The organism is Pseudomonas sp. PGPPP4 (genome assembly GCF_002256045.1).
Taxonomy (GTDB): domain Bacteria; phylum Pseudomonadota; class Gammaproteobacteria; order Pseudomonadales; family Pseudomonadaceae; genus Chryseomonas; species Chryseomonas oryzihabitans.
Genome location: NZ_NKID01000001.1, coordinates 454,625 through 510,451, shown reverse-complemented (window position 1 = coordinate 510,451; position 55,827 = coordinate 454,625). Strand labels below are relative to the sequence as shown.

General features: G+C 68.3%; 52 protein-coding genes, 1 other RNA gene and 1 riboswitch (2 of these 54 only partly in view). Of the genes, 25 read left to right on the top strand and 28 right to left on the bottom strand.

Annotated elements, in window-relative coordinates:
• From pqqF to CFE50_RS02315, 8 genes are all read left to right on the top strand, one after another.
• Positions 1-564, top strand: the 3' portion of a protein-coding gene (pqqF, locus tag CFE50_RS02350; protein ID WP_286730677.1) for a pyrroloquinoline quinone biosynthesis protein PqqF. The gene continues 1,827 nt to the left of window position 1, outside the view; 564 of the gene's 2,391 nt are visible here — the last part of the coding sequence; the start codon falls outside the window, past its left edge; it ends in the stop codon at positions 562-564.
• 184 nt (positions 565-748) lie between these two features.
• Positions 749-820 carry a pyrroloquinoline quinone precursor peptide PqqA gene (gene pqqA / locus CFE50_RS02345; protein WP_003243383.1) on the top strand — a complete coding sequence of 24 codons (72 nt, stop codon included), beginning with the start codon at positions 749-751 and terminating at the stop codon, positions 818-820.
• Between the two features lie 55 nt (positions 821-875).
• Complete coding sequence (pqqB, locus tag CFE50_RS02340) at positions 876-1,787, top strand: pyrroloquinoline quinone biosynthesis protein PqqB (protein ID WP_286730676.1); 912 nt, start codon at positions 876-878, stop codon at positions 1,785-1,787.
• A gap of 5 nt (positions 1,788-1,792) precedes the next feature.
• Complete coding sequence (gene pqqC / locus CFE50_RS02335; RefSeq protein ID WP_286730674.1) at positions 1,793-2,542, top strand: pyrroloquinoline-quinone synthase PqqC; 750 nt, start codon at positions 1,793-1,795, stop codon at positions 2,540-2,542.
• Positions 2,539-2,814 (top strand): pyrroloquinoline quinone biosynthesis peptide chaperone PqqD, encoded by a 276-nt coding sequence (pqqD, locus tag CFE50_RS02330; protein ID WP_007161090.1) that lies wholly within the window; start codon positions 2,539-2,541, stop codon positions 2,812-2,814. Before pqqC ends, pqqD begins: the two co-directional genes overlap by 4 nt.
• A 22-nt stretch (positions 2,815-2,836) precedes the next feature.
• Positions 2,837-3,988 carry a pyrroloquinoline quinone biosynthesis protein PqqE gene (pqqE, locus tag CFE50_RS02325; protein WP_286730671.1) on the top strand — a complete coding sequence of 384 codons (1,152 nt, stop codon included), beginning with the start codon at positions 2,837-2,839 and terminating at the stop codon, positions 3,986-3,988.
• Between the two features lie 351 nt (positions 3,989-4,339).
• Positions 4,340-4,864, top strand: coding sequence for a GNAT family N-acetyltransferase (locus tag CFE50_RS02320; RefSeq protein ID WP_286730670.1), 525 nt, complete (start codon positions 4,340-4,342; stop codon positions 4,862-4,864).
• Between the two features lie 119 nt (positions 4,865-4,983).
• Positions 4,984-6,390 (top strand): YncE family protein, encoded by a 1,407-nt coding sequence (locus CFE50_RS02315; RefSeq protein WP_286730668.1) that lies wholly within the window; start codon positions 4,984-4,986, stop codon positions 6,388-6,390.
• A 1,102-nt stretch (positions 6,391-7,492) separates the two neighbouring features.
• Here CFE50_RS02315 and pcaC read toward each other — a convergent pair.
• The 7 genes from pcaC to CFE50_RS02280 form a co-directional block, all read right to left on the bottom strand.
• Positions 7,493-7,888, bottom strand: a complete 396-nt coding sequence (gene pcaC, locus CFE50_RS02310) for a 4-carboxymuconolactone decarboxylase (RefSeq protein ID WP_286730666.1) — start codon at positions 7,886-7,888, stop codon at positions 7,493-7,495.
• Positions 7,889-7,899: 11 nt separating this feature from the next.
• Positions 7,900-8,688: a 3-oxoadipate enol-lactonase gene (gene pcaD / locus CFE50_RS02305; RefSeq protein WP_286730664.1), complete on the bottom strand. Its 789-nt coding sequence runs from the start codon at positions 8,686-8,688 to the stop codon at positions 7,900-7,902.
• A 16-nt stretch (positions 8,689-8,704) separates the two neighbouring features.
• Positions 8,705-10,063 carry a 3-carboxy-cis,cis-muconate cycloisomerase gene (locus CFE50_RS02300; RefSeq protein ID WP_241809883.1) on the bottom strand — a complete coding sequence of 453 codons (1,359 nt, stop codon included), beginning with the start codon at positions 10,061-10,063 and terminating at the stop codon, positions 8,705-8,707.
• A 15-nt stretch (positions 10,064-10,078) separates the two neighbouring features.
• Positions 10,079-11,371, bottom strand: a complete 1,293-nt coding sequence (locus CFE50_RS02295; RefSeq protein WP_241809882.1) for an MFS family transporter — start codon at positions 11,369-11,371, stop codon at positions 10,079-10,081.
• A 242-nt stretch (positions 11,372-11,613) separates the two neighbouring features.
• Positions 11,614-12,828 carry a 3-oxoadipyl-CoA thiolase gene (gene pcaF / locus CFE50_RS02290; protein WP_241809881.1) on the bottom strand — a complete coding sequence of 405 codons (1,215 nt, stop codon included), beginning with the start codon at positions 12,826-12,828 and terminating at the stop codon, positions 11,614-11,616.
• A complete protein-coding gene (locus tag CFE50_RS02285) occupies positions 12,825-13,610 on the bottom strand; it encodes a CoA-transferase subunit beta (RefSeq protein ID WP_241809880.1) in 786 nt (261 codons plus the stop codon). Before CFE50_RS02285 ends, pcaF begins: the two co-directional genes overlap by 4 nt.
• Before the next feature lie 3 nt (positions 13,611-13,613).
• A complete protein-coding gene (locus CFE50_RS02280; RefSeq protein WP_017642962.1) occupies positions 13,614-14,462 on the bottom strand; it encodes a CoA transferase subunit A in 849 nt (282 codons plus the stop codon).
• 206 nt (positions 14,463-14,668) lie between these two features.
• Between CFE50_RS02280 and CFE50_RS02275 the strand changes: the two genes are divergently transcribed.
• The 3 genes from CFE50_RS02275 to acmB all read left to right on the top strand — a co-directional run bounded on the left by CFE50_RS02275 (position 14,669) and on the right by acmB (position 17,335).
• Positions 14,669-14,890 (top strand): VF530 family protein, encoded by a 222-nt coding sequence (locus tag CFE50_RS02275; protein ID WP_286730659.1) that lies wholly within the window; start codon positions 14,669-14,671, stop codon positions 14,888-14,890.
• Between the two features lie 105 nt (positions 14,891-14,995).
• Complete coding sequence (locus CFE50_RS02270) at positions 14,996-16,006, top strand: AraC family transcriptional regulator (protein ID WP_286730657.1); 1,011 nt, start codon at positions 14,996-14,998, stop codon at positions 16,004-16,006.
• A gap of 132 nt (positions 16,007-16,138) precedes the next feature.
• A complete protein-coding gene (acmB, locus tag CFE50_RS02265; RefSeq protein WP_286730656.1) occupies positions 16,139-17,335 on the top strand; it encodes a methyl acetate hydrolase AcmB in 1,197 nt (398 codons plus the stop codon).
• A 51-nt stretch (positions 17,336-17,386) separates the two neighbouring features.
• Here the strand turns inward: acmB and CFE50_RS02260 are convergent, their stop codons facing one another.
• A complete protein-coding gene (locus tag CFE50_RS02260; RefSeq protein WP_286730655.1) occupies positions 17,387-18,325 on the bottom strand; it encodes a class I SAM-dependent methyltransferase in 939 nt (312 codons plus the stop codon).
• 230 nt (positions 18,326-18,555) lie between these two features.
• Here CFE50_RS02260 and CFE50_RS02255 point away from each other — a divergent pair, with 230 nt between their 5' ends.
• Positions 18,556-20,709, top strand: a complete 2,154-nt coding sequence (locus CFE50_RS02255; RefSeq protein WP_286730654.1) for a TonB-dependent siderophore receptor — start codon at positions 18,556-18,558, stop codon at positions 20,707-20,709.
• A 61-nt stretch (positions 20,710-20,770) separates the two neighbouring features.
• Positions 20,771-20,846, top strand: a non-coding RNA gene (locus CFE50_RS02250) — sX9 sRNA.
• A gap of 19 nt (positions 20,847-20,865) precedes the next feature.
• On the opposite strand, the gene CFE50_RS02245 is transcribed toward CFE50_RS02250, so the two are convergent.
• From CFE50_RS02245 to CFE50_RS02225, 5 genes are all read right to left on the bottom strand, one after another.
• Complete coding sequence (locus CFE50_RS02245; protein ID WP_027598796.1) at positions 20,866-21,663, bottom strand: ABC transporter ATP-binding protein; 798 nt, start codon at positions 21,661-21,663, stop codon at positions 20,866-20,868.
• On the bottom strand, positions 21,660-22,718 hold the full coding sequence (locus tag CFE50_RS02240) for a FecCD family ABC transporter permease (protein ID WP_027598797.1): 1,059 nt from the start codon (positions 22,716-22,718) through the stop codon (positions 21,660-21,662). The genes CFE50_RS02245 and CFE50_RS02240 overlap by 4 nt, the downstream gene beginning before the upstream one ends.
• A complete protein-coding gene (locus CFE50_RS02235; RefSeq protein ID WP_286730651.1) occupies positions 22,715-23,737 on the bottom strand; it encodes an ABC transporter substrate-binding protein in 1,023 nt (340 codons plus the stop codon). Before CFE50_RS02235 ends, CFE50_RS02240 begins: the two co-directional genes overlap by 4 nt.
• A gap of 358 nt (positions 23,738-24,095) precedes the next feature.
• A complete protein-coding gene (gene pcaK / locus CFE50_RS02230) occupies positions 24,096-25,472 on the bottom strand; it encodes a 4-hydroxybenzoate transporter PcaK (protein ID WP_286730649.1) in 1,377 nt (458 codons plus the stop codon).
• A gap of 118 nt (positions 25,473-25,590) precedes the next feature.
• On the bottom strand, positions 25,591-26,445 hold the full coding sequence (locus CFE50_RS02225) for an IclR family transcriptional regulator domain-containing protein (RefSeq protein ID WP_068383265.1): 855 nt from the start codon (positions 26,443-26,445) through the stop codon (positions 25,591-25,593).
• A 143-nt stretch (positions 26,446-26,588) separates the two neighbouring features.
• Here CFE50_RS02225 and CFE50_RS02220 point away from each other — a divergent pair, with 143 nt between their 5' ends.
• On the top strand, positions 26,589-27,107 hold the full coding sequence (locus CFE50_RS02220; RefSeq protein WP_197851196.1) for an Mpo1 family 2-hydroxy fatty acid dioxygenase: 519 nt from the start codon (positions 26,589-26,591) through the stop codon (positions 27,105-27,107).
• Here the strand turns inward: CFE50_RS02220 and CFE50_RS02215 are convergent.
• The 7 genes from CFE50_RS02215 to cobG all read right to left on the bottom strand — a co-directional run bounded on the left by CFE50_RS02215 (position 27,092) and on the right by cobG (position 34,389).
• The gene (locus CFE50_RS02215; RefSeq protein ID WP_241809741.1) at positions 27,092-27,856 is read right to left on the bottom strand and encodes an ABC transporter ATP-binding protein; all 765 of its coding nucleotides are present in this window, start codon (positions 27,854-27,856) and stop codon (positions 27,092-27,094) included. The two genes, CFE50_RS02220 and CFE50_RS02215, sit on opposite strands and share 16 nt — an antisense overlap.
• Positions 27,853-28,887 carry a FecCD family ABC transporter permease gene (locus CFE50_RS02210; RefSeq protein WP_017642949.1) on the bottom strand — a complete coding sequence of 345 codons (1,035 nt, stop codon included), beginning with the start codon at positions 28,885-28,887 and terminating at the stop codon, positions 27,853-27,855. The genes CFE50_RS02215 and CFE50_RS02210 overlap by 4 nt, the downstream gene beginning before the upstream one ends.
• Entirely contained in the window at positions 28,884-29,900 is a 1,017-nt protein-coding gene (locus CFE50_RS02205; RefSeq protein ID WP_286730645.1) for an ABC transporter substrate-binding protein, read from the bottom strand. Before CFE50_RS02205 ends, CFE50_RS02210 begins: the two co-directional genes overlap by 4 nt.
• A gap of 31 nt (positions 29,901-29,931) precedes the next feature.
• Positions 29,932-30,069: riboswitch (cobalamin riboswitch) on the bottom strand.
• A gap of 16 nt (positions 30,070-30,085) precedes the next feature.
• Entirely contained in the window at positions 30,086-31,756 is a 1,671-nt protein-coding gene (cobJ, locus tag CFE50_RS02200; protein WP_286730643.1) for a precorrin-3B C(17)-methyltransferase, read from the bottom strand.
• The gene (locus CFE50_RS02195; protein ID WP_286730641.1) at positions 31,744-32,484 is read right to left on the bottom strand and encodes a precorrin-2 C(20)-methyltransferase; all 741 of its coding nucleotides are present in this window, start codon (positions 32,482-32,484) and stop codon (positions 31,744-31,746) included. Before CFE50_RS02195 ends, cobJ begins: the two co-directional genes overlap by 13 nt.
• Positions 32,484-33,110 (bottom strand): precorrin-8X methylmutase, encoded by a 627-nt coding sequence (locus CFE50_RS02190; protein WP_017642945.1) that lies wholly within the window; start codon positions 33,108-33,110, stop codon positions 32,484-32,486. Before CFE50_RS02190 ends, CFE50_RS02195 begins: the two co-directional genes overlap by 1 nt.
• Entirely contained in the window at positions 33,103-34,389 is a 1,287-nt protein-coding gene (gene cobG / locus CFE50_RS02185; protein WP_286730637.1) for a precorrin-3B synthase, read from the bottom strand. The genes CFE50_RS02190 and cobG overlap by 8 nt, the downstream gene beginning before the upstream one ends.
• 98 nt (positions 34,390-34,487) lie before the next feature.
• Here cobG and cbiE point away from each other — a divergent pair, with 98 nt between their 5' ends.
• The 3 genes from cbiE to cobM all read left to right on the top strand — a co-directional run bounded on the left by cbiE (position 34,488) and on the right by cobM (position 37,674).
• On the top strand, positions 34,488-35,690 hold the full coding sequence (gene cbiE / locus CFE50_RS02180) for a precorrin-6y C5,15-methyltransferase (decarboxylating) subunit CbiE (RefSeq protein ID WP_286730636.1): 1,203 nt from the start codon (positions 34,488-34,490) through the stop codon (positions 35,688-35,690).
• A gap of 533 nt (positions 35,691-36,223) precedes the next feature.
• On the top strand, positions 36,224-36,946 hold the full coding sequence (locus CFE50_RS02175; RefSeq protein ID WP_286730634.1) for a cobalt-precorrin-6A reductase: 723 nt from the start codon (positions 36,224-36,226) through the stop codon (positions 36,944-36,946).
• Positions 36,943-37,674 (top strand): precorrin-4 C(11)-methyltransferase, encoded by a 732-nt coding sequence (gene cobM, locus CFE50_RS02170; protein WP_286730632.1) that lies wholly within the window; start codon positions 36,943-36,945, stop codon positions 37,672-37,674. The genes CFE50_RS02175 and cobM overlap by 4 nt, the downstream gene beginning before the upstream one ends.
• A gap of 100 nt (positions 37,675-37,774) precedes the next feature.
• On the opposite strand, the gene deoC is transcribed toward cobM, so the two are convergent.
• Positions 37,775-38,452 (bottom strand): deoxyribose-phosphate aldolase, encoded by a 678-nt coding sequence (gene deoC / locus CFE50_RS02165; RefSeq protein WP_286730630.1) that lies wholly within the window; start codon positions 38,450-38,452, stop codon positions 37,775-37,777.
• A gap of 94 nt (positions 38,453-38,546) precedes the next feature.
• On the opposite strand from deoC, the gene deoR reads away from it, so the two are divergent.
• On the top strand, positions 38,547-39,311 hold the full coding sequence (deoR, locus tag CFE50_RS02160; RefSeq protein WP_169854458.1) for a DNA-binding transcriptional repressor DeoR: 765 nt from the start codon (positions 38,547-38,549) through the stop codon (positions 39,309-39,311).
• Here the strand turns inward: deoR and CFE50_RS02155 are convergent.
• From CFE50_RS02155 to CFE50_RS02140, 4 genes are all read right to left on the bottom strand, one after another.
• Positions 39,304-40,389: an aldose 1-epimerase family protein gene (locus CFE50_RS02155; RefSeq protein ID WP_286730627.1), complete on the bottom strand. Its 1,086-nt coding sequence runs from the start codon at positions 40,387-40,389 to the stop codon at positions 39,304-39,306. The two genes, deoR and CFE50_RS02155, sit on opposite strands and share 8 nt — an antisense overlap.
• Positions 40,390-40,402: 13 nt before the next feature.
• Complete coding sequence (fucP, locus tag CFE50_RS02150; protein WP_027598812.1) at positions 40,403-41,734, bottom strand: L-fucose:H+ symporter permease; 1,332 nt, start codon at positions 41,732-41,734, stop codon at positions 40,403-40,405.
• Between the two features lie 47 nt (positions 41,735-41,781).
• Positions 41,782-42,708 (bottom strand): ribokinase, encoded by a 927-nt coding sequence (rbsK, locus tag CFE50_RS02145; RefSeq protein WP_241809733.1) that lies wholly within the window; start codon positions 42,706-42,708, stop codon positions 41,782-41,784.
• Between the two features lie 240 nt (positions 42,709-42,948).
• On the bottom strand, positions 42,949-44,274 hold the full coding sequence (locus CFE50_RS02140; RefSeq protein ID WP_286730625.1) for a DUF3100 domain-containing protein: 1,326 nt from the start codon (positions 44,272-44,274) through the stop codon (positions 42,949-42,951).
• Between the two features lie 491 nt (positions 44,275-44,765).
• Here CFE50_RS02140 and CFE50_RS02135 point away from each other — a divergent pair, with 491 nt between their 5' ends.
• On the top strand, positions 44,766-45,668 hold the full coding sequence (locus CFE50_RS02135) for a LysR family transcriptional regulator (protein WP_183633907.1): 903 nt from the start codon (positions 44,766-44,768) through the stop codon (positions 45,666-45,668).
• A gap of 27 nt (positions 45,669-45,695) precedes the next feature.
• Here CFE50_RS02135 and CFE50_RS02130 read toward each other — a convergent pair whose 3' ends face one another.
• From CFE50_RS02130 to CFE50_RS02120, 3 genes are read right to left on the bottom strand one after another with little or no spacing between them, the layout of a single operon-like run.
• Positions 45,696-46,850, bottom strand: coding sequence for a M20 aminoacylase family protein (locus CFE50_RS02130; protein WP_286730623.1), 1,155 nt, complete (start codon positions 46,848-46,850; stop codon positions 45,696-45,698).
• 3 nt (positions 46,851-46,853) lie between these two features.
• Positions 46,854-48,371 (bottom strand): aldehyde dehydrogenase family protein, encoded by a 1,518-nt coding sequence (locus tag CFE50_RS02125; RefSeq protein ID WP_286730621.1) that lies wholly within the window; start codon positions 48,369-48,371, stop codon positions 46,854-46,856.
• A gap of 2 nt (positions 48,372-48,373) precedes the next feature.
• Positions 48,374-49,264 (bottom strand): NAD(P)-dependent oxidoreductase, encoded by an 891-nt coding sequence (locus CFE50_RS02120; RefSeq protein ID WP_286730619.1) that lies wholly within the window; start codon positions 49,262-49,264, stop codon positions 48,374-48,376.
• Positions 49,265-49,606: 342 nt separating this feature from the next.
• On the opposite strand from CFE50_RS02120, the gene urtA reads away from it, so the two are divergent.
• From urtA to aroQ, 6 genes are all read left to right on the top strand, one after another.
• Entirely contained in the window at positions 49,607-50,881 is a 1,275-nt protein-coding gene (gene urtA, locus CFE50_RS02115) for an urea ABC transporter substrate-binding protein (protein WP_241809729.1), read from the top strand.
• Between the two features lie 283 nt (positions 50,882-51,164).
• Positions 51,165-52,733 carry an urea ABC transporter permease subunit UrtB gene (urtB, locus tag CFE50_RS02110; protein ID WP_286730617.1) on the top strand — a complete coding sequence of 523 codons (1,569 nt, stop codon included), beginning with the start codon at positions 51,165-51,167 and terminating at the stop codon, positions 52,731-52,733.
• Complete coding sequence (gene urtC, locus CFE50_RS02105; RefSeq protein ID WP_286730615.1) at positions 52,730-53,809, top strand: urea ABC transporter permease subunit UrtC; 1,080 nt, start codon at positions 52,730-52,732, stop codon at positions 53,807-53,809. The genes urtB and urtC overlap by 4 nt, the downstream gene beginning before the upstream one ends.
• On the top strand, positions 53,806-54,651 hold the full coding sequence (gene urtD / locus CFE50_RS02100; RefSeq protein WP_286730613.1) for an urea ABC transporter ATP-binding protein UrtD: 846 nt from the start codon (positions 53,806-53,808) through the stop codon (positions 54,649-54,651). Before urtC ends, urtD begins: the two co-directional genes overlap by 4 nt.
• A gap of 161 nt (positions 54,652-54,812) precedes the next feature.
• Positions 54,813-55,511: an urea ABC transporter ATP-binding subunit UrtE gene (gene urtE, locus CFE50_RS02095; protein WP_027598823.1), complete on the top strand. Its 699-nt coding sequence runs from the start codon at positions 54,813-54,815 to the stop codon at positions 55,509-55,511.
• Positions 55,512-55,657: 146 nt separating this feature from the next.
• Positions 55,658-55,827: the 5' portion of a type II 3-dehydroquinate dehydratase gene (gene aroQ, locus CFE50_RS02090; protein WP_042137376.1), read on the top strand. Its footprint extends 274 nt past the window's final position; 170 of the gene's 444 nt are visible here — the first part of the coding sequence; it begins with the start codon at positions 55,658-55,660; its stop codon lies beyond the right edge, outside the window.

Here is a 55,827-nt window from a genome sequence, read left to right as displayed (position 1 = left end):
GGTCGCCGCTGGCACCACGAACCCAGCGCCGACGCCCAGCAGGCGCTGCTGCTGTTCTGTCCGCAACCCGATGCGCGACCCACTACCGAAGCCGCCTGGCGGCTGCTGGCGGCGCGCCTGCAAGGACCGCTGTTCCAGCGCCTGCGCAGCGAGCGACAACTGGGCTATGCGGTGTTTTCCGCCTATCGCCTGCTGGGCGATCACGGCGGCCTGCTGATCGGCGTGCAGTCGCCCCAGGCCCGGGCAGCGGAGATCCTCGCGGAAATCGAGGGCTGCCTGGCCGCCAGCCTCAAGGCGGTGCAGGCCGAGGCTGCGACGCTGGCAGAAGACAGCCGTCAGCTGGTACGCGACTTCAGCCCCGCCACCCCTCAGCGCGCCGCCCTGGCCGAGCGGCTCTGGTGGGGCTTCCAGCGTAGCGGGGCGCTGGACCTCGGGCCCCTGCAGCAGGCCCTGGCCGCCCTGGACGCCGAGGCCCTGCAGCAGGCCTGGCGGCAACTCACCGCCGCCGACGCGCCGCGCTTCGCCCTGGCCAATGCCCACGCGCCATCCGGCTGGATGTCATAGCTTTCAACACTTTCCCGGGAGCGTCGGCCGGCCTTGGCGGTCAATCTGTTGCAGGATCGGTAAGACAGTTATGTCCGCCGGACCGCCAGCGATTCGTCGCGGCAAAAACCCTTAGCTAGGTAACATTTGTTAGACTTAACGACCGGATCCTTCCGGCTTTCGCAGTCAAAAGAGGAGACCTCCCATGTGGACCAAGCCTGCTTACACTGACCTGCGCATCGGCTTCGAAGTCACCATGTACTTCGCCAACCGTTGATGCGCCCCACGCCCCGGTTCGCCGGGGCGTACTTTTTCCAGGTTCGATCTTTCCCATGCATATCCAGATTCTCGGCTCCGCCGCCGGCGGTGGCTTTCCCCAGTGGAACTGCAATTGCGTCAATTGCGACGGCTTCCGCAAGGGCACCCTCAGGGCTCAGGCCCGTACCCAGTCTTCCATCGCTCTGTCCGACGACGGGGTGAACTGGATCCTGTGCAATGCCTCGCCCGACATCCGCGCCCAGCTGGCCGGCTTCGCCCCGCTGCAGCCGGCGCGCGCCCTGCGTGACACCGGCATCCGCGCCATCGTGCTGCTGGACAGCCAGATCGACCACACCACCGGCCTGCTCAGCCTGCGCGAAGGCTGCCCCCACGAGGTCTGGTGCACCGAGATGGTCCACCAGGACCTCACCACCGGCTTTCCGCTGTTCAACATGCTCGAACACTGGAACGGCGGGCTCAGCTGGCAGCCCATCGCCCTGAGCGGCAGCTTCACCATCCCGGCCTGCCCGAATCTGGAATTCACGCCCTTCCCGCTGCGCAGCGCCGCGCCGCCCTATTCGCCCCATCGCCACGATCCGCACCCGGGCGACAACCTGGGCCTGCTGGTCCACGACAGACGCACCGGCGGCAAGCTGTTCTATGCCCCGGGCCTGGGCCAGCCGGACGCCGCTCTGCTGGAGCTGATGGGCCAGGCCGACTGCCTGCTGGTGGACGGCACCCTCTGGACCGACGACGAGATGCAGCGCCGCGGCGTGGGCACCCGCACCGGTACCGAGATGGGCCACCTGCCGCAAAGCGGTCCCGGCGGCATGCTGGAGGTGCTGGCCGGCTTCGAGCGCCAGCGCAAGGTGCTGATCCACATCAACAACACCAATCCGATCCTGGACGAAGACTCCCCCGAACGCGCCCTCGTCGCGCGCCAGGGCGTGGAAGTCGCCTGGGACGGCATGTCCATCGAGTTGTGAACGCCATGCCCAACGCCCTCACGCCCGCCGAATTCGAAGCCGCCCTGCGCGCCAAGGGCGACTTCTACCACATCCACCACCCCTATCACGTGGCCATGTACCAGGGTCGCGCCAGTCGCGAGCAGATCCAGGGCTGGGTGGCCAACCGCTTCTACTACCAAGTCAACATCCCGCTCAAGGACGCCGCCATCCTGGCCAACTGCCCGGATCGCGAGATCCGTCGCGAATGGGTGCAGCGCATCCTCGACCACGACGGCGAGCCCGGCAGCGAAGGCGGCATCGAGGCCTGGCTGCGCCTGGCCGAGGCCACCGGCCTGGACCGCGAGCAGGTGCTCTCCCAAGAGCTGGTACTGCCCGGGGTACGCTTCGCGGTGGACGCCTACGTCAACTTCGCCCGTCGCGCCTCCTGGCAGGAAGCCGCCAGCAGCTCCCTGACCGAACTGTTCGCGCCGCAGATCCACCAGTCGCGCCTGGACGCCTGGCCGACCCACTATCCCTGGATCGATCCGGCCGGCTACGAGTACTTCCGCACCCGCCTGGGCCAGGCCCGGCGCGACGTCGAGCACGGCCTGCAGATCACCCTGCAGCACTACACCACCTGGGAATCCCAGCAGCGCATGCTGGAGATCCTGCAGTTCAAGCTGGACATCCTCTGGACCATGCTCGACGCCATGAGCATGGCCTACGAACTGCACCGCCCGCCCTATCACAGCGTCACCGCCGAGCGTCGCTGGCACCGAGGAATCGACCTATGAGCTTCGACCGCACCCAGGTGCCACGCTGGCGCCCCGGCTATCGCTTCCAGTTCGAGCCGGCGCAGGACGCTCATGTGCTGCTCTATCCCGAAGGCATGATCAAGCTCAACGACAGCGCCGCCGCCATCGGCGGGCTGATCGACGGCCAGCGTGACGTGGCCGCCATCATCGCCGTCCTCGACGAACGCTTTCCCGGCGTGCCCGAGCTGGGCGCCGACGTCGAACAATTCATGGAGGTCGCTCGTGCAGAGCACTGGCTCCTGCTCGGCTGATACCTCGCTGCCTGGAGTGCCCATGCAGTTGCCGCAGCCGCCGGCGGTAGGCAAGCACAATGTCGGCCTGCCGCTGTGGCTATTGGCCGAGGTCACCTATCGCTGCCCGTTGCAGTGCCCCTATTGCTCCAATCCCCTGGACTTCGCCGCCCAGGGTCGCGAGCTGACCACCGAACAGTGGTTCAAGGTGATGGCCGAGGCACGGGAGCTGGGCGCGGCCCAGATCGGCTTTTCCGGGGGCGAGCCCCTGGTGCGCCAGGACCTCGCCGAGCTGATCCGCGAGGCGCGCCGGCTGGGCTACTACACCAACCTCATCACCTCCGGCATCGGCCTCACCGAGGCGCGCATCGCCGAATTCAAGGAAGCCGGCCTGGACCATATCCAGATCAGCTTCCAGGCCAGCGACGAACAGGTGAACAACCTGCTGGCCGGGTCGAAGAAGGCCTTCGCCCAGAAGCTGGCCATGGCCAAGGCAGTCAAGGCTCATGGCTATCCCATGGTGCTCAACTTCGTCACCCACAGGCACAACATCGATCGCATCGACCAGATCATCGATCTCTGCCTGGCCCTGGAAGCCGACTTCGTCGAACTCGCCACCTGCCAGTTCTATGGCTGGGCCGAGCGCAATCGCGCCGGTCTGTTGCCGACCAAGGCCCAGCTGGAGCGCGCCGAAGGCATCACCAATGACTACCGCGCGCGTCTCAAGGCCGAGAACCATCCCTGCAAGCTGATCTTCGTCACCCCGGACTACTACGAAGAGCGCCCCAAGGCCTGCATGGACGGCTGGGGCAAGCTGTTCCTCACCATCACCCCGGACGGCACCGCCCTGCCCTGCCACGGCGCCCGGCAGATGCCCATCGCCTTCCCCAACGTGAAGGAGCAGGACCTCAGGCACATCTGGTACGACTCCTTCGGCTTCAACGTCTACCGCGGCTACGACTGGATGCCCGAGCCCTGCCGCTCCTGCGACGAAAAGGAAAAGGACTACGGCGGCTGCCGCTGCCAGGCCTTCATGCTCACCGGCGATGCGCGCAACGCCGATCCGGTCTGCGCCAAGTCCCCGCACCACGACCTCATCCTCGCCGCCCGCCAGGAAGCCGAGACCGCGACCCAGCGGATCGAGGACCTGCACTTCAGGAACGAGCGGAATTCGCGGCTGATCGCCAAGGCCTAAGAGCCTGCTCAAAATCTGCTGCGCGTCGGCCAAACGGCGTTGAAAATGGCCTGGAAGGCCAGCCCCGTCGGAATGCTCATTTATCACTCGTAAACCCGAGCGCGGGTCCGATCCGCTTCCTCAGCCATTTTCGTGGGGCCGCCTAGGCCTTGTTTGGCTCTAGCTCGCGAGATTCTGAACAGGCTCTAGGGCCGGCGGCGGCGCCAGGCACGCCAAGGTCGCCGCTGGAATCCAGGCCCCCGCGCCAAGGCGCAGGCTAGCGACGGGACTCACCACCCACGGCTCCGAGGCGTTTGCCTCCCGGCCGGGCAGTGACCATACTGTCCGGCCGGACCTTTTCCCCGCCTCGTCATGCCTTCGATACGCCCGCTGCGCCCCGCCGATATCCCGGCCGTCCTCGCCATCCAGGCGGCCAACTACCCCGCCGACCTGCTCGAAGACCACGCCTTCTACGCCAATCGCCTGGAGCTCGCCCCGGAACACTGCTGGGCGGCGACCGATGTCGAGGATCGCCTGCGCGGCTATCTGATCGCCTATCCCTGGGACGACGGCCTGCCGCCGGTACTGGGTGCCCCTCTCAAGCAATTGCCAGGCGCGGCCTCGACCTGGTTCCTGCACGACTGCGCCGTGCATCCCGCCGCCCAGGGACAGGGTGTGGCCGGACGGCTCTATCGCCACGCCAAGGGCCAGGCCCGGCGCGCCCGCCTGCGCCAGGGTCGGCTGGTGTCGCTGTCCAACGCCATCGGCTACTGGCAGCGCCACCACTATCATCCCGTCCCGGCCGACGCCGCGCTCGAGGCCAAGCTGGCCGGCTATGGCGCCGGCGCCTGCCTGATGCAGCGCACCCTCGATACCCCGGACAGCGACCACGTGTAAAACTTGCAAATCTAAATGCAAGTATTTCGCTTTCGCCTTAACATGGCCTAGCCCAGGAGGGCCTCCGCTGCCCGGCGCTCTGGCGCGGGTATCTTGATCGCCGCTACAAGGAATCCCTGATGAACATCGCTCCAGTGTCTTCGGCCAAGGGCCGGCGCGTCTTTTCCGTCACCCTGCTGGCCGCCTTGCTGGCGCTGGGCGGGCAGGCCGCCCAGGCGCGCTCCAGCTTCGAAGCCCCCGATCCGGACTACCACGGCGAGATCAAGGCCAGCCCCGTCAGCGGCACCGCCATCCTGGCCGGCAGCGAGGTCGCCCTGGACGGCCGCGGCTTCACCCCCGGTCAGCAGATCACCCTGTCGCGCGGTGGCGTGGCGCTCAACCCCGACGCCGCCTACGTGGCCGACGCCCAGGGTAATTTCAAGGCGACCATCCGCATCCCCGAAGACGCCGCGCCCGGCCAGCACCCCATCGTCATCAGCACCGCACAGCCCTCGGGCGCCGCGGTCTTCCCGCTCAAGGTCTCGCCGGTGGTGCCGTTGTCCGGCGCCGAGGCCTATAGCCTCACCGCGGTCAAACTGGTCCCCGGCCTCTACCAGGTGGACAGCAGCGCCAAGACCGGCGCCCTCTTCGTCACCTCGGCCGTGGGCCGCCCGCCGGTCAAGGTCTCGCAGCTGCTCAAGCTCGATCCCAAGGACCTGTCCATCCAGCGCCAGATCACCCCGGCCGCCGCCCCGGGCCAGGACGCCGGTGTCTACGCCGTCTACGGCGTGGGCGTGGACGATCGCAACGGCACCGTCTGGACCACCAATACCCGGCAAAACACCGTGGCGGTCTATCGCCAGAGCGACCTGGGCCTGGTCAAGCAATTCGAACCCGGCCTCGTGCCCCATGCCCACACCGTGGTGGTCGACGAGAAACTCGACCGCGCCTTCGCCTCGGCGGCCATGACCCCGGACATCGTCAGCTTCGACGCCAAGACCCCGGCCGTGCGCAAGCACATCGCCATCGAGTCGGGCGTGCGCGGCGAGCAGTTCGCCGTGGTCGGCATGCACCTGGACCCGGCGGTGCACAAGCTCTACGCCGTCAGCCTCAAGACCAACGAAGCCGCGGTGATCGACGCCAAGACCGAGACCGTCGAGAAGGTCTTCCCGATCCAGGGCGCCAAGACCCCCATGGGCGTGGCCCACGATCCCCAGACCGATCGCCTGTTCATCACCGCCCAGGGCAGCGACAACCTGCTGATCGTCGACGCCAAGACCGGCAAGACCCTGCACAACGTCACCACCGGCGCCGGAGCGCTGAACGTGGCCTTCGACCCGGTCAAGCGCCTGGCCTACGTGACCAACCGCGGCGCCGGCACCCTGACCGTGGTCGATCCGGACGGCACCATCAAGGCCAACCTGGAACTGGGCACCTACCCCAACCACGCGGTGGTGGATGGCAAGGGTGTGGTCTACGCGGTCAATAAGGCCAAGGGCCAGGATGATGCCGAGGGGGATCGGATTACGCGGGTAGTGGCCAAGTAAGGCCTGAAGCCCTCGGGCTGGGCAGGGCTACCTTCGTACAGGGCGACTGCCCTATCGCGGTCATGGACCGCTCCTACAGTTTCGAACTCCTGCTGTAGGAGCGGTCCATGACCGCGATAAGGGCATGATTTCAGCCTTGAACTGCGCGCCGCGCAGATGCCCTGGCTGTTTGTTGATTTCTGCTGATGCCCCTGGTTTCGCCTTGCCGGCGACTCACTTTTCTTTGCTTGTGCAAAGAAAAGTAAGCAAAAGAAAGCACACCCCAACAGTTCGGCCCTACGCTTCGCTCCGGGTCCCCGCGCTCCGGCGCCGCTCCTGGGGCGCGGCACGAAGGGGCCTCCTGCCCCTCGCGCCTTGCTCGGCGTCCTGCCTCGCATCCCCCTCCGCGACACCTGCACTCGGCCTCACTGACGGGGCCGGGGCGCCAGCCTGGGAGTTCGTGTTCTCAGGGAGAACCCATAGCGATTCGTAGCGTGGAAAACCGCGCAGCGTTTTCCACTGGAAGCCTAAACTCCCGAAGCGTAGCGCCCACAGCTGTCGTTATCGCGGCCATGGGCCGCTCCTACAGGTGTTCACCGATCCGTAGGAGCGGTCGCTACGGCGCACCGGCATAGCCGCGATTCCAAAGGCGTGAGGTTGTAGTGGCGTTTTCTACAGCTTGATCGGGCACAGTGGACAAGGCTTCGCCGTTGTCCACGCTACGGGCTACGGGTTATTCAACCAACACTTTCAGGCTGGCGAATCGCCCCGTTCAGCAGGGCGAACGCCAGGGTCGTGGAGTGGGTCGAGCCGCAGGGATGCGGTGAGAGGTCCAGTGGGCCATGGACGGCCCATCTGGACCGACCCCGGAACGGCGCTGGCGTGAGCGGACCCGGAGCGCAGCGTAGGGCCGGATGGTCGGGGCAAGCGTTTTTGCTTACTTTTTTGGCGACTGCAAAAAGTGAGTCGCCCGGGTGGGCGAAACAAAAACCTTCAAAGCACTCGATAACCAGCCCTGGCACCCAATAGCACAGGCGTTGGGCTTCGCTAACGCTCAACCCAACCTACGGCCACCAATCCAACCCGGCGGGCATCATCCAAACAGGGGTCAAAAGGGGGAAACTCACCCCTCCAGCGACTCCACCCCCAACTCATCCCACACCGCCTCCGCCAGGTGGAAGGTGGCATTGGCCGCCGGGATGCCGCAGTAGATGGCGCTCTGCATGATCAGCTCCTTGAGCTCTTCCCGCGTCACCCCGTTGCTGCGCGCGGCGCGCAGGTGCAGGCGCAGTTCGCCTTCGCGATTCATGCCGATCAGCATGGCGATGGTGATCAGGCTGCGGGTGTGCCGCGGCAGACCCGGGCGGGTCCAGATGTCGCCCCAGGCGTGGCGGGTGATCATCTCCTGGAATTCTTCGTTGAAGGGGGTCAGCTTTTCCAGGCTGCGATCGACGTGGGCGTCGCCCAGCACCGCGCGGCGGACCTGCATGCCGGCTGCGTAACGTTCTCTTTCGTCCAAGATCGACTCCTTCAGGCGCTGAGAAAGGCCAGCACGCGCTGGGTAAAGGCAGCGCCCATCTGCACGTTGGACAGGTGGGCGGCGGGAAACTCGACGTACTCGGCGCCGGGGATGCGCTCCTGCAGGAAGCGCCCGTCGGCCGGGGTGGTCACGGCGTCGTGGCTGCCGGCGACGATCAGCGTCGGCGCCTGGATGGCGTCCAGCACCTCGCGGAAGTCGGCGTCGCGTACCGCCGCGCAGTTGGCGGCATAGCCCTGGGGCGAGGTGCCGGCGAGCATGGCGACGATGCGGTCGACCTTGGCCGGTTCGGCGCTGGCGAAGTCGGGGGTGAACCAGCGGCCGATGGAGGCGTCGCGCAGGTCGCGCATGGCCTGCTCGCCGCCGGTTTCGACGGTCTGGATGCGGGTATTCCACACCTCGGGGGTGCCGATCTTGGCGCCGGTGTTGCACAGCACCAGGCGGGTGACCCGCTCGGGGGCGTTGATGCCCAGCCACTGGCCGATGGAGCCGCCCATGGACAGGCCGCAGAAGGCGAAGCGGTCGATACCCAGGGCATCGGCCAGGGCCAGGACGTCACGACCGTTCTGATCCATGCGATAGGGGCCGGGCGTCACCAGGGAGGCGCCGTGACCACGGGTGTCGTAGCGCAGCAGGCGAAAGCGCTCGCTGAAGGCGGCGGCCTGGTCGTCCCACATGGCCAGGTGGGTGCCCAGGGAGTTGGACAGGATCAGCACGGGGGCGCCCGCGGGGCCCTCCAGCCGGTAGTTCAGGTCGCCATCGGCGAGACGTACGCTGGGCATCAGGCAGTCCTCTGATTCAGAAATGGGTAGGCAGGGTGCGGTGTTCGGCCAGGGCGCGGGCCACCCAGGCCCGGGCCTGGCCCTGGTAATGGGCGGGGTCCAGCAGGCGATCCAGCTCGGCGCTGGAGAGTTCGGCGGTGACCTCGGGGGTATCGCCGAGCACCAGACGCAGGTGGCGACCCTCCTGGACGGCGCGCTTGCAGCTCCGCTCCACCAGGTGGTGGGCGGCCTCGCGCCCCAGCCGTCCGGCCAGGGCGATGCTGACCGCCTCGGCCAGCACCAGGCCGTGGGTCAGCTCCAGGTTGGCCTGCATGCGCACGGCATCGACTTCCAGCCCGGCGACGATGGCCTGGGCCTGCTGCAGGGCGCCGGAGACCAGGCAGAACAGCTCCGGCAGGGTTTCCCACTCGGCGTGCCAGAGGCCCAGGCTGCGCTCGTGCTCCTGGGGCATGGCGGAAAACAGGGTGCTGACCAGACCCGGCGCGCGGGTGGCGGCAGCGATCAGCACCGCCGCGCCGACCGGATTGCGTTTGTGCGGCATGGTGGACGATCCCCCCTTGCCCGGCGCCGAAGGTTCGAAGACCTCGGCGGCTTCGGTCTGCATCAGCAGCGAGAGATCCCGCCCCAGCTTGCCCAGGCTGCCGGCCACCAGGCCCAGCCAGGCACCGACCTCGACCAGGCGATCGCGCTGGGTATGCCAGGGTTGCTCCGGCAGGCTCAGCCCCAGCTCCCGGGCCAGGGCCTCGGCCACCGGCAGGGCGTCAGCGCCCAGGGCGGCCAGGCTGCCCGAGGCGCCGCCGAATTGCAGCACCAGCACCCGCGGTCGCAACTCGGCCAGGCGCTGGCGGTGCCGGGTGATGGCGCCCAGCACCCCGGCCAGTTTCATGCCCAGGGTCACGGGCGTTGCGTGTTGCAGCCAGGTCCGGCCGGCCAGCACGGTACCGGCATGGCGCTCGGCCTGGATGGCCAGGGCCTCGGCCAGCCCTGCCAGGTCGGCGTCCAAGAGGTCCAGCGCCTGGCGGATCTGCAGCACCAGGCCGCTGTCCATGGCGTCCTGGCTGGTGGCGCCGCGGTGCACATGGCGCTCGGCCTCCGGGTCCTGGGCGGCGATCTGCCGGCCCAGGGCCTTGACCAGGGGAATGGCCGAGTTGCCGGCACTGACCACGGCGCGAGCCAGCTCGGCCGCGTCATACAGCTCCGCCCGGCAGGCGGCGGCGATGGGCGCCACCGCCGCCTGCGGGATCACCCCCACCGCGGCCTCGGCACGGGCCAGGGCCGCCTCGAAGTCCAGCATGCCCTGCAGTCGGCCCCGGTCGCAGAACACCTCACGCATGGCAGCGTTGGTGAAATAGGCGTCGAACAGCAGGTTGGACATGGGGACTCCTCGGACTTAGTGGTCGTGGTGCAGATAGGCGGCTTGCCGCGGCAGCCGCAGGCTGACCAGGAAGGCCACCGCCAGCATCACCGAGACATAGATGTAGAACACCTCTTCGTGCCCCTGGGTCTTGAAGCTCAGGGCGACAAATTCCGCCGAGCCGCCGAACAGGGCGTTGGCCACCGCATAGGACAGGCCCACGCCCAGGGCGCGCACCTCGGGCGGGAACATCTCCGCCTTCACCAGGCCGCTGATTGAGGTGTAGAGGCTGATGATGGCCATCGCCAGGCAGATCAGCAGGAAGGCCACGAAGGGACTCTGGACGCTGGCCAGCGCGGTGAGGATCGGCCAGGTGCAGACCGTGCCCAGGCCGCCGAACAGCAGCATGGAGGCGCGCCGGCCGATGCGGTCGGAGAGCATGCCGAACAGTGGCTGCATGAGCATGAACACCAGCAGGGCGCAGGTCATCACGGCACTGGCGGTCTTGGCGTCCATGCCGCTGGTGTTGACCAGGTACTTCTGCATGTAGGTGGTGAAGGTATAGAAGATCAGCGAGCCGCCGGCGGTGTAGCCGAGCACGGTGAAGAAGGCCGCCTTGTGGTGCTTGAACAGGCCGCTCAGGGTACCGGCTTCCTTGTTGGCACGGGTCTCGGCGGTGGTGGTCTCTTCCAGCGAGCGGCGCAGGAACAGCGAGATCACCGCAGCGGCGGCGCCGACCAGGAAGGGAATCCGCCAGCCCCAGGCACGCAGGTCGGCGTCGCTCAAGACCTGCTGCAGGATCACCACCACCAGCACCGCCAGCAACTGGCCGCCGATCAGGGTGACGTACTGGAAGGAGGCGAAGAAGCCGCGCTGGCCACGCAGCGCCACCTCGCTCATGTAGGTGGCGGTGGTGCCGTATTCACCGCCCACCGAGATGCCTTGCAGCAGCCGCGCGAGCAGCAGCAGGGCCGGCGCCGCGACGCCGATGCTGGCATAGGTGGGCAGGCATGCGATGGCCAGGGAGCCGGCGCCCATCATCAGGATGGAGATGACCATGGAGGTGCGCCGACCGTACTTGTCGGCGATGCGACCGAAGATCCAACCACCGATGGGCCGCATGAGAAAGCCCGCGGCGAACACCCCGGCGGTGTTGAGCAACTGCACGGTGGGGTCGCTCTTGGGGAAGAAGGCGGCGGCGAAGTAGATGGAGCAGAAGGCGTAGACGTAGAAGTCGAACCATTCCACCAGGTTGCCGGACGAGGCGCCGACGATGGCGAAGATGCGCTTCTTGCGCTCCTCGAAGCTGTAATGTGGATGCGTGCTCATGGAGATCCTTAATTATAGGTATGGATGGACGGAAGACAGACTACCGCCATTCGGACTCGGGGAGACACACGCGGTTACAGGGGGTGTGGGCATGGGGAGGATTAGGTTTCAGTGATTTGCTGTAGCGGACGCTCTCGATAGAGGTCTATCGCGGCCATGCCGGTGCGCCGTAGCGGCCGCTCCTACAACAGAATGACCCTGTAGGAGCGGCCCATGGCCGCGATTGCCCCAGCGACAAAGCCTCAGACTCCGTCCACCCGCTCCACCGCCAGCGCCAGCCCCTGGCCGACGCCCACGCACATGGTGGCGAGACCCAGGCGCCCACCGGTCCTTTCCAGGTGGTGCACCGCGGTGAGCACCAGGCGATTGCCGCTCATGCCCAGGGGATGACCCAGGGCGATGGCGCCGCCGTTGGGATTGACCTTGGGGCTGTCGTCGGCCACGCCCAGTTCGCGCAGCACCGCCAGGCCCTGGGCGGCGAAGGCTTCGTTGAGTTCGATGACGTCGAAGGCCTCGATGGAGAGGTCCAGTTGCTTGAGCAGCTTGCGCACCGCCGGAGTTGGACCGACGCCCATGATGCGCGGCGCTACCCCGCCACTGGCCATGCCCAGCACCTTGGCACGCGGGGTCAGGCCGTGCCTCTTCACCGCTTCCGCCGAGGCCAGGATGATGGCCGAGGCGCCGTCGTTGAGGCCCGAGGCGTTGCCGGCGGTCACGGTCTTATCCGGGCCGTTGACCGGCTTGAGCTTGGCCAGGCCCTCGGCGGTGGTGTCCGCACGCGGATGCTCGTCTCGCTCGACCACCACGTCGCCCTTCTTGCCCTTGATCGTCACCGGGACGATTTCCTCGGCATAGTAGCCGGATTCCTGGGCCGCCGCGGCGCGCTGCTGGCTGCGCAGGCCGAAGGCGTCCTGGTCGGCGCGGCTGATGCCATAGTCGGCGGCGACGTTATCGCCGGTGACCGGCATGCTGTCGACGCCATAGGCCTCTTTCATTGCCGGATTGACGAAGCGCCAGCCCAGGGTGGTGTCTTCCAGTTTCTGGCCACGGCCGAAGGCGCTGTCGGCCTTGCCCATCACATAGGGCGCGCGGGTCATGGATTCCACCCCGGCGGCGATCACCAGGTCCATCTCGCCGAGGGCGATGGCGCGATAGGCCTGGCCCACCGCCTCCATGCCCGAGGCGCAGAGGCGATTGAGGGTCACGCCCGGCACCGTTTCCGGCAGTCCTGACAGCAGCACCGCCATGCGCGCCACGTTGCGATTGTCTTCACCGGCCTGGTTGGCGCAGCCCATGAACACCTCGTCCACGGTGGACCAGTCCACCTGCGGATTGCGTTCCTGCAGCGCCTTGAGCGGAATGGCCGCCAGGTCGTCGGCACGCACGGCGGACAGCCCACCGTTGAGCCGGCCGATGGGGGTGCGGACGGCGTCGCAGATATAGACGGCGCGACTCATTCCTCACCTCCTTTCTGGCCGCCATGAGCGGCAGCGGTGCGCGCCTGCAGATCGCGCAGGGCATCGAGTTCGGTGGCGCTCGGCGCCTCGGTGGTGGCGACCTGGTCGGCGAAGCGGAGGGCCCAGCCGGTGGCGGCCACCACCTGCTCGCGGGTCACCCCGGGATGCAGGGCGGTCACCACGAATTCGTTCGTACCGGCTTCCGGCTCCATGATGCAGAGGTCGGTGATGATGGCGGTCGGGCCCTTGCCCGGCAGGCCCAGCTGCTGGCGGTGATCGCCGCCCTCGCCGAAACCCACCGAGGTGATGAAGGCCAGCTTGTCGACGAAGCTGCGGTGCGACTGCTTGAGGATGATCAGCACCTCCTTGGCCGAACCGGCGATCTCCGGGGCGCCGCCGGCGCCCGGCAGGCGCACCTTGGGCTGGTGGTAGTCGCCGATCACCGTGGTGTTGATGTTGCCGAAGCGGTCGACCTGGGCCGCGCCGAGAAAGCCGACGTCGATGCGCCCGCCCTGCAGCCAGTAGCGGAAGATCTCGCCGGTGGGCACCACGGTGTCGGCGGTCTCGGCCAGTTCGCCGTCGCCGATGGACAGCGGCAGCACCGAGGGCTTGGCGCCAATGGGGCCGGATTCGTAGATCAGCACCACGTCCGGCGCATGGGTCAGACGCGCCAGGTTGGCCGCGGTGGACGGCAAACCGATGCCGACAAAGCAGACGCTGCCATTGCCGAGGCGGCGCGCGGCGGCCACGGTCATCATTTCATTGGTGGTGAAGTCGCTCATGATTCAGGCCTCCGCAGCCAGCTTCGCCTGGAAGGCGGCGAAGTCCGCGGTACCGCGGATGTAGGTGTCGATCCACTGGGTAAAGGTGTCGCGATCGCGGGCGATCGGATCCCAGGCCTGGTAGAAGCGGTTGTCGCGCTCGTAGTAGCCGTGGGCATAGGACGGATGCGCCCCGCCCGGCACCACGCAGACCGCGCTCAATGCCCAGGTCGGCAGCACGCAGGCGTTCATCGGCGCCTGGAGGTCGTCGACGATCTCCTCCACGGTGACGATGCAGCGCTGGGCGGCCAGGGCCGCTTCCTTCTGCACGCCGAGGATGCCCTGGATCAGCACGTTGCCCTGGCGATCGGCCTTTTGCGCATGGATGACGGTGACGTCCGGGCGCACGCTGGGCACCGCGGCCAGCTGCTCGCCGGTGAAGGGGCAGGCGATGAACTTGATGTCCGGATTGACCTTGGCCAGGTCCGAGCCCTGGTAGCCGCGCAAGACGGCGAACGGCAGGTTGGAGGCACCGGCGACATAGGCATTGGCCAGGGCCGCGTGGCTGTGCTCGGAAATCTCCAGCTTGTGCGGCCAGCCCTTTTCCACCGCATCGCGCAGCCGGTGCAAGGAGCCGACCCCGGGGTTGCCACCCCAGGAAAAGATCAGCCGCTTGGCGCAGCCGGCACCGATCAAGAGGTCGTAGACCAGGTCGGGGGTCATGCGCACCAGAGTCAGGTCGCGCCGATTCTGGCGGATCAGCTCGTGGGCGGCGGCGGTCGGAATGAGATGGGTGAAGCCTTCGAGGGCGACGGTCTCGCCATCGTGGACGAAGCGCTGGATGGCTTCGCTCAGGGACAGGATCTGGGCCATGGATTGTCGACTCGCGTCTTTGTTGTCGGCGCCGCCCGGTGCGGCGGTCTGGGGTCAGACTACAAAGCCCTATCGACGCAAACAATCCGATAATCGATTAACAGTTCGATTATCGAACAGCATCGTTCGGCAGGCAGGGACCGCTCCGCTGCGCAACGCGGCCTCGCAACGGCTACACTGCCCTGCCCTCACCTAGAGCCCTGCCGATGTCCGACAAGCCCCGCGCCTCCCTGGAAGGGATCACCCTTGAAGCCCTGCTCACCCGCCTGGTGGAGCATCACGGCTGGGAAGAACTCGGTCGGCGCATCCCGCTGCGCTGCTTCACCCATGAGCCCTCCATCAAGTCCAGCCTGACCTTCCTGCGCCGCACGCCCTGGGCACGGGAAAAGGTCGAGCAGCTCTATCGGCGCTTGCCCGGCCGCCAATAGCGGGACCAGAGCCTTTAGCCACCTGATCGACACTGCAATAACTGTCCCCTATAGTCGAACGAAAACGACTGCGCAGTAGGCGGATACGCCTGCAGGAGACAACCCATGCTTGAAAGAGCACTGCTCGTCGATGCTCAGGGGCGGCCCATTGCCCAGCACCACAAGGTCTTTTCCAACGCCTGGGACGAGATCAAGGCCTGGTCGAGCGAGGTGTACATGCCTTACGACGTGGCGCCCATCGGCCGCCACATTGCCCCGGCCTCGACGATGCATTCGGCAAAGATCGGCTCCATTACCGCCACCCGCTTTGCCTATGGCATCCCGGTACACATCAAGGACTGGGACCAGGACGCCGGCAACGCCTTTGTCGCCACTACCATCGGCGGTACCGCGCGGCACTGGATCAATCATGAGCAGGCGGTGGAGACTCCGGTGGGCAGCTCCTTTGTCGTCGACTGCAGCCGTACCGACTACTGGGTCGATTTTGACCCCAACCATCTGCAATTTAATCTGACCATTCCCCACGCGTTGCTGGAGCAAACCGCCCTCGACTGGTTCGGCTTCAATCCCGGGGATGCACTCTGGCAGGCCAAGGTGGGCCTTGGCGGTGCGGAATCGAGCTGGTTGGGGCTGATGGATTATGTTGCCCGCTCCATCGCCGAAGCGCCGGAGCACCTGACCGCAGGGCCGCTCGCCCGACACCTGGAGCAGACCATCTGCGTCCGCCTGCTCAACGAATGGGCGCTGCGCGCCGGCTTCGATCTGAGCGACCCCTGCCACCGTCTGGCTCCACGCACGGTGCGGGCGGCCGAGCAATTCATGATCGAGCACGCTGCCGAGTTGCCCACCATGGCCGACGTCGCCCACGCCGTGGGCGCCAGTGTTCGTACCCTGAGTGCCACCTTCAAGACCTTTCGTGGCTATCCCCCCAGCGCCTTTCTGCGTGAGCAGCGCCTGCAAGGGGCGCGACGAACCCTGAGCGCTGCCCCGCCCGGTGCCAGCGTGTCCGCCATCGCGGCGGGCTGGGGCTATATCAACATGGGTGAGTTCGCCCGCAGCTATCGGCAGCGCTTCGGCGAGCGCCCATCAGACACCCTGCGCCGCAGCAACGTCTGATCCTCCGAGTTATCTGCCGATGGCAGACAGCCTCTGCCGAGGCCGGATACCACCCGGGGGCCTTGGCCATCGCAAGATCTCGGCACGCGCCCGGTTGGGCGTGAAAGCACAATGATAGAGCGAGATCAGACGATGGCAGCCACTCTCAAAGCGACCGCGGACGCTATCCTGACCAGAGCCGTCGACGGCACCCCCGGTGTGCCCGGCGTTGCTGCGGTAGCAACCGGGCGACATGGCAACCTCTATGTCGGCGCCGCTGGCAAGCGCACCCTCGGCCGTGCCGACTTCATGACCCCCGACAGCCTGTGCGCGATTTTCTCCACTACCAAGGCGATTACCGGAACCGCGGTGCTGCAACTGGTGGAGCGGGGATTGCTCGACCTGGATGCACCCGCCAGCACCTATGTGCCCGCCCTCGGCAAGCTGCAGGTGCTCGAAGGCTTCGCCGACGATGGCCAACCGCGCCTGCGTGAGCCGCGGCGGGCGATCACCACTCGCATGCTGTTGCTGCACACGGCGGGCTTTGGCTATGACTTCTTCAATGCGCACTATCAGCGCCTCGCCGCCGAACATGGCCAACCCAGCGTCATCACCGCTACCCGCGCGGCACTGGAAACCCCGCTGCTCTTCGATCCGGGTGAGCAATGGGAATACGGCTCGAACATCGACTGGGCCGGTCTGGTGGTCGAGCACATCACTGGGCGGCGCCTGGACGAGGTTTTCGCAGAGCGGATCTTTGCCCCGCTGGAAATGCATGATTCCGCCTTCATGCTTACCGCCGACATGCGCGAACGCCTCGCCACCCTGCATCAGCGTGACGCAGCCGGCCAACTCACCCCGCTTGACGACTTCATCCTGCCGCAGGCGCCGGAAGTCTTCATGGGTGGCCACGGCCTCTACTCCACGGCGCTGGACTACGCCAAGTTCATTCGCATGTGGCTCAACGACGGCGAGGGTCCTGGTGGCTGGGTGCTCAAGCCGGAGACCGTACGGATGGCCGCCGCGAATGGGCTCGGCGGACTCAAGGTAAAGGGGCTTCCCGGCATCATTCCCCAGCTGTCCAATCCTGCCGAATTCTTTCCCGGCATGGCGAAGTCCTGGGGACTGACCTTCATGATCAACGACACCGACGCCCCCACGGGTCGCCCCGCCGGCTCCCTGGCCTGGGCCGGCCTGGCCAACCTCTACTACTGGATCGACCGCAAGAACGGCATCGGCGGCTTCTGGGCTACGCAGATCCTGCCCTTCGCCGATCCGCCTTCGCTCAACGGCTACCTGGAGTTCGAAACGGCCGTGTACCAGGCGCTCGCCACCTACCGCCGGAGTTGAAGAGCGGGCCAAGGGACGCCATCAGCGCAAAGCATCACACCGACGTCAGGATCAAGCCTGCCCGAACACCAGCACCTTGAGCCCGCCTTCAGGATCCTCGTCGGCGAATTCCGGGGGATTGGCCAGGCGCTCGACGAAGGCCAGGCTCGGCGCTTCCTGGGCCATGCCGGCGATGAGGAAGTCCGCGCCCACGCCGGGGTCGTTGACGCAGGCCAGCACCCGGCCGCCGGGGGTGAGCAGTTCGGGGAGGCGGCGCAGGATGCGGGCGTAGTCCTTGGTCAGGGCGAAGCTGCCTTGCTGGAAGCTGGGCGGATCGACGATCACCAGGTCATAGGGCCCCAGCTTGCGCACCTTGCCCCAGGACTTGAACAGTTCGTGGCCGAGAAAGCTGACCTTGCCCAGGTCATGGCCATTGAGCCGGTGATTCTCGCGACCGCGGGTCAGGGGCCCGCGGGCCATGTCCAGATTGACCACCTGGGCCGCGCCGCCGGCCAGGGCGGCCACCGAGAAACCGCAGGTGTAGGCGAACAGGTTGAGGATGCGCAGACCGGCGGCCTGCTCGCACACCCAGCGGCGGCCCAGGCGCATGTCGAGGAACAGCCCCATGTTCTGGTGCCGAGTGAGGTCCAGGCCGAACTTCAGGCCGTCCTCGTGGATGATGTGCTCCCCCACCGGCGCGCCGATCAGCGCCTCGCTGGCGGCGTCCAGGCGATAGCGATGCTGCAAGAGCAGGCTGCGGGCAGCGCTGGCGCGCCACGCCGGGGTCTCGCCCAGGGCGGTCAGGGTGGCGCGCAGGGCCTCCAGCTCGGCGGCGGGCAATTCGCGAAACAACCCCACCCGCACCACGCCTTCCAGCCAGTCCACGGTGAGTTGCTCCAGCCCCGGCAGCAGCCGGCCGCGGCCGTGCACCAGCCGGCGCGCCTCGGTGGGTGGTTGATCGAGGGCGACCAGGAGCAGGTCGGAGAGGCGGGCAAGGGTGGCGGTATTCATGGGCGGTCACGACGGCAAAGGAGCGGCATGCTACGGCAAAAGCGACGGCCCCGCCTCCCGCGGCGAGTCCGGTAGACGTCTGCCGGCGCCTCGGCGCGGACACCCGGGCCGGACGTCGCCAGCGAACCGACCAGCCCGATGAAAATATGTCTCAGGCGGTAACGACTCGCAGTTGTATCCACTTTGCAACCCGCTCTAGAATCCGCCTCCCCAACCCCAGGACGATAACAATGCGCCGGCTGGTCCCTGCTCTCTATCTGCTGCCCCTCTGTGCCCTCCCCCTCGCCGGTCATGCCCAGGAAAAGGCAGAAGATTCGCCTCAAGCCCTGTCCGATCTCACCATCGTCGGCGCGGCCGAATCGCCGACCGGTCCGGTGCAGGGCTACAAGGCAGAGCGCTCCAGCAGTGCCACCCGTACCGACACCCCGCTGCACGAAACGCCCCAGTCGGTGAGCGTGGTCTCCCGCGAGGCCCTCGACGACCTCTCCGCCACCCGCCTGCAGCAGGCGCTGGACCAGGCCGGCGGCGTCGGCCGTGGCAACAACTTCGGCGGTCAGGGCCTGACCAGCTACACGGTGCGCGGCTTCACCAGCTCCGAATATTTCCGCAACGGCTTCCCCATGAATCGCGGCTATCCCAGCGCGCCGGATGCCGCCACCCTGGAGCGGGTCGAGGTCCTGCGCGGCCCGGCGGCGACCCTCTATGGCCGCAGCGATCCGGGCGGCACCTTCAACGTGGTCACCAAGCAGCCGCTGGGCGAGCGCAAGACCACCCTCGGCAGCCAGTTCACCGACCAGGGCCTACGGCGCGGCACCCTGGACACCACCGGCCCGGTGGATGAAGACGGCCGCCTGGCCTATCGCCTCAACCTGATCGCCGAAGGCGGCGACAGCTTCCGCGACGATGTCGAGCACGAGCGCTACGAAGTGGCCCCGGTGCTGAGCTGGCAGGCCACCGACGCCACCCTCATCACCTTCGAGGCGGACATCATCCGCAGCAACGCCCCGCTGGACCGCGGCCGCACCAACTACCTGACCCAGCGCGCCGAAGCCAGTCGCTCCACCAATGCCTGGGAAAAGGGCACCACCAACCTGCTGCACAGCGACAGCGAGGCCTATCAGCTGCGCTTCGAGCACCAGTTGAACGACGCCTGGACCCTGGCTGGCGGCTTCCAGTACCTCGACGGCAGCCTCAAGGGCAATGCCGTGGAAGCCAATGGCGTGCAGGCCGACGGCGTGACCCTGGGTCGCAACTTCAACTACCGCAAGCTGGGATGGAGCGATCGCGACCTGCAGCTGAACCTGACCGGTCGCTTCGACACCTTTGGCCTCGGCCACACCCTGATCACCGGGATCGAGGTGGAAGACTATGACTACCGCTCCATCATCCAGCGCTCCCCCGGCGGCGCCAACGTCTATCCGGTCAATCTGGTCGATCCGGTCCTGGGTCAGCCGCGCCCCGCCCTGACCCGCGTTGCCACCCACGACCATGAGACGCTCAAGACCTGGGCCGCCTTCGTGCAGGACCAGATCGCCCTCACCGAGCGCCTCAAGGTGCTGGGTGGCGTGCGCCTGGAGCGCTTCGAGCACGACTACGATAACAAGAGGCCACCTCAGGTCCTTGCCAACGGTCAGGTTGTCAGCGGTGACTGGAGCAAGGACTCGAATGCCGTCACCCCGCGCCTGGGCGTCAGCTATGACCTCACCCCGGAACTGGCCCTCTACGCCAGCGCCTCCAAGTCGTTCAAGCCCAACACCGGCGCGGCGTTCCAAGGTGGGGGTTTCGATCCCGAAGAAGGCAAGGCCTACGAGGTGGGCATGAAGTGGGCGGCGCTGGACGGCCGCCTCAGCGTCGACACGGCGATCTTCCATACGGTCAAGGAAAACGTCCTGACCCCGGATCCGGTCGAACCCACCTTCAACGTCGCTACCGGCGAGGTGCGCAGCCGCGGCTTCGAAGTCAACGTGACCGGCGACCTGACGCCCAACTGGCGCATCCTCGGCGGCTACGCCTTCACCGATGCCGAGGTCACCAAGGACAACACCCTGGCCCGCGGCACACGCCTGACCAACATCCCGCGCAATGCCGTCAACCTGCTCAACGTCTACGAATTCCATGACGGCGTGCTGCGTGGCCTGGGGCTGGGCGCCAACCTCAAGTACGTGGGCGAACGCGAAGGTCAGAAGACCGCGCTCAGCGACTACACGATGGACAGCTACACGGTCACCGACCTGCTGAGCTTCTACAAGGTCGACGAGCACCTGCGGCTGAACCTGGACGTGCGCAACGTCTTCAACAAGGGCTACGACGAGAGCTCCTGGAACGCCTACAGCTATCCGGGCGAGCCGCGCACCGTGCAAGCCGGCTTCACCTACACCTTCTAAAAGCACCCAACAAAACTACTGCGCGTCCGCCAGGCGGGCGCGTGCAGTGCTCGGAGTCCTCATGTACCACTTGTACACTGCGGCTCCTGCGCGCCGCGCGCACCCGCCTGACAGCCGCTCGCTACGTTTTGTTAGCCGCTTTACGGCTCTCTGGAGTCAGGCCTCGCTGAAGGCCTGACCGGTCAGCGGCTGCACCACCGGGCGGCCCTGGCGGTCGTGGAGGATGTCCACCGCCACGCCGTAGGTCGCTTCCAGCAGGTCGGCGGTAACGATGGCAGCGGGTCGGCCGGCGGCCAGCAGGCCACCGTTGACCAGCACCAGCAGCGAATCGGCGTACTGGCAGGCCAGATTGAGGTCGTGCAGCACCACCACGGTCACCCGCTGGTGCAGCCGGGTCTCGTGGCGCACGCGATCGAGCAGGTTGATCTGATGCCGCAGATCCAGGGCGCTGACCGGTTCGTCCAGCAGCATCACCTCGGGTTCGCGCATCAGCACCTGGGCAAAGAACACCAGTTGTCGCTGCCCGCCACTGAGGGCGCCCAGCTGGCGCGAGGCCAGGTGGCCGATGCCCACCTCGTCGAGCTTGCCCAGCGCCCGTTCCAGCAGCTCATCGTCCAGGTGCAGGGTCAGCCGTTCCAGGCTGCCCATGGCCACCGTCTCCAGCACCGACAGCGCCGCCTCGGCATGGGAATCCTGGGGCATGTAGGCCACGCCCTGGCGCCAGCCGTCCCGCTGACCACGCAGTGAAGCCCCCGCCACCAACCGCCTGGCGCCGCGCTCGATCCGGCCGGCCGCCAGCGGCAGGTCACCGGCCAGGGCGCGTAGCAGGGTGGTCTTGCCGGTGCCGTTAGGGCCGAGGATCACATGCACCTGCCCCGCGTGCAGCTCGGTGCAGAGTCCGGAGATGACGGTACGATCACCGCGCTTCAGCGCGAGGTCCTGGAGGCGGATCATGGGCTGGACCTGCGGGGGGCGAAGATGAGCCAGAGCAGAAAGGGCACCCCGACGATGGCGGTGACGATGCCCACCGGAAACAGCGCCCCGGGCAGGATCGACTTGGACAGCACCGAGGCGAAGGACAGCATCAGGGCGCCGCAGATGGCCGACAGTGGCAGCAGGAAGCGCTGATCCTCGCCCACCTGCCAACGGGCGATATGGGGCGCGACCAGGCCGACGAAGCCGATCACCCCGACGAAGCTGGTGGCCGTGGCGGTCATCACCGCCACCAGGATCAGCACCTTGAGGCGCAGCCGGCGGATATTCACGCCGAGGCTCTCGGCCCGTGCCTCGCCCAGCCGCAGCGCGGCCAGCTTCCAGGCATCGCGCAGGAGCAGGAGACAGCACAGCAGGGTCACCCCGGCGACGATGGCCAGGGTGGTCCAGGTGGCGCGACCGAGGCTGCCGAACAGCCAGAAGAGGATCTGCTGGGACAGCTCTGGCGAGGAGAGGAATTGCACCAGCGACAGCAGCGACTGGAAGAGGAACAGCAGGGCGATGCCGCCGAGGATGATGGTGTCGCTGCCGGTGCGCTTGAGCGAGGCCAGGGCGAAGAGAAACAGCGCCGCCAGCATGGCGAAGGCGAAGGCCCCCAGCGGCACGCCGATCAGCGCGCCCAGGCCGAAGCTGCCCAGTGCCAGGCTGAGGGCGGCGCCACAGCCGGCGGCGGCCGCCATGCCCAGAGTGTAGGGACTGGCCATGGGGTTGTTGAGCAGCGTCTGCATCTGCGCCCCGCCCGCGCCGAGGGCGGCGCCCACCGCTAGCGCCATCAGCGCCACCGGCAGGCGCAGGTCGCGGACGATGGCGTCGGTCATCGGCTGCCGCTCGCCGAGCCCGGTCAGCGACTTGAGCACCTCCAGCGGCGAGAGCAGCGACGGCCCGGTGGCGATGTCCAGCACCAGACCCGCCAGGGTCAGCAGCAAAAACACCCCGCAGGCGCGCCAGCGGCGGCGTTCGCGGGCGCGCTGCTCGGCGATGGCGTTGCCGTGGCTGGCGTTCGCGGCCTCGCTCATGGCGTCAGGCCTAGGGCGAAGGTGCCCTCGGGTTGGATCGGCATATAGCGGCGGTAGTACTCGCGGTAGTTGGCCATCGGATCCACGTCCTGGAACAGATCCGGATAGAGCTGCTTGGCGATGAATTGCAGCATGGCGAAGTCTTCCAGGCTGCGCGAGGCGCCCTGGTAGACGCCATAGAGGCGCCCGTCGCGGATCGCCGGCAGATTGGCCCAGCCCGGTCGCTGCATGAAGGCGCGCAGGTGGCTGCGGGCGTCATCGGCGGTGACGCCGGGGCCCATGGGCAAGGCGGTGGGATTGCTGTTGTCCTCGCGCCCGGAGATGAAGATGACCTCCGGCTGGGCCAGGAGCACCTGCTCCGGATTCATCACCCCCCACCACTGGATGAAGGGCGCGGCGATGTTGTCGCCACCGGCCAGGGTGACCATGGCGCCCCACATGTTGCGGCCATAGGTGAAGGAGTATTCGGCCGGGCCCTTGTTGCCGAACTCGGCATAGACCCGCGGTTTCGGGCGATGAGCCGCCGCGATGCGGGTCTGGATGTCCTGCACCACCTTGGCGTAGAAGTCGGCCAGCTCGGTGGCGCGCGCCTCCTGGCCGGTGATCACCCCAAGCAGGCGGGTGGACGCCAGGTGACGCTCCAGGGTCTGGGCGTTGTAGTCGATCGCCACCACCGGGATGCCGAGCTGTTCCAGGCGCTTGACCTCGCTGTCCAGCGCCTGGAATTGCCAGGCGGCCAAGACCACCAGATCCGGCTTGAGGGCGAGGACCTTTTCCACGGAGAAGCTGTTGTTTTCCGTCTCGCCCACATCGGGAAGGCTGGCCAGGGAGGGCCGGTGGGCGACGTTGAGCGCCCAGTTGGCCGGCACCTTGCGCTCCCAGGCGCCGCGGGAGACACCGACCACGGCGTCGAAGGCCTGCTCGCCACCGACCGCCAGGTAGTCGCCATAGTGGAAGCCCAGCACCACCCGCTTGGCGGGTGCCTCGATGGTCACCGTGCGCCCGAGGACGTCGGTCACCTGCCGCGTCTCGGCAAAGGCCGGCGCAATCAGAAAGCAAGCGATAAGCGTTACCAGCCGGACAGCCCACTGCCCGCTGCAAGCGAAACCTTTCATGGAACCCCTTGGACGTCTGTACCCGCTCTAGACGGGTGCCTGCGGCGCATGCAAAGGGTGCAACTTTACGCGGTGGCAGCGCCTGCGCCTAGCGCCCGCCACGCTCCCAGAGCCCGCTTATAATCTCGCGAGCTAGAGCTAAACAAGGCGAAGGCCCTAGGAAGCGGAGTTAGCCACGGTCAATGAGCATTCCGACCGGGCTGGCGACCCAGGGCCTTTTCAACGCAGCTTGGCCGACGCGCAGCAGATTAGGAGCGGGCTCTCAGGTCGCGTCGGCGTGACTGACCACCCCCTTGATCAGCACGGCCAGGGCCGCGAGACCCGCCGGCAGGAGCAGCGCGGTGAGCACCTGGGTGAAGGTCCAGCCCAGGCCCAGCAGGGTCGCGCCCATCCAGGCGCCGGTGATGGCGCCGAAGCGGCCGATGCCAAGCATCCAGGACACCCCGGTGGCGCGGCCATGGGTCGGGTAGTAGCGAGCCGCCAGCGAGGGCATGGCCGACTGGGCGCCATTGATGCACATGCCGGCCACCAGCACCAGGGTGGCGACCAGGGCGACCTGGCCCAGGCTCTGGCCGACGCAGTAGGCGAAGACGCCGGCCAGGACATAGAACAGGCCGATCACCTTGTGCGGATTGAATCTGTCCATGGCCCAGCCGACGAACACCGCGCTGAGCACCCCGCCGAACTGGAACAGCGCGCCGATCAGGGCGGCCTGTTCCAGGCTGGCGCCGGCGTCGCGCATCAGCGTCGGCAACCAGCTGGTGAGCAGGTAGACGATCACCAGGCCCATGAAATAGGTCAGCCACAGCAGCAGGGTGCCGGCGCTGTAGTTGCGGTTGAAGATCACCGCGAAGACGTTGCCGGTCTTGACCGACTGCTGCTCGGGCACCACGAAGTGCCGCGCCTCGGCGGCTTCGCGGCCGATGGGCGCCAGCACCCGGCGGATGCGCTCGGCGCTCTTGCCGTGCACCACCAGGTAGCGCGCCGACTCCGGCAGCCAGAGCAGCAGCACCACGGCCAGCGCCAGGGGCAGCACGCCGCCCAGCACCAGCAGGCTGTGCCAGCCGTAGGCCGGAATCATCCAGGCCGAAACGAAGCCGCCGCCGGCCATGCCCAGGTTGAAGCCGCAGAACATGCTGGTCACCAGCAGCGACTTGAGACGCTCGGGGGTGTATTCCGAGAGCAGCGTGGTGGCGTTGGGCATGGCCGCGCCCAGGCCCAGGCCGGTGAGGAATCTCAGGATCACCAGCTGCTCGAGGTTGCCGCTGAAGGCCGACAGCAGGCTGAAGCCGCCAAAGATGAAGGTGGCGACCACCAGCACGCCCTTGCGACCGAAGCGATCGGCCAGCGGCCCGGAACCCAGGGCGCCAAAGACCATGCCGCCCAGCGCGGCGCTCATCACCGGCCCCAGGCTGGCCCGCGGGATGCCCCACTCCACCGACAGCGCCGGAGCGATGAAGCCCATGGCCGCGGTGTCGAGGCCATCGAGAAAGACGATGAGAAAGCACAGGGCGACGATGCGCCACTGGTAGGCGGACAGCGCCTGGCGATTGATGAACTGCTGGACGTCCAGGGTGCCGGCTGTCGCCGTGGCCGAGGAATCGGCCAGGGGCACGGCGCCCGCGAGGGTGTGCGTCATGGTGGTCTGCTCGTGTTGTTGTTATCGGCGTGTTGCGCCACTGCGCCGACGTTAAGCCCAACCCCAGACAGCTGACAATTCGATTATCGGCGATATGGCCGATAATCGACCGGAATCGCTAGTGAAACAGCCGGGTGCTCAATTCCTGGCTGGCCGCCAGGAGCACCGGCAGGAAGCGCGTCTCCAGCTCCTGGCGACTGACCCGGCTGGCGTGGGTGCCGACGTTGAGCGCTGCCAGCACCTGGCCGGCGGCGTCTCTCAGGGGCACCGCCAGGGATCTCAGCCCCACTTCCAGCTCCTGGTCGACGATGACGTAGCCCTGCTGGCGCACCTGGCCCAGACACTCGATGAGCGCCGGCGGCTGATAGAGGGTACGGCTGGTCTTGGCCTGCAGGTCGGCGTGTTCCAGGTAGTCGTGCAGGGCGGCATCGTCCAGGGCGGCGAGCAGGATGCGGCCCATGGAGGTGCAATAGGCCGGCAGCCGGCTGCCGACGCTGAGGTCCACCGAGATCAGCCGCTGCGGCGTGGCGGAACGGGCGATGTAGAGAATCTCGTCGCCTTCCAGGGTGGCCATGGAGCAGGCCTCGTGCAGTTGCTCGCTGAGGCGATCAAGCACCGGCTGGGCGGTGACCGCCAGCGGCGTCGACGACAGATAGGCGTGCCCCAGGGTCAGCACCTTGGGCAGCAGCGAATAGGTGCGCCCGTCGGTGGTGACGTAGCCCAGCTTCATCAAGGTGTGCAGGCAGCGACGCACCGCGGCGCGGGGGATCTCGGTGCGATGGCTGATCTGGGCGATGGTCAGCTGGCGCTTGCGCTCCTGGAAGGCGTGGATGACCGCCAGGCCGCGGGCCAGGGAGGTCATGAAATTCGGGTCGCCGGTAAAGGCTTCGATGCGCTTGGCCGGCGAGGCGATGATCGGCGGCGCGGCCAGTGGCGGCAGGCCGGTGGCGTGAGCGGTGCGGTTATCGTCCATCGACCCTATCCTCGGCAGGCTTTTGATCGATTATCGAGCGAGGGGGCGATTATCGCAATCGCATTTCTGCCGACACCCGCAGACGCGCAGGGGCATCCAGGTGCATGCTGAGGCTTCCCGCCCAGCCGCCTGGATGCCTGTCGATGAAGACCCTGGAAGATCATCTCAGCCAGTACGCGAGCTACCACCGCGATCCGCGCAATATCGCCAGCCACTTCCCCGGCATCCTGCTGATCGTGCTGGCGGTGGCCATCCTGCTGTCCCGACCGGTCTTCAGCCTGGCCGGCTGGCCGCTGTCACCCGCGGTGCTGGTGGCCGGTACGGTGGCGCTCTTCTATCTGCGCCTGGATCGGCCGTTGGGGCTGCTGATGAGCGTCCTGCTCGCGCTCGCCCTCTGGCTAGGTGCCGCGCTGGCGGCCCAGACCACCGGCGTCTGGCTGGCCTGGGGGCTGGGTCTGTTCCTGGTCGGCTGGGCCATCCAGTTCGTCGGTCACCACTACGAGGGGCGCAAGCCGGCCTTTCTCGACGACCTGGCCGGCCTGGCCATCGGTCCGCTGTTCATCGCCACCGAAGCCGTCTTCTGGCTGGGCGGTCGCCAGCAGCTCAGGCAGGCGATCGAAGAACGGGCCGGCCCGGTGCGGCGCCGTCAGCCCAGTCGATAGCGGATCGACGGCCGACCGTCGGGACCGTCCAGCGTCACCTGCGCCCTCACCCCCCAGACCTGCTGGATCAACTCGGCCGTCAGCACCTCGCCGGGAGCGCCTTCGGCGACCAGGCGGCCGTCGCGCAGCACCGCCAGCCGATCGCAGAACAGCGCGGCCAGGTTGAGATCGTGGATGGCCAGCACGCAGGTCGCCGGCAGGCGGCGGACCAGGTCGAGGATCTCCAGCTGGTGCTGGATATCGAGGTGGTTGGTGGGCTCGTCCAGCAGCAGTTCGCTGGGCTCCTGGGCCAGAGCGCGGGCGATCTGGGCGCGCTGGCGCTCGCCGCCGGAGAGGCTGTGCCAGCGCCGTGCCGCCTTGTCGACCAGACCGACCTGGGCCAGGGCGCGCTGGCAGACCTCGGCGTCGCGCGCGCTCCAGGCGTCGAGCAGACCGCGATGGGGCGTGCGCCCCAGGCGCACCACCTCGGCCACCGAGAGATCGGCCTCGGTACCGGCCTGCTGCTCCACCAGGGCGACCCGGCGCGCCAGGTCGCGCCGGCGCAGCTCGGCCAGCGGCGTCGCGTCGAGACTGACCCTACCCTCCTCCGGCCGCCGCAGCCCGGCCAGCAGCCGCAGCAGGCTGGACTTGCCCGAGCCATTGGGGCCGAGCAGTCCGAGCACCCCACCGGGCGGCACCGCGAGGGTCACCCCGGCGAGGATCGGCTGGCCGCCGGCGCTCCAGGCCACGTCGCGCGCGGCGAGGCTCATCGGACCTCCCGTGCGCGATAGAGGATGAAGGCGAAGGCCGGGGCGCCGACCAGGGCGGTGACCACGCCGATGGGCAGGGTCTGCTTGGCCACCAGGGTGCGGGCGACGATGTCGGCCAGCACCATGAACAGGGCGCCGATCAGGGCGCAGGTGGGCAGCAGTCGACCATGCCCCGGACCGACCAGGAAGCGCGCCACATGCGGGATCACCAGGCCGACGAAGCCCACCGCGCCCACCAGGCTGACCAGGCAGGCGGTGATCAGGCCGGTGACGGCCAGCAGCAGCAGGCGCAGCGGTCCCACCGCCACCCCGAGGCTGGCGGCGGCGTCTTCGCCAAAGGCGAAGGCATCCAGCGCCCGGGCGCAGGCCAGGCACACCAGCAGCCCGGCGAGCACCACCCCGGCGGCCAGCCAGACGTCCGGCCAGCGCACCCCGGCCAGACTGCCGAGCAGCCAGAACATCACGCTGCGCGCCTGCTCGGCATTGGCCGCGGTGGCGACGATATAGGCGGTCAGGGCATTGAACAGCTGGGAAGCCGCCACCCCGGCGAGGATGATGCGGGTGCTGCCGCCGCTGCCGAGAAAGGGCAGCACCACGGCGAAGGCCAGCACCGCGCCGAGAAAGGCGCCCAGGGACACGCCGAGCACCCCGCCGCCGACGCCCAGCAGCATTACCAGCACCGCGCCGGTGGAGGCGCCGGCCGACAGGCCCAGCACATAGGGTTCGGCCAGGGCGTTGCGCAACAGCGCCTGGAGGATGGCCCCCGAGACCGCCAGGCCCGCACCGCAGCAGGCGGCCACCAGGGCACGGCTGAGGCGGTATTCCCAGACGATGCCCTGGACGATGCGCTCCACCGGATAGGGCCCCAGGCCAAGGCCGTTGGCGATGGCCTGCAGACTGGTCAGGGGCGCGATGGGCATCTCGCCGAAGGACGCCGCCAGCACCACGCTCGCCGCCAGCGCCAGCACCGCGGCCAGGCCCAGCAGCCAGCGCCAGGGCCGGGCGCCTTCGGCCGCCAGGGGCAGACTCATGGTTGCGGCTTGGCCAGGTCGGCGGCCAGGGTCTCGACGCTGTCCACCACCCGCAGCGAGGGATTGAGGGTCGGGGCGTCCACCACCAGCAGATGATTCTCGCGCACCGCGCGCAATTCGCGGGTCAGGGGATCGCTGCGCAGGAAGGCCAGCTTCTTGTCCACGTCATCGGCCGGGTAGAGCCGCCGGTCCATGCGCGCCACGACGATATAGTCAGGGTCCAGACTGGCGATGCGCTCCCAGCTCACCGCCGGCCATTCCTCGGCGCTGTCGACCACGTTGCGCAGGCCCAGGGCCCGGGCGATCCAGGCCGGCGCCCCGAGGTTGCCGGCGACCCAGGGATCCCCTTCCAGCCGCGGACTGGAAAACCAGAACAGCACCGAGCGGCCCTGCACCCCGGCGGCTTTGGCCTGCTCGCCCGCGGCGGCGATACGGCGGTCCAGCTCGGCGACCAGGCGCTCGCCGGCCGGCTGCACATCGAGGATGGCGGCCAGCTCCCGGGCTTCGCGGGTCACCAGCTGCATGTCGAAGGGCGCGCTGCGGCTGCCGTCGCTGTTGGAATCGGCGGTCACCGCCTTGCCTTCGCAATCGCTGGGCGCCACATAGGCGGCGATGCCCAGCTTGGCGAAGCGCGGGAAGTCCGCCACCTCGCCACCAGGGCCGACGTGATAGGTGTACTGGGCCGCCACCAGGTCCGGCCGGGTGCCGACCACGGCCTCGAAGCTGGGCGCGTTGTCGGCCAGCCGCGGAATGCCCTTGCCCTCGTCCTGCAGATCCGCAGGCAAGCCGCCGAACCAGACGCCGGTGCCCACCAGCCGCGCACCCACGCCCAGGCGCAGGAGCAACTCGGTGCTGGCCTGGCCAAGGCTGACCAGGCGCTGGGGCGCGCGCTCGAAGACCAGCTCACGACCGCAGTTGTGCACGGTCAGCGGATAGGCGGTGGCCGCCTGGGTGGCGAGGGGGGAAACGCACAGCAGGCCGGCGGCGAGCAGCGGCAGAAGACGGCGAAACATGGACTCTCCTTGGGATGACGCGTCCCTGGTAGCTAATTGACGTCCCCTGGCAAGGTCTGGCTCGCTTCTCGCGAAGCTCACAGTGGCGCGACCGCGCCGGAGTTGCACCGGCTTCCCACCAAGGGATGTAAAGGGTCGCCGAGGGTGAACCAGCGGCGACGGGGATTCAAGCACTAAATGTTACTTTATAACAATTCCGGATCGTACCAGCGCGGCGTATAGACCCACTCACCGCCATCGGCCCGCTTGAAACGCCGGGTATGGCTGGAGCCGAGGATCACCAGGGTGCGCGAATCCACCATGTCGCTGCGCAGCGCGCCGAGGCTGGTGTATTCGAGACCGCCACCCGGACGACCGACGTCGCGGCCGAGGATCACCGGGGTATTTGCCGGACGGCAGCTGCGCAGGACGTCCAGCGCCCGCTCCAGCTGATGCGGCCGGGCCTTGGAGATGGGGTTGTAGAAGGCCATGGCCAGGTCCGCCGCGGCGGCCTGGCGCAGGCGCTGCTCGATCACCGCCCAGGGCTTGAGGTTGTCGGACAGGGAGATCAGGCAGAAGTCGTGCCCCAGGGGTGCGCCGGCCAGGGCGGCGCTGGCCATGGCCGCGGTGATGCCCGGCAGGATCTCCAGCTCCACCGCCGCCCAGCGCGGATCGTCGGCGCCTTCCAGCACCTCCAGCACCGCGGCGGCCATGGCGAAGACGCCCGGATCGCCAGACGACACCATCACCACCTGGCGCCCGCTGGCGGCCAGTTCGAAGGCGTGGCGGGCGCGCTGCAATTCTTCGCGATTGTCGCTGGCATGGGCCAGCTGATCCGGGCGCAAGGGACCGGCCATCTGCACGTAGGTGGCGTAGCCGAGCACGTCCTGAGCCTGGTCCAGGGCGCGGCGCACCACGGGTGCCATGAGCTCCGCCGCGCCGGGGCCGAGGCCCACCACGCTGAGGCGCCCACGGCGCTGGCCGAGGTCCTCGGCGTCCAGCGGCCGGTCATGCAGGTGCAGGGCGAGGCCCTGGGCCTGGGCCCGCGCCACCGACGCCCGGGCGAAGTCCGGGGTGCGGGCGTCGACGAATCTCAGGGGTACGGCCAGCGTCTGGCTCAGCTCGGCGAGGCCGGGCGCGGCCATGTCTTCCGCCCGCGCCAGCAGCAGCGCCACGGCGCCCGGCGCATAGCCGGCGCTGGCGAGCAGCGCGGTGACGGCGGTGGCGGTGGCATCGGCGCGTGCTGCCACCAGCACGGCGCGGGGATGGATCAGCAGGGTGTGATCGTCAGCGCTGGCCAGTGGCGAGACCAGGATACGCTGCCGCGCCGCGGGATCGCGGGCCAGGGGCACCTCATCCAGCCAGGGCGCCTCGCCCTCGATACGTACCGGGGCGCCGGCCAGCAGATCGGCCACCCGGTGCTTGGCCACGTCGACGTCGGCCAGGGCATAGCCGGCCGGCGGATCGAGCAGGCAGATGCCGAATCTCAGTTCGCCACTGGTGGTGATGGCCGGGGCCACGTTCAGCAGCGTACCCAGCTGACGGGCCAGGCGATTGGCGCCGGCCAGGCCACCCAGCAGCGGCACCACGGCGCTGCCGTCTTCGGCCACGGCCAGCACCGGCGGCTCGGCGGTCTTGTCGTCCAGCAAGGACGCCAGGCTGCGGATGACGATGCCGGCGGCGCAGAGCACCAGCAGCGGGCGCTGTTGCCTATAGAGCTCGCGCAGATGATCGCCAAAGTTCGTATAGCTGACGTCGCCCTCGACCCGCCCGGCCAGGCCGTGTACCAGACTGCCCGGCAGGCCATCTTGCAAGCGGCGGGCGGTGGCCAGGGCGCCGGGACCGAGGATGACGATGGCCGGGCTCAACCCTTCCATTTCACCCCCGGCACCACCACCAGCGAGAAATACGGCGAGGCCATGGGGTCGACGGCGTCCAGCGCGACGATGCGCTGATTGTCCATGGTGGCGCGCTCGATGTAGCGGGCGCGGTCGTCCAGACCCAGCTCACGCAGCACCTGGCGCACCTTCTCGAAGTTGCGCCCTAGCTTCATCACCACGGCGGCGTCGGCGCTGGTCAGGCGCGCCTTGAGCTCTTCCGCGGAGAGCACCCCGGAGAGCACCGTCAGGGTCTGGTTGCGATAGACCAGCGGCAGGCCGAGCATGGCCACGCCGCCGAGCATGGAGCAGACCCCCGGCACCACCTGAGCCTCGTAGCGTTCGGCCAGGCGGTCGTGCAGGTACATGTAGGAGCCGTAGAAGAAAGGATCGCCCTCGCAGATCACCGCCACGTCCCGGCCGGCGTCCAGATGGTCGGCCACCTGGGCGGCGGCGGTGTCGTAGAAGTCGGCGATCACCGTCTCGTAGGACAGCGGCGGCGCCAGCTTCTCGGTGGTCACCGGATAGACCAGCGGCAGGCGCTGCTGGCCGTCCAGCAGATAGCCCTCGATGACGCCATAGGCATTGCCGCCCTGGCCCGCGTTGGCCTTGGCCTTGGCGACGAAATAGGCCACCACCGGCGCGCCCTGCAGCAGGCGCAGGGCTTTGAGGGTGATGAGTTCCGGATCGCCGGGGCCGACGCCCAGGCCGAGCAGGCGGCCCGCCATCACTCCACCTCCGTGGCCAGGGCGTTGACCGCCGCGGCGGCCATGGCACTGCCGCCCCGCCGGCCGCGGACGATGACATAGGGCACGCCGCGGCTGTCGGCGGCCAGGGCGTCCTTGGACTCCATGGCCCCGACGAAGCCCACCGGCATGCCGAGGATCAACGCCGGCCTGGGCGCCCCGGCGTCGAGCATTTCCAGCAGGTAGAACAGCGCGGTGGGGGCATTGCCGATCACCACCACGCTGCCGGCCAGATGCGGCCGCCAGCGCTCCAGGGCCACCGCCGAGCGGGTGTTGCCCTGGGCCACGGCCAGTTCGCGGATGCCTTCGTCGTGGAGGGTGCAGATCACCTGATTATTGGCCGGCAAGCGGGTACGGGTGACGCCCTCGGCGACCATGCGCGCATCGCAGAGGATGGGCGCGCCGGCCGCCAGGGCCGCGCGCCCAGCCGCCCCGGCGCCCGGGGAAAAGGCCAGGTCCTGGACCACGTCGACCATGCCGCAGGCATGGATCACCCGCACGGCGAGCTTTTCCAGGTCGGCGGGGATGGCCGAGAGATCGGCTTCGGCGCGGATGGTGGCGAAGGATTGGCGATAGATCGCCTGGCCGTCGCGTTCGTATTCAAGCATCACTGGGACTCCGGGCCAGCCAGGCGGCGGCCTCGTCGAGGGACAAATGGGTGGCGCGCCGCCGGCCCGGACCGGGCTGGGTGGCGTCGCGCACGAAGAGGTCATAGCGACCGGGGGCCACCGCCAAGAGGGTGTGGGGCGCCTGTCCGGCCAGGGCGCAACTGCGCGGGCAACCGGAGAGGTGCACCTCGACGCCCGCGGGCAGCCGCTCGGCCAGGCGCAGGGCATCGCCCTTGGTGTCGGCCTGGCCCTTGGCGCAGCCCGCGCTGCCGGTACAGGCGACCAGCCGGGCCAGGGGCGCGGCGGGATCGGTGGTGAGGTCTAGCCGTTTCAGCGCGGCGAGCAGCTCGGGGGCCTGGTCGACCGGTACGTCCGGCAGCAGCAGACCTTGCCAGGGGGTGAGGTGCAGGTCGCCATTGCCGTGGTGTTCCGCCAGGTCGGCGACCGCAGTCAGGCTCGTTGCCGGCAGGCGGCCCAGGGCGGGCTGGGCGCCGATCCAGTTGAAGCCGGCTTGGCGCTGCTGACGGCTACCCAGGCGCAGCGCGGTGTTGGCCGGCGCGCGCGGGCTGGGCGGCACTGGCATCAGGTCCAACCCCGCCAGCAATTCCACGAGCGGACGCTGCGCCAGCAGCTGGCGCATGCGGCTCTGCTCGGGACCGGCCAGGTCGAGGAAGCGATGCAGCAACCGGGCGACGGTCGCCACCTCCTGGCCCGGGGCGATCAGCCCAACCGGCCTGTCCAGCGGGGTACCGGCCAGGCCAAGGACATAGCCCTCGGCGCGGGCCGACAGCCAGATATCGTGGGGATGGTCGAGCCGCGCCAGGGCTTCGCCGCCGTCCAGTTGCAGGGCGAACTTGGCGGACAGGCCATGCAGGCGGCGGTCGCCTTCCAGGAGAGCGAGCAGCTCGGCGGCCAGGGGGCGGACGTCGCGCAGCTGCTGAGGATCACGACCCGCCGACGGGCTGAGCAGCAGATTGCGCACGTCATCGGCGGCGGGATCGGCTGGACCCAGACCGGCGGCCTGCAAGGCGGCCACCAGGGCAGCGGCGCCGTCCGGATGCACGCCCCGCAATTGCAGATTGGCCCTGTTGGTCAGCTCCAGAACCCCGCTCGCCCAGCGCGCGCTGGCGGCGGCAATGGCCCGCGCCTGGCCTGCCGTCAGCTGCCCCCCCGGCAACTTCACCCGGCACAGGCCGCCATCGCGCGCGGGCACGATGCGCAGCAGTCCCGGACAGGCCGAAGGCCGCGGGACGAGGGCGGAAGGAGACGGAGGATTCACGGCGGAAGGTCGGGCTGAACGGGGAAAGACGTTATTATGCCCGCTTTGCCCGACCCCTTGAAAACGCCCGGTCGGCTGACGTTCGATGAGGTGTGTTCATGATCCCCTGGCTGACCGTGGTGGGTATCGGCGAAGACGGCTACCCCGGCCTCGGCAAGCAGGCTCGCCGCGCCCTGCTGGAGGCAGGGGTCGTCATTGGCGGTCCGCGCCAGCTGGCGCTGCTGCCACCCTGCATCCGCGCCACCCGCGAGCCCTGGCCGCAGCCCTTCGCCCTGGCCCCGGTCCTGGACCGCCGCGGCACCCCGGTCTGCGTGCTGGCCAGCGGCGATCCCATGCTGTTCGGTGTCGGCGCGAGCCTGGCGCGCCAGCTGTCGGCCGACGAACTGCAGGTGCTGCCGGCGCCCTCCTCCTATTCCCTGGCCGCGGCTCGCCTCGGCTGGCCATTGCAGGACACTACCCTGCTGTCGGTGGTGGCCCGGCCCCTGGCCGCCGTGGTGCGCCATCTGCACCCGGGCGCCCGCCTGCTAGTGCTGAGCAACGACGGCCACAGCCCTGCCGCCCTGGCCGCGCTGCTGGTGGACCAGGGCTTTGGCGCCAGCCAGCTGCAGGTGCTGGAGCACCTGGGCGGCCCTCTGGAAAGACGGATCGCAGGCCGTGCCCAGGATTGGGCCTTGGCCGAAGCGGCAGCGCTCAACCTGGTGGCCATCGAGGTCCTGAGCGAGACCGGGGAGACGGGCCTGCCGCTCACCCCCGGTCTGCCGGACAGCGCCTATCGCCACGACGGCCAGCTGACCAAGAGAGACGTACGCGCCGTGACTCTGGCCCGCCTGGCGCCGCGCCCCGGCGAACTGCTGTGGGACGTGGGCGCCGGCTGCGGCTCCATCGGCATCGAATGGGCGCGCAGCCATCCCGGCTGCCGGGTGCTGGCCATCGAGGCCGACGCCGGTCGCCAGGCCCATATCCTCCACAACCGCGACCGCCTCGGCGCCCCGGCCCTTCAGCTGGTGGCCGGCCAGGCCCCGGAGGCCTTGACCGGCCTGGCCACGCCGGATGCCATCTTCATCGGTGGCGGCCTTACCGCGCCGGGGGTGCTGGACGCTTGCTGGGCGGCCCTGAGACCGGGTGGTCGCCTGGTCGCCAATGCCGTGACCCTGCAGACCGAAGCCGCCCTGGTGGCCTTTCGCGAACGCCACGGCGGCGACCTGACCCGCCTGCAGGTAGCCCAGGCCCAGCCGCTGGGCGCCTTCGATACCTGGCGTGCAGCGCTGCCTATCACCTTGCTGGAGGTAGTGAAGTCGTGAGGGTTGGACGTGGCCCCCTCACCCCAACCCTCTCCCCGAGGGGAGAGGGGGTGGCTTGGTGTGACCCTTTGATCCGCGGCGGCAAGCAGCGCCTTGCCCCCTCACCCCAGCCCTCTCCCCGTAGGGGCGAGGGGGCGGTTAGGCGTGCCTCCTTCATCCCTGAAGACTGTGCGCGGCGCTTTGCCCCCTCATCCCAGCCCTCTCCCTGTGGGGGCGAGGGGGCGGTTAGGCGTGCCTCCTTCATCCCCGAAGACTGTGAACGGCCCCTTGCCCCCTCACCCCAGCCCTCTCCCCGCGGGGGAGAGGGGGTGGTTTGGTGGTGGCTTGGAAGTCTGGCGTCCGGGCTGACGCCTACGACTCTTGCTGAGCACGCTGTGATCATCGGCGGGAAAGCCGTCTGCGAGACCAATACCCCTACTCCGCCGCTAGCCCCCAGGCACCGCCTTTCCTCCCCTCTCCCTCGGGGAGAGGGGCCGGGGGTGAGGGCGCGCCATGCATGACGAAGCCTCCGCCGCTCCTACGGAAGACCGCCCATGAAGATCCTCCTGCTCGGCGGCACCACCGAAGCCCTCGCCATCGCCCGCCAGCTTCCGGAGCAGGCTATCTACAGCCTGGCCGGCCTCGGTCGGGTGCCCCAGGACCTGCCCTGCCAGGTGCGGGTCGGCGGCTACGGCGGCGCCACGGGGCTGACCGCCTTTCTCCACAGTGAAGGCATCGAACTGCTGCTGGACGCCACCCATCCCTACGCCGCCCGGATCAGCCACAACGCCACCCAGGCCGCTGCTGACGCAGGCATCCCCTGCTGGGCCCTGCGCCGCCCCGGCTGGCAGGCAGGAGCCGACGACGACTGGCGCGAGGTGGCCGACTGGGCTGAGTTGCAGACCGCGCTGGCACCCTTTGTCCGCCCCTTCTTCACCCTGGGACGCGAACCGCTGGAGCACCTGGAAGAAATCCCCGCCCAGCAGTTCTGGACCCTGCGCCTGCTCGACGCCCATCCCGGTCACATCCGGGCGCGGATCATCGCCGACCGTGGCCCCTTCGCCCTGGAGGCCGAGCGCGCGCTCTTCGCCCAGGGCGACTTCGATGTGCTGATCAGCAAGAACAGTGGCAGCGCCGCCACCCAGCCCAAGCTGCAGGTAGCCCGCGAGCGGGGTCTGCCGGTGCTGATCCTGCGCCGCCCCGAGTTGCCCAGCGTCGATCGTGAATTCGCCAGCGTCGCCGACCTGCTCGCCGCCCTGGCCGAGGAAACCCCATGACCGTTCATTTCATCGGCGCCGGCCCCGGCGATCCCGACCTCATCACCGTCAAGGGCCAGCGGCTGATCCGCCAGTGCCCGGTGATCCTCTATGCCGGCTCCCTGGTACCGCCCGCGGTGCTGGAAGGTCACCAGGCCGAGACGGTGATCGACACCGCCCACCTGGACCTGGATGCCATCGTCGGCCATCTGGCCGCCGCCCATGCCCGCGGCCAGGACGTGGCCCGGGTGCATTCCGGCGATCCCTCGCTGTACGGCGCCATCGGCGAGCAGATCCGCCGCCTGCAGGCGCTGGGCATTCCCTATGAGATCGTTCCCGGCGTCACCGCCACCGCCGCCTGCGCCGCCCTGCTGGGGTGCGAGCTGACCCTGCCCGGGGTCAGCCAGACGGTGATCCTCACCCGCTACGCCAGCCGCACGGCCATGCCGGAAGGCGAGGCGCTGGCCGATCTGGCGCGGCATCGCGCGACCCTGGCCATCCACCTGGGCGTCGGCCAGCTGGAGCGCATCGTCGCCGACCTCCTGCCGCACTACGGCCCCGCCTGCCCGGTGGCCATCGTCCACCGCGCCAGCTGGCCGGACCAGGACAGCGTGCGGGGCACCCTGGCCGACATCGTCGAACGGGCGCGGGACAAGGATTTCCGTCGCACCGCGCTGATCCTGGTCGGCGAGGTGCTGGCGCCAGGGGATTTCCAGGATTCCAAGCTGTACCGGCAGGGGCCGGGGTAGCACCCGTAGGTTGGGCTGAGGCGGCTCCTCCGCCGAAGCCCAACACAAGTCGGCATCATTGGGCTTCGCTGCGCTCAACCCAACCTACAGGCGTCCTGCTCTAGTACCCCGCCCCACCCTCGCCACCGCTGACGATGGCCACGCCCGAGCTGGTCCCCAGGCGGGTCGCGCCGGCGTCCAGCATGGCCTGGGCGGTGGCGCGGTCACGCACGCCGCCGGAGGCTTTCACGCCCATTTCCGGACCCACCTCTTCGCGCATCAGGCGGACATCGTCCAGGGTCGCGCCGCCGTGGCCGAAACCAGTGGAGGTCTTGACGAAAGCGACGCCGAGGTCGCGGCAGATCCGGCAGGCCTGGCGCTTCTGGGTCTCGTCGAGCAGACCGGTCTCCAGGATCACCTTGAGCGGCACCGCGCCACAGGCCGCCTGCACCGCGGCGATGTCGGCGGACACCTCCTCCAGCAGGCCATCCTTGAGCCAGCCGAGGTTGAGCACCATGTCGATCTCCCCGGCCCCGGCGGCGATGGCCTGCGCGGCCTCGAAGGCCTTGGCCGCGCTCAGCCCGGCGCCGAGCGGAAAGCCCACCACCGCGCAGACCTTGACCGCGCTGCCGGCCAGTTGCGCCGCGGCCTGGGGGACCTGGGCGGAATTCACGCACACCGAATAGAAGCCATGGCTGCGCGCCTCCTGGCACAGGCGGTCGATCTGGGCGCGGCGGGCATCGGCGGCGAGCAGGGTATGGTCGATGGTCTTGGCGAGTTCGCCGGGTTCAAGCTGCATGGGGCCTCCTCAGGCACGGGTAGCGTATGATCGGATCAGAATTCTTGGTTGGTGCGGCCTGCACCTCTAGTCGGACTCCCGTAGCGCACCCCTCATGGATAGCAAGAAAGCCGCTCGGCTCAAGCTGATGCACCAGGCGCTGCAGGATCAGCACGCCATTCACCTGCGCGAGATGGCCCAGCTGCTGGGTGTCTCGGAAATGACCCTGAGACGCGACCTGCGGCTCCCGCCGGACGGCCTGCGCCTGCTCGGCGGTCATGTCACCCGCGATGTCGGCGGCAGCGAGGCGCCCGGCTACCAGGTGGTGGAACAGGACCTGCGCCAGGTCGAGGAAAAGCGTCGCATCGGTCGGCTGGCCGCGGCGCAGATCCGCGCCGGCGACACCGTCTTCCTCGATTGCGGGACCACCACGCCCTTCGTGGTGGACTTCATTCCCGATGACCTGGAATTCACCGCCGTCTGCCATTCGCTCAATGTGCTGCTCAAGCTGCAGCAGAAGGTCAACTGCACCCTGGTGGTCTGCGGCGGCACCTTCCAGCGCAAGAACCAGATCTTCGAGAGTCGCCTGGAGACCGGGGTGCTCGATGGCGTGCGCCTCACCCATGCCTTCGTCTCGGCGGCCGGGGTGAGCGAGGACTTTGGCGTCACCTGCTTCAACTTCAACGAGGTCGAGGTCAAGCAGAAGGTCCTGCGCCAGGCCCAGCAGCGGCTGCTGCTGGTCGACCATACCAAGTTCGACGTGGTGCGCGCCGCGCATTTCGCGGCGCTCGGCGACTTCGACCTGGTGGTCAGTGACGGACGCATTCCGCGCAGCTATCGCGAGCGGATCGAGGCGAACGGCGCGCAACTGCTTACCTGATCCGCGCCGGGTCGGCCAGGCGCGCCAGCAGCGCCTCGCGCTCGGCGGCGGCGAGATAGCCGGTCCGAACGCTGAAGGCGCGGCGTTCACCCGGTTGCAGCTGCTGCACCTGGCCCTTGGCCGTCTCGGCCAGATAGCCCTCCGGTTCGCAGGTCGCCGGCAGCACGAAGGCCGCCACCTGCTGATCGGGGTTGTGCAGCACCCAGCGCGTGGCATGGGGCAAGGCCTGCGGGCGATAGGCCGTGTAGAAGGCGGCGCCGCCCGGATGCTCCAGCAGGAAATGCGCCTCCCCCGCCGCGTCGGTCCCCGGCGCATCGATGAAACTGACGATCTCCGGCTGGTAGCGCGCCGGCGCATCCAGCACCCGCAGTCGCTCGGGGTCCTCGGCCAGTTCGGCGATGAAGGCCTGCCAGTCGGCGGTCGGCCGCACATGGGCCGGCACGCTGGTGCGCACCCGGGTGCGGGCCACCCCGAGCGGCTCATGGAAGCGTCCGCCGGGCACATAGGCGTAGTTCATGTGCGCCATGTACATCAGGTCCATGGGCTGGCCGGCCTGGTTTTCCACCTCCAGGCCCAGTTCGAACACCGCGCTGTCCGCTCTCAGGGTCACGCGGGGCTGGGCGCGATAGCGATCGCCGAAGCCCATGGCGTAGTCGTGGCGGCCGCCCAGACGCAGGAAATCGCCCTCCGCGTCCCGGCCCAGTTCCAGCCAGGCCTCGTCCAGCGGCGCGCAGGGCAACTCGCCGTGCAACTCGTGGCTGTCCTCCGGCGCCGGGCAGCCGTTGCGCAGCACCCCGGCGTGGAACATGAAGCAGCCATAGGTCTCGATGATCCGCCGGGTCGGCCGCGGTTGGTCGAACAGCCCCGGCATGGTCAGGCGGCAGCCGTCGAAGGTGGCGTCCCAGATCATCTGCCCCTGGTAGGGCAGCACCACCAGGCGGCCACGACGATTCTCCAGCGCCAGGGCGCGCACCCCGGAGGGATAGGTCCAGGCGCGCACCTGGAAGGCGTCGCTGGCGAGCAGGGTGCGCTCGTCGGCGGTGAATTGCTCAGGCTGCAGGGGCAGGCGTACGGACATGACGGCGCCCTCCTCAGGCGGTCTGGGCGGCGCCCACCGGCAGCCGTTCGCTGGCCGGGTGACGCAGGCAATAGAGGGCGTAGGCGACGATCACCGTGAAGCACAGCAGCGGCACCGAATAGGCCAGCTGCATGTTGCCGCCGGTGTAGTCCGACAGCAGGCCCTGGAAGATCGGGATCACCCCGCCGCCGACGATGCTCATCACCAGCAGCGAGCCGCCGAATTCGGTGTCCCGGCCGATGCCGTCGACGGTCAGGCCATAGATGGTCGGCCAGCAGGGTCCGAGGAAGATGCTCACGCCCACGGCGGCGTACACCGCGGTGATGTTGGGCACCAGGATGGTGTAGGCCAGCAGCGCGATGCACAGCACCCCGTAGACGCCCAGCACCTTGGCCGGATGCCAGCGGCGCATCAGCAGGTTGGCGATCAGCTTGCCGACGAAATAGGCGGCGAAGGTGGTGAGCAGGAACCAGGAGGCGCTGCGCTCGTTCATGCCGCCGAGTTGCATGGCCAGGCGGATGGTAAAGCTCCAGACGCCGACCTGGGCGCCGACGTAGAGGAATTGCGCCAGCACGCCAAAGACGAAGCGCGGATTGCGTCGCAGCCGACCCAGGCTGGCGGCGACGCCGTCGCCCTCGCTGCGTACACGCTCGTTGCCCTTGCAGGCCGGATAGCGGGTGCAGGCGATGAGCACGAAGATCAGCACCAGCACGCCGATCATCCACTGGTAGGGCGTCAGGGTGGCCTGGATCATCTGCAACTGCTGGGCGGCGGCCTCGGCGGGATTCATCTGCAGCAGCTGCGCCTGGCTGGCGTCACCCTCCTTGAACATCACGAAGCTGCCGACGTAGACCCCGGTCATGGCGCCGAAGGGGTGGAAGGTCTGGGAGATGTTCAGCCGACGGGTGCCGGTCTCGCGCGGCCCGAGCAGGGTCGAATAGGTGTTGCAGGCGGTCTCCAGAAAGGACAGCCCGGCGGCGATCACGAACAGCGCCAGCAGGAACATGCCGTACTTGGCCATGGAGGCGGCGGGAAAGAACAGCAGGCAGCCGACCATGTAGAGGAACAGGCCGAAGAGGATGGTCGTCTTGTAGCTGAAGCGCCGCACCATCAGCGCAGCCGGCAGGGCCAGGAAAAAATAGCCGAGGTAGAAGGCCGACTGGACGAAGGCGGTCTGGAAGTCACTGAGCAGAAAGGCCTTCTTGAAGTGGGCGATGAGCACGTCGTTCATGCTCGCCGCGGCGGCCCAGAGGGCGAAGATGCAGCACAGCAGGATAAAGGCGAACCACGGCGTGCGGTTCAGGTAGTAGCCGTCGGCACTGGGCCGCAGGGGTGACTGGCTCATTGTTGTTCTCCGTAGGGATGCCAGGGTGGGGGATCGCCGCGCGCGGGTCAGAGATCCAGGGAAGCGAGGTAGTCCTCGAAGACCGCGGCCTCGGGATAGGAGGTCTGGGTGCCGCGTCCGGTGACCGACAGCGCCGAATAGGCCACCGCCCGCTGCATGGCCTCATGTAGGCCCAGGCCCTGAACGCGGCCATGGGCGAAGCAGCCGATGAAGGCGTCCCCGGCGCCGGTGGTGTCGAGGGCCGCCACCCGCTGGCCAGGCAGGCTGAATTCGCCCTCCTCGCCCACGTAGAGCGCGCCCGCGGCGCCCAGGGTGACCACCACGTGCCGGATGCCGCGACCGGCCAATACCCGCGCCGCGGCGAAGGCGCTGTCGCGATCCGCCACCGGCAGGCCGCTGACCAGGGCCAGCTCGGTCTCGTTGGGGACGAAGTAGTCCAGCCGGGCGAGGTGCGCGGCGCTCAGGTCGGCCACCGCCGGCGCCGGATTGAGCAGCACCGGGATGCCCAGGCGCTGGCCGCAGTCGATGGCGGCATAGACGGTCTCCAGGGCGATCTCCAGTTGCAGCACGATCAACGCGCAGTCGCGCAGATCGGCTTCCGCGGCCTGGATGTCGGCCGGACCGAGGGCGGCGTTGGCGCCCTTCACGATGAGGATGCTGTTGTGCGAATCGGGCTGCACGAAGATCGGCGCCACCCCGCTGGAACGCCCGGGCGCGCGGGTCACGTGGCGGGTGTCGATGCCGAAGCGGCGGAAGTTGGCCAGGGTGTTGTCGGCGAAGAGGTCGTCGCCGACCTTGGTCACCATCAGCACCTCGCTGCCCAGCTTGGCCGCGGCGACCGCCTGGTTGGCGCCCTTGCCGCCACAGCCGAGGGCGAAGTCCGGCGCTTCGAGGGTCTCGCCCTGGACGGGCAATCGCTCGATATAGGTGATGAGATCGACCATATTGCTGCCGATGACCGCGATTTTGCCCATGCCGAACGCGCCTCCGTTTTTCTTGATGTTATTAAATTAACGGTTTTTGTTAATTTTCCATCATAGATACTGCAACTCGGGGCGCAGCTCAAGCGCCGGTGATCGTCCAGGGACGACACCGGGCCTGGCGAGCTCGAGGCTGGGCGCTGCGACACAGAAATGCGGGACGGGAAGGTCAAACGAGGGGGCAGTACGACAGCGGGAAGCGGCGCACCGGGGACCCGGTGCGCGCGGGGCGGATCAGTGGAAGAGTTCGGCGATGAACACGGCACCGATGAAGGTGCCGAAGCCGGCGGTCAGGGAGACCACCACGATGCGCCAGCCGAGGCGGCGGAAGGCCGGGATGTCCTTGGCGATGGACAGGCCGGCGAAGGCCAGCATCGGGGTGATCAGCGCCATGATGCCAACCGCGTTGTGGGCGGCGGTGATCTGCGGCGCCAGCGGGCACCAGGGCGAGGTCAGGAACATGGCCACCAGCGACACCCAGCACACCGCCGGCACCTTGCGGCGGAACAGCTGGCAGAGCAGCTCGCCGACGAAGGCGGCCAGGATCATCACCGCGACCCCCAGGAAGGCGGCCGGCGGCAGCGTCTTGCTCATCACCAGGGTCGCCAGCAGCGCCAGGGCGCCCGAGGCTAGCCAGGCACTGAAGCGGGCCGACCAGCCCAGCGCCACGGGTTCGTCCACCGCGGCGGCATCCACCGAACTCTGCTGGAAGGAGGCCTTGGTGGTGCGGCCGATGCGCGGCTCCATCACCCGGTAGCCCCAGACCGCCAGCGGCAGGGAGATGAACAGGGTGAAATAGGTGCCCAGGGTGATGGTGATCAGGTTGGCCGCGGCTGCCAGCGCCATGACCTCCTTGGCCACCTCGGGAGTCTGCTGGGCGGCGATGGCCCCGGCTGCGGCGGCCATGATGCTGCCCGAGCCGATGCCGGCGCCCATGGCCAGCGAATAGGGGTGGAAGATGTTCAGACTGGCGATGAAGCCGGCGACGATGGCCATGAACACCGCGCCGAACAGGGTACCGGTGAGGTATTCGGCGAGCACGCCGCGGCCTTCCGGGGAATCCATGCCGTAGCGTTCACCGATGATCGCGAGGCTCGGTTCGCGCCCTACCGAGAAGGTCGCGCCGATGGCCTCGCGCTTGATGCCCAGCAGCAGGGCCACCGGCAAGCCGAGCAGGATGGTGCCGACGAAATGGCCCAGCTCCTGGAAGGCCAGCGCCCAGCCGGCGGCGATCACCGTGGGCAATGAGCCCCCCACCACCAGTCCGAGCTTGGCGATGAACACCAGCAAGGCGTATTGCAGGATGGCTGCCGAGCGTACCTGGGCGCCGCGATCAATGCCCAGCCCCAGCGGCATGCGCTTGCCCACCAGGCCAACGGCCGCGCCCAGCAGCAATGCCCAGATCATCGGCAGCAGCACCACCTTGCCCGGCCCCAGCGGAATGGTGATGGAGCCGATCAGCTCGGCGACCAGCAGCACCAGAGCTGCCCAGATATAGAGTTTGACGGTATCGCTGACGGCTCGGTCCTGGCCTACGGCCAGCGTCGGATTGGCGCTCATTCTTCCCCCTGCGGCCCGCTCGCGGGCTCGGTTGTAGGTATGGTTGGCAGTCGCGAGCGGCGAGGCTCGCTGGGCAGAAACGAAGGCTCCGCAAGGGAGCGACCCGGTCGTTCTGGGAGCCTGGTCGAGGGCGCTCATCCAGCTCGCCTCGGCGGAAAATCGGGAAAACACTGTTTCCACGAAAATTTTCCACATGCGGTAAACCAGTATGGCGCCGAACTCGTCCAGGCCGGGGCGGCCGTGGTCTAGTGTGGTGTTTCAGAAGTTCGCGCAAGAATTGGCGAGTGATTTTTTGGTCCTGGCCAGGCGCCGCGACGAGTCATAGCAGGGCTATGGCGAGGAGTGGCAACGCCGTCAGGGCCGAAAAAGCGCCGCCAAAATTGTGCAGGTAACTTCTGAAACGCCACACTAGGGCCCGAGTATGGACAGCGCCCTGTTCTCTCTCCAATACTGGAAATGGCCTTTTCCGTTGCCTTTACGAGAACACACGGATGCGTGGAATTCACGAACAACGCTTGCACTACTTCGTCGAGGCGGTGCGGCTGGGCAGCGTGCGCGCCGCCGCCGACGCCCTGGACATCGCCCCGTCCGCGGTCAGCCGGCAGATCGCCCAGGTCGAGGCGGAACTGGGCGTCGATCTGATCGAGCGCCACCGCCGCGGCATCACCCCGACCGAGGCCGGGCGCCTGGTGCTGGATTACTTCCGCCAGCGTCAGACCCAGCTCGACGGGCTGAGAGACGCCATCGCCGATCTTCAGGGACTGCGCACCGGCCGCGTGGTGCTGGCCATCGGCGAAGGCTTCATCGGCGACCTGTCGCGCAGCCTGGGCGACTTTTCCGCGCGGCATCCGGAGATCGAGGTCAGGGTCAACGTGGTGGGCACCAACGAGGTGATTCGCCAGGTGATGGAAGACGAGGCGCAACTGGGGCTGGTGTTCAATCCGCCGCGCGATCCGCACCTGCGCGTGCATGGCAGTCGCGGGCAGCCGCTCTATGCCATGGTCGCGCCGGAGCATCCGCTGGCCGCGACCCAGGGCCCCGTGACCCTGGCCGCGCTGGGCGAGCACCGCCTGGCGCTGCCGGACATCTCCTACGGCATCCGCCAGATGCTCGACGCCGTGGAACAGGCCGCAGGCCAGCGTCTGGCGCCGACCCTGACCTGCAACACCTTTGCCCTGCTCAAGCACTATGCCCAGCAGGGCGGCGTCACGCTCCTGCCGCTGTTCGCCGCGACCCAGGAACTGGACAGCGGCGCCTTGCGCGCCCTGCCCCTGGCCGATCCCGGGTTCGCCCGTGCCCACGTCGAACTGGTCACCCGCCTGGGCCGCAAGCTCAGCCGCGCCGCGGACGAGTTGCGGACCGGCCTGGTGCAGCAGATGACCGCCTTTCGCTGAGCGTCGGCGGCACTCGCTGCCAGGGGCTTAAACCGGCAACTCCTGGCGCACCAGCTCGGCCCACAACCGTACCGCCGGCTCGATGATGGCGTCGTTGAAGTCATAGGCCGGGTTGTGCAGCGGCGCCGAGGGCTGGGCGCCGTCGACCCCCAGCCAGAGATAGGCCCCGGGACGCGCCGCCAGCATGAAGGCGAAGTCCTCGGAGGCCATGGACGGGGGTACGCCGTCGCTGACCCGCTCGGCACCAAAGGCCTTTACCGCCGCCTCACGCACCCGTGCCGCCTGGGCCGGATGGTTCTGGGTCACCGGATAGCCGCGGGTGAATTCCAGTTCGCCGCGCACGCCCTGGGCCAGCGGCGCCTGGGCGACGATCTCGCCGATCAGCCGCTCCACCTCGGCGCGCACCGCGCTGTCCAGGCAGCGCACCGTGCCCCGCAGCCGCGCCACTTCGGGAATGACGTTGATCGCCTCCCCCGCCTCCATCATGGTCACGCTGACCACCGCCGACGCCAGCGGCGAGATCCGCCGGGCGACGATGGTCTGCAGCTGCAGGATCAGGTCCGCCGCGGCGACGATGGGATCGCGGCCGCGCTCGGGCATGGCCGCGTGGCAGCCCTTGCCGGTCAGGGTGATGGCGAAGGTGTCCAGCGAAGCCATCATGGCACCCGGATTGACCACCACCTGGCCGGCCGGCAGCCCCGGCCAGTTGTGCAGGCCGTAGATGGCGTCCATCGGAAACCGTTCGAACAGGCCGTCTTCGATCATCTTCTGGGCGCCGCCGAGATTCTCTTCGGCGGGCTGGAAGACGAAATAAAGGGTGCCGCGGAAGTCGCGGTTCTCGCTCAGGTAACGCGCGGTGGCCAGCAGGATGGCGGTGTGGCCGTCGTGGCCGCAGGCGTGCATGCGCCCGGCGGCGGTGGAACGGTGGGGAACGTCCCCCACCTCCTGCATCGGCAGGGCGTCCATGTCGGCGCGCAGCCCCAGGCTCGGGCCCTCGCCATGGCGCAACACCCCGACCACGCCGGTGCCGCCGAGGCCACGATGGACCTCCAGGCCGAAGCCTTCCAGCAATTCGGCCACTCGCGCCGCGGTGCGGTGCTCGGCGAAACCCAGTTCGGGATGGGCGTGGAAATCGCGACGCCAGCTACGGGCGTCGTCCAGCAGCGCTTGATGAATGGTCATGGGTTACTCCAGGCTGGCGCCGTAGCCGAAGCCGGCGGCGGGGACGGCGGCGGTTTCCACCCAGACGCTCTTCACCTCGCTGTATTCGCGCAGGGCGTCGAGGCCGGAGGAGCGACCGTAGCCGCTCTCGCCATAGCCGCCGAAGGGCGAGCTGACGTGGATGGTCTTGTAGCCGTTGACCCAGAAGGTGCCGGCGCGCACGCCCCGGGCCACCCGATGGGCACGCCCGACATCGCGGGTCCAGACCGCGCCGGCCAGGCCGAAGCGGCTGTCGTTGGCGATGCGGATGGCGTCGGCCTCGTCCTTGAAGGGAATGGCCACCACCACCGGCCCGAAGATCTCTTCCTGGGCGCAGGCCAGGCCATTGTGACCGGCCAGCACCGTGGGATTGACGTAGTAGCCGGTCCCGGCGGGCAGCGGTTCGACGCCATTGACGACATGCCGCGCGCCCTCGCCCAGGGCCCCTTCCACCAGGGTGCGCACATGGGCGAATTGCTTGGCGTTGTGGATCGGACCGATCTGGGTCTCGGGATCGCTCGGGTCACCCACCTTGAACTGGCTGGCGGCGCGGGCCACCGCCTGGATGAAGCGCTCGTAGATGGATTCCTGCACCAGCAACCGCGAGCCGGAAACGCAACTCTGGCCGGCGCCGGAAAAGATCGCCGCCTGGGCGCCGCGCACGGCCAGGTCCAGGTCGGCGTCTTCGAAGACGATGTTGGCCGACTTGCCACCCAGCTCCAGCACCACCGGGATGCAGCGCTGGGCCGCGGCGGCGGCGATGTGCCGGCCGGTGGCCGGCGAGCCGACGAAGACTACCTTGCGGATGTCGGCGTGGGCGATCACCTGCTGGCCGACGGTATGGCCCTGGCCGGCGAGGACGTTGACCAGGCCCTTGGGCGCACCGGCGCGTTCCACCAGCACGCCGAGCAGCAGCGAGGTCACCGGGGTCAGTTCGGAGGGCTTGAGGATCACCGCGTTGCCGGCGGTGATGGCCGGCGCGATCTGCCAGCCACCGGTGAAGATGGGCGCGTTCCAGGGGGTGATCTGCAGCACCGTGCCCAGGGGTTCGTAGGTCACGTAGTTGAGGTGGCTGGTGGGCACCGGGATGACTTCGCCGTGCAGCTTGTCGGCCCAGCCGGCGTAGTACTCGAACATCTCGGCGACCTTGAGCACCTCGACGCGGGCATCGCGGATCGGCTTGTTGGCGGTCTGGGACTCCAGCTGCGCCAAAACCTCGGCCTCCTCGCGGATCAGGGCGCCGACCTGGTAGATGATGCGCCCGCGCGCCTGGGCGGTGAGGGCGCGCCATTCCTCGCGCGCCCGGCGGGCGGCGGCATCGGCGCGCTCGACCACGGCCAGGTCGGCGTCGGGGTAGCTGTAGGCGGGACTGTCGTCATGGGCGTTGCGCACGGTGATCCGCTCGCCGCTGCCGTCGACGAACTCGCCGTCCACGAAGCTGGCGACCTGCTGGCGGTCGCCCCAGAAGGGCTTGAGCAATTCCAGTGTCTTGGCGTTCATCATGATCATTCCCCCTTGCCGAACAGGTCTTCGCTGGTGCGTCGCGCGATGGCGCAGAAATCCTCGCCATCGGCCAGGGTCTCGACGCTGGCCTTCCAGGCCTGGGCCGTGGCCGCGGCCAGCGGCAGGTCGAGGCCGAGTTCGGCGATGAGCTGCTGGGCCAGGCCCACGTCCTTGCGCATCAGGCCCATGGTGAAGCCGGAGTCGTAGGCCTTGTTCAGCACCCAGGTGGGGAACATGCCCTGGCTGGCGGCGCTGCGTCCGGAACCGGCGTTGATGCCTTCCAGCAGCTTTTCCGGAGCGACGCCGGCGCGGGCAGCCATGGTCACCGCCTCGGCGGTGGTGATCAGGTGCGCCGCGGCGAGCAGGTTGTTGGCGATCTTGGCGATGTTGCCAGCGCCCACGGCGCCGATGTGCACCCGGGTCGCGCTCATGGCTTCCAGCGCCGGCAGCGCCTTGGCCAGGGCCGCCTCGCTGCCGCCGATGACCATGGTCATGGTGCCGGCCGCGGCACCGGCGGGGCCGCCGGAGACCGGGGCATCGAGGAAATCGGCGCCGACCTCGGCAAAGGCCGCCGCCACCCGGCGACTGGTCTCGGGGGTGGAGGTGGTGGTGTCGACCACCACTGTGCCCGGTCGCACGCGGCTGACCAGGCCCGCCTCGCCCAGGCACACGGCTTCGACGTGCTCGGCCTTGGGCAGCGACAGCACGATGACGTCGCTGCTGGCGGCCAGGGCCGCCAGGTCGCCGGCGATGGCCACGCCCTGGGCGGCGACCCGCTCGCAGGCGGCGCTGGAGGGATCCAGACCGGTGACGGCCACGCCCTTGCGCGCCAGGGTGATCGCCATGTTGCCGCCCATGTTGCCGAGTCCGATGACCCCGACCTGCCTGCCCATGCCTTGTTCCTCTTCTTCGAATGGGTGGTGACCGACCCGCTGGCCGGCCCCTTGGCGATCGAGTATGGGAGGCCCCAGGCATCACCACCAATACGGCATTTGGACTTTCATGTTGCGCAAAAGGCAACGGCTAAATCGGGCACCAGTAATGTGCAAAGGCGCAACCGGAGGGCACGGCCCGGCCCCAGGCTGGTGCAAGACAACTGACCGTAAGGCCGCTACTGACGGCAAGGCGCCAGCTGCCATGCACCTTGTCGACGGCTGGCACAGTTCCTGAAAAGCGCCCCAATGGGTCAGCTGACCAGCCCAACAACAGCGCACGTTCGCTCAGGAGCCTTTCGCATGAAGCGCCGCCCCCTACTGAAGACCACTCTTGCCGCCTCCGCCCTGCTCATGAGCGGTATGTTTCCCTGGAGCGCCGCCCAGGCCGCGGACACCATCAAGGTCGGCATCCTGCATTCGCTGTCCGGCACCATGGCCATCTCCGAGACCTCGCTCAAGGACATGGCGCTGATGACCATCGACGAGATCAATGCCAAGGGCGGGGTACTGGGCAAGAAGCTGGAACCCGTGGTGGTGGATCCGGCCTCCAACTGGCCGCTGTTCGCCGAGAAGGCGCGCCAGCTGGTGACCCAGGACAAGGTCGCGGTCACCTTCGGCTGCTGGACTTCGGTCTCGCGCAAATCGGTCCTGCCGGTCTATGAAGAACTCAACGGCCTGCTGTTCTACCCGGTGCAGTACGAAGGCGAAGAGATGTCGCCCAACGTCTTCTACACCGGCGCAGCGCCGAACCAGCAGGCCATCCCGGCGGTGGAATACCTGATGAGCGAAGAAGGCGGCGGCGCCAAGCGCTTCTTCCTGCTGGGCACCGACTACGTCTATCCGCGCACCACCAACAAGATTCTCAGGTCCTTCCTGCACAGCAAGGGCGTGCAGGACAAGGACATCGAAGAGGTCTACACCCCCTTCGGCCACAGCGATTACCAGACCATCGTCGCCAACATCAAAAAGTTCTCCGCCGGCGGCAAGACCGCGGTGGTCTCCACCATCAACGGCGACTCCAACGTGCCCTTCTACAAGGAACTGGGCAACCAGGGCCTGAAGGCCACCGACGTGCCGGTGGTGGCCTTCTCGGTCGGCGAGGAAGAACTGCGCGGCATCGACACCAAGCCGCTGGTGGGCCAGCTGGCCGCCTGGAACTACTTCGAGTCGCTGGATAACCCGGTGAACAAGAAGTTCGTCGAGGCCTGGAAGGCCTACGCCAAGGCCAAGAACCTGCCCAACTACCAGACCGCCGTGACCAACGACCCCATGGAAGCCACCTACATCGGCATCCACATGTGGGCCCAGGCGGTGGAAAAGGCCGGCAGCACCGACGTCGACAAGGTGCGCAAGGCCATGGCCGGCCAGACCTTCGCCGCGCCGGACGGCTACACGGTGAAGATGGACGAGAAGAACCACCACCTGCACAAGCCGGTGATGATCGGCGAGGTCCAGGACGACGGTCAGTTCAACGTCGTCTGGCAGACCGAGGGCCCGGTCCGCGCCCAGCCCTGGAGCCCCTACATCCCCGGCAACGACAAGAAGTCCGACGAACCGGTGAAGAGCGGCCAGTAACGGCCAGCCTTCACTCCCGGCCCCTCACTCCGAGGGAGAGGGGAGCAAAACGCTGCTCAGCTTGTAGCTCTTGCCCCCTCTCCCCAGGGGAGAGGGTTGGGGTGAGGGGCAAGAGACGCTCCAAGGCCATCAGCTCTTCCCCCTCTCCCACTGGGAGAGGGCTAGGGTGAGGGCCCGCCAGAGCCTCCGGCCCGATCGGAAGCCCGGCACCAGAAACGAGGCCACGCCCGCCCTCCCCCGGGAGACGCCGTGCGGGAGCCTTTACCCACCCACGAGGCCGAGTATGTCCCTACGCCTTTTTCTACTGCCCCTGCTGTTGCTGCTCATGGGCACCGCCCAGGCCGGCCCCGCCGCCGACCTGGCCGCCGCCAGCGCCAACGACCAGGCCAAACTCCTCCAGGACTGGGCCGCCGCGCCCGATCCCGCCCAGCTCCCGGTGCTCCAGGCACTGCAGGACGGCCGCTTCTATGTCGATGAAGACAAGCGGCCCTTCTACAAGACCGGCGACAGCTACAGCGCCGCCGAAGGCGACGCCACCCCTCCCACCGGCACACCCAAGCCGGTACGCCTGAACAACCGCCTGCGCATCCTCATCGGCGCTGCCCAGGCCAGCGGCGGGCTGCTGTCGCCCGATGCCAGCGTGCGCCTGGCCGCCGCCCAGGCCCTGCGCCAGGAGGCCAAGCCCGAGCAGCGTGCCTTCCTGGAAAAGCGCCTGCAGAGCGAAGCCGACAAGGACGTCAAAGGCGCCCTTACCGCAGCCCTGGCCAATCTGCAGCTGACCGATCCCGATCCCGCCGTGCGCCTGGCCGCGGTGCGGCTGCTCGGCGAATCCGGCGAGCCCCAGGCCAAGACCCGCCTGCAGGCCCTGCTCGATCCGGCCGTGGAAGCCAACGAAGACGTCCGCAAGGCCGCTGCCACCGGCCTTGCCCAGGTGGACCGCAAGCTGCTGCTGGGCGACCTGCTCGGCCAGGCCTTCACCGGGTTGTCGCTCGGCTCCATCCTGCTGCTGGCCGCTCTGGGTCTGGCCATCACCTATGGCCTGCTCGGCGTCATCAACATGGCCCACGGCGAGATGCTGATGCTCGGCGCCTACAGCACCTATGTGGTGCAGCTGACCCTGCAACGCCTGGCGCCCGAATGGCTGGCCTGGTACCCGCTGCTGGCACTGCCGGTGGCCTTCGCCGTCACCGCCGCCATCGGCATGGCGCTGGAGCGCACCGTGATCCGCCACCTCTATGGCCGCCCGCTGGAAACCCTGCTGGCCACCTGGGGCATCAGCCTGATGCTGATCCAGGCGGTGCGGGTGCTGTTTGGCGCCCAGAACGTCGAGGTGGCCAACCCGGCCTGGCTGTCCGGCGGCATCCAGGTGCTGCCCAACCTGCTCCTGCCGTGGAACCGGGTGATCATCCTCGGCTTCGTGGTCTTCGTGCTGATCCTCACCTGGACCCTGCTGAACAAGACCCGCCTGGGCCTCAACGTGCGCGCCGTGACCCAGAATCGCAACATGGCCGCCTGCTGCGGGGTACCGACGGGTCGCATCGACATGCTCGCCTTCGGCCTCGGTTCCGGCATCGCCGGCCTCGGCGGCGTGGCCCTGTCGCAGATCGGCAACGTCGGTCCGGACCTTGGCCAGAGCTACATCATCGACTCCTTCCTGGTGGTGGTGCTCGGCGGCGTCGGCCAACTGGCCGGCAGCGTGCTGGCGGCCTTCGGCCTGGGCATCGTCAACAAGATCCTCGAACCCCAGATCGGCGCCGTGCTGGGCAAGATTCTCATCCTCGGCCTGATCATCCTGTTCATCCAGAAGCGGCCCCAGGGCCTGTTCGCCCTCAAGGGGAGGGTCATCGATTGAACCAGCCACTCGCGCTTACCGCCGTGCAGAAGGCCGGCCCGCGCCTGAGCCTGGCCGTGCTCGGCCTGGCCCTCGCCGTGCTGATTGCCCTGCCGCTCTTGTCCCTGCTGCCGGCCGACAGCCCCTTCCAGGTCTCGGCCTACACCCTCACCCTGGTGGGCAAGATCCTCTGCTACGCCATCGTTGCCCTGGCGCTGGACCTGGTCTGGGGCTACGCCGGGATGCTCTCCCTCGGCCACGGGCTGTTCTTTGCCCTGGGCGGCTACGCCATGGGCATGTACCTGATGCGCCAGGCCGCCGGTGACGGTCTGCCGCCGTTCATGAGCTTTCTCTCCTGGACCCGCTATCCCTGGTTCTGGGCCGGCACCGACCATTTCCTCTGGGCGCTGTGCCTGGCGGTGCTGGCCCCCGGTCTGCTGGCCCTGGCGTTCGGCTTCTTCGCCTTCCGCTCGAAGATCAAGGGCGTCTACTTCTCGATCATGACCCAGGCGCTGACCTTTGCCGGCATGCTGCTGTTCTTTCGCAACGAGACCGGCTTCGGCGGCAACAACGGCTTCACCGGCTTCACCACCCTGTTGGGCTTTCCGGTAGCCGCCCAGGGCACCCGGGCGGTGCTCTTCCTGCTCACCGTGGCCCTGCTGGTGGCCAGTCTCTGGCTGGGCTGGCGCCTGGCGCAGAGCAAGTTCGGCCGCATCCTCACGGCGATCCGCGACGCCGAGAACCGGGTGACCTTCTGCGGCTACGATCCGCGCGGCTTCAAGCTGTTCGTCTGGGTGCTCTCGGCGGTGCTCTGCGGTCTGGCCGGGGCGCTCTACGTACCCCAGGTGGGCATCATCAACCCCAGCGAGATGGCCCCGACCAACTCCATCGAAGCGGCCATCTGGGTCGCCCTCGGCGGACGCGGCAGCCTGATCGGCCCGGTGCTCGGCGCCGGCATCGTCAACGGCGCCAAGAGCTGGTTCACGGTGGCCTTTCCCGAATACTGGCTGTTCTTTCTCGGCGCCCTGTTCATCGTCGTCACCCTCTATCTGCCGCGTGGCGTGATCGGCCTCATCAAGAAGGAGCGCGACGCATGAAAGCCGCCCCCATCCCCCCCACCGCCGCGGAAGTGCTCGATCCCGGCATCGGCGCCGAGGCCAGCGGTCTCGGCCATCGCGCCGGCACGGGCCTGGACACCCGCCACGGCACCATCCTCAGCCTGGAAGGCATCGAGGTCAGCTTCGATGGCTTCAAGGCCCTGCGCGAGCTCAATCTCTACATCGGCGTCGGCGAATTGCGCTGCATCATCGGCCCCAACGGCGCCGGCAAGACCACCATGATGGACGTCATCACCGGCAAGACCCGCCCCGACCGCGGCAGCGCCTGGTTCGGCGAAACCCTGGACCTCACCCGCCTGCAACCGGTGGAGATCGCCCAGGCCGGTATCGGTCGCAAATTCCAGAAGCCCACGGTGTTCGAGGCCCTGACGGTCTGGGAAAACCTGGAGCTGGCGCAACGGACCGACAAGTCGGTCTGGGCCAGCCTGCGCGCGCGGCTCTCCGGCGAACAGCGCGACCGCCTGGAAGAGGTGCTCACCACCATTCGCCTGCAGGAGTCGCGCGGGCGCACCGCCGGGCTGCTCTCCCACGGCCAGAAGCAGTTCCTCGAGATCGGCATGCTGCTGGTGCAGGAGCCGCAACTGCTGCTGCTCGACGAACCCGTGGCCGGCATGACCGACGCTGAGACCGAATTCACCGCCGAGCTGTTCAAGTCGCTGGTGCCCCGGCACTCGCTGATGGTGGTGGAGCACGACATGGGCTTCGTCGGCAGCATCGCCGACCACGTCACCGTGCTGCACCAGGGCCACGTCCTCGCCGAAGGCTCGCTGGACCAGGTCCAGGCCAACGAACAGGTGATCGAGGTATATCTGGGGCGCTAGCGCGCGGTCGCGCCCCTGCCCGTAGGTTGGGTTGAGACGGCTCCACCGTCGAAGCCCAACACCGATACGGACCGGGAGCGTTGGGCTTCGCTCCGCTCAACCCAACCTACGTCGGCAGGCCACCCGGCCTGCCAGAGACCAGACAACCGGCCGAGGCCCCCATGCTCCAGGTCAACGAACTCCATCAGTACTACGGCGGCAGCCACATCCTCCGCGGCCTGTCCTTCGACGCCCCTATCGGCGAGGTCACCAGCCTGCTCGGCCGCAACGGCGTCGGCAAGACCACCCTGCTGCGCTGCCTCATGGGCCTGATCCCGGCCAAGCGCGGCAGCGTCACCTGGGAAGGCCAGGACATCACCAGTCGCAAGCCGCACCAGCGCGTGCAAGCCGGCATCGCCTACGTGCCCCAGGGCCGCGAGATCTTTCCACGCCTCACCGTCGAGGAAAATCTGCTCATGGGCCTGTCGCGCTTTCCCGCCCGGGAAGCCCGCGAGGTGCCCGAGTCCATCTACGAACTCTTCCCCGTGCTGCGGCAGATGCGCCAGCGCCGCGGCGGCGACCTCTCCGGCGGCCAGCAGCAGCAACTGGCCATCGGCCGCGCCCTGGCCAGCCGCCCGCGGCTGCTGATCCTCGACGAACCCACCGAAGGCATCCAGCCCTCGGTGATCAAGGAGATCGGCACCGTCATCGCCCACCTGGCCAAGCGCGGCGACATGGCCATCCTGCTGGTGGAGCAGTTCTACGACTTCGCCAGCGAACTGGCCGACGGCTATCTGGTGATGTCCCGTGGCGAGATCGTCCAGCGCGGTCGCGGCGCCGACATGGAGGCCGAAGGGGTGCGGGGACTGGTGGCGATCTGAGCCACCAGGGTCGATAATCGAACGCTTCCGCGGCCTGCCCGGCCGCCCGCCCGTTCGCCTCGATTGACGAAATTAACCGACTGGTACATTTTCTCTCCAGCACCGGGCAGCGCCTGCCCGGCAAGACCCCAAGAGAGAAGGCTGTCATGTCCTCCCGTCGCATCCTGGTCCTCAACGGACCCAACCTCAACCTGCTCGGCACCCGCGAACCCGCCACCTATGGCCACGAGACTCTGGCCGACGTCGCCCGGCTGTGTGCCGAGACCGCCGCCGCCGAGGGGTACGAGGTGGATTTCCGCCAGACCAACCACGAAGG

Bases quoted from the DNA above. Each gene is read 5' to 3' on its own strand.
- CFE50_RS02205 (WP_286730645.1), bottom strand. From the start codon at position 29,900: ATGTTTCGCCGTCTTCTGCCGCTGCTCGCCGCCGGCCTGCTGTGCGTT.
- pcaK (WP_286730649.1), bottom strand. From the start codon at position 25,472: ATGACGCACACCCTCGCGGGCGCCGTGCCCCTGGCCGATTCCTCGGCC.
- CFE50_RS02140 (WP_286730625.1), bottom strand. From the start codon at position 44,274: ATGAGCGCCAATCCGACGCTGGCCGTAGGCCAGGACCGAGCCGTCAGC.
- cbiE (WP_286730636.1), top strand. From the start codon at position 34,488: ATGATCCCCTGGCTGACCGTGGTGGGTATCGGCGAAGACGGCTACCCC.
- cobJ (WP_286730643.1), bottom strand. From the start codon at position 31,756: ATGGAAGGGTTGAGCCCGGCCATCGTCATCCTCGGTCCCGGCGCCCTG.
- cobM (WP_286730632.1), top strand. From the start codon at position 36,943: ATGACCGTTCATTTCATCGGCGCCGGCCCCGGCGATCCCGACCTCATC.
- CFE50_RS02135 (WP_183633907.1), top strand. From the start codon at position 44,766: ATGCGTGGAATTCACGAACAACGCTTGCACTACTTCGTCGAGGCGGTG.
- CFE50_RS02210 (WP_017642949.1), bottom strand. From the start codon at position 28,887: ATGAGTCTGCCCCTGGCGGCCGAAGGCGCCCGGCCCTGGCGCTGGCTG.
- pqqC (WP_286730674.1), top strand. From the start codon at position 1,793: ATGCCCAACGCCCTCACGCCCGCCGAATTCGAAGCCGCCCTGCGCGCC.
- rbsK (WP_241809733.1), bottom strand. From the start codon at position 42,708: ATGGGCAAAATCGCGGTCATCGGCAGCAATATGGTCGATCTCATCACC.
- CFE50_RS02125 (WP_286730621.1), bottom strand. From the start codon at position 48,371: ATGATGAACGCCAAGACACTGGAATTGCTCAAGCCCTTCTGGGGCGAC.
- CFE50_RS02190 (WP_017642945.1), bottom strand. From the start codon at position 33,110: ATGCTTGAATACGAACGCGACGGCCAGGCGATCTATCGCCAATCCTTC.
- urtD (WP_286730613.1), top strand. From the start codon at position 53,806: ATGAAAGCCGCCCCCATCCCCCCCACCGCCGCGGAAGTGCTCGATCCC.
- CFE50_RS02295 (WP_241809882.1), bottom strand. From the start codon at position 11,371: ATGAGCACGCATCCACATTACAGCTTCGAGGAGCGCAAGAAGCGCATC.
- urtA (WP_241809729.1), top strand. From the start codon at position 49,607: ATGAAGCGCCGCCCCCTACTGAAGACCACTCTTGCCGCCTCCGCCCTG.
- CFE50_RS02195 (WP_286730641.1), bottom strand. From the start codon at position 32,484: ATGGCGGGCCGCCTGCTCGGCCTGGGCGTCGGCCCCGGCGATCCGGAA.
- pqqB (WP_286730676.1), top strand. From the start codon at position 876: ATGCATATCCAGATTCTCGGCTCCGCCGCCGGCGGTGGCTTTCCCCAG.
- CFE50_RS02155 (WP_286730627.1), bottom strand. From the start codon at position 40,389: ATGTCCGTACGCCTGCCCCTGCAGCCTGAGCAATTCACCGCCGACGAG.
- pqqD (WP_007161090.1), top strand. From the start codon at position 2,539: ATGAGCTTCGACCGCACCCAGGTGCCACGCTGGCGCCCCGGCTATCGC.
- pqqE (WP_286730671.1), top strand. From the start codon at position 2,837: ATGCAGTTGCCGCAGCCGCCGGCGGTAGGCAAGCACAATGTCGGCCTG.
- CFE50_RS02260 (WP_286730655.1), bottom strand. From the start codon at position 18,325: ATGAATACCGCCACCCTTGCCCGCCTCTCCGACCTGCTCCTGGTCGCC.
- CFE50_RS02315 (WP_286730668.1), top strand. From the start codon at position 4,984: ATGAACATCGCTCCAGTGTCTTCGGCCAAGGGCCGGCGCGTCTTTTCC.
- fucP (WP_027598812.1), bottom strand. From the start codon at position 41,734: ATGAGCCAGTCACCCCTGCGGCCCAGTGCCGACGGCTACTACCTGAAC.
- CFE50_RS02220 (WP_197851196.1), top strand. From the start codon at position 26,589: ATGAAGACCCTGGAAGATCATCTCAGCCAGTACGCGAGCTACCACCGC.
- CFE50_RS02300 (WP_241809883.1), bottom strand. From the start codon at position 10,063: ATGTCCAACCTGCTGTTCGACGCCTATTTCACCAACGCTGCCATGCGT.
- pcaD (WP_286730664.1), bottom strand. From the start codon at position 8,688: ATGCCCAGCGTACGTCTCGCCGATGGCGACCTGAACTACCGGCTGGAG.
- CFE50_RS02130 (WP_286730623.1), bottom strand. From the start codon at position 46,850: ATGACCATTCATCAAGCGCTGCTGGACGACGCCCGTAGCTGGCGTCGC.
- pcaF (WP_241809881.1), bottom strand. From the start codon at position 12,828: ATGAGTCGCGCCGTCTATATCTGCGACGCCGTCCGCACCCCCATCGGC.
- urtB (WP_286730617.1), top strand. From the start codon at position 51,165: ATGTCCCTACGCCTTTTTCTACTGCCCCTGCTGTTGCTGCTCATGGGC.
- CFE50_RS02225 (WP_068383265.1), bottom strand. From the start codon at position 26,445: ATGGACGATAACCGCACCGCTCACGCCACCGGCCTGCCGCCACTGGCC.
- CFE50_RS02175 (WP_286730634.1), top strand. From the start codon at position 36,224: ATGAAGATCCTCCTGCTCGGCGGCACCACCGAAGCCCTCGCCATCGCC.
- urtE (WP_027598823.1), top strand. From the start codon at position 54,813: ATGCTCCAGGTCAACGAACTCCATCAGTACTACGGCGGCAGCCACATC.
- CFE50_RS02120 (WP_286730619.1), bottom strand. From the start codon at position 49,264: ATGGGCAGGCAGGTCGGGGTCATCGGACTCGGCAACATGGGCGGCAAC.
- CFE50_RS02215 (WP_241809741.1), bottom strand. From the start codon at position 27,856: ATGAGCCTCGCCGCGCGCGACGTGGCCTGGAGCGCCGGCGGCCAGCCG.
- CFE50_RS02270 (WP_286730657.1), top strand. From the start codon at position 14,996: ATGCTTGAAAGAGCACTGCTCGTCGATGCTCAGGGGCGGCCCATTGCC.
- acmB (WP_286730656.1), top strand. From the start codon at position 16,139: ATGGCAGCCACTCTCAAAGCGACCGCGGACGCTATCCTGACCAGAGCC.
- CFE50_RS02255 (WP_286730654.1), top strand. From the start codon at position 18,556: ATGCGCCGGCTGGTCCCTGCTCTCTATCTGCTGCCCCTCTGTGCCCTC.
- CFE50_RS02320 (WP_286730670.1), top strand. From the start codon at position 4,340: ATGCCTTCGATACGCCCGCTGCGCCCCGCCGATATCCCGGCCGTCCTC.
- CFE50_RS02240 (WP_027598797.1), bottom strand. From the start codon at position 22,718: ATGAGCGAGGCCGCGAACGCCAGCCACGGCAACGCCATCGCCGAGCAG.
- deoR (WP_169854458.1), top strand. From the start codon at position 38,547: ATGGATAGCAAGAAAGCCGCTCGGCTCAAGCTGATGCACCAGGCGCTG.
- CFE50_RS02285 (WP_241809880.1), bottom strand. From the start codon at position 13,610: ATGAGCGACTTCACCACCAATGAAATGATGACCGTGGCCGCCGCGCGC.
- CFE50_RS02280 (WP_017642962.1), bottom strand. From the start codon at position 14,462: ATGGCCCAGATCCTGTCCCTGAGCGAAGCCATCCAGCGCTTCGTCCAC.
- CFE50_RS02245 (WP_027598796.1), bottom strand. From the start codon at position 21,663: ATGATCCGCCTCCAGGACCTCGCGCTGAAGCGCGGTGATCGTACCGTC.
- CFE50_RS02275 (WP_286730659.1), top strand. From the start codon at position 14,669: ATGTCCGACAAGCCCCGCGCCTCCCTGGAAGGGATCACCCTTGAAGCC.
- deoC (WP_286730630.1), bottom strand. From the start codon at position 38,452: ATGCAGCTTGAACCCGGCGAACTCGCCAAGACCATCGACCATACCCTG.